The 56,227-nt window shown below is 57.6% G+C and carries 55 protein-coding genes and 2 pseudogenes (2 of these 57 running past the window's edge); 35 read left to right on the forward strand and 22 right to left on the reverse strand.

Annotated features, from left to right (window positions below):
- Positions 1-833 carry the 3' portion of an acetyl-CoA carboxylase carboxyltransferase subunit alpha gene (locus AC4BBN_RS21515; protein WP_490594074.1) on the forward strand. The gene continues 145 nt to the left of window position 1, outside the view, so only the last 833 of its 978 coding nucleotides appear in the window; the start codon falls outside the window, past its left edge; its stop codon occupies positions 831-833.
- A gap of 66 nt (positions 834-899) precedes the next feature.
- Here the strand turns inward: AC4BBN_RS21515 and AC4BBN_RS21520 are convergent, their stop codons facing one another.
- Positions 900-2,315: a phospholipase D-like domain-containing protein gene (locus AC4BBN_RS21520; RefSeq protein ID WP_490594075.1), complete on the reverse strand. Its 1,416-nt coding sequence runs from the start codon at positions 2,313-2,315 to the stop codon at positions 900-902.
- Between the two features lie 136 nt (positions 2,316-2,451).
- Here AC4BBN_RS21520 and AC4BBN_RS21525 point away from each other — a divergent pair, with 136 nt between their 5' ends.
- Positions 2,452-2,637, forward strand: coding sequence for a hypothetical protein (locus AC4BBN_RS21525; RefSeq protein ID WP_490594076.1), 186 nt, complete (start codon positions 2,452-2,454; stop codon positions 2,635-2,637).
- A 23-nt stretch (positions 2,638-2,660) separates the two neighbouring features.
- Here the strand turns inward: AC4BBN_RS21525 and AC4BBN_RS21530 are convergent, their stop codons facing one another.
- The 6 genes from AC4BBN_RS21530 to AC4BBN_RS21555 form a co-directional block, all read right to left on the reverse strand.
- On the reverse strand, positions 2,661-2,930 hold the full coding sequence (locus AC4BBN_RS21530; protein WP_490594077.1) for a hypothetical protein: 270 nt from the start codon (positions 2,928-2,930) through the stop codon (positions 2,661-2,663).
- A 70-nt stretch (positions 2,931-3,000) separates the two neighbouring features.
- The gene (locus tag AC4BBN_RS21535) at positions 3,001-3,765 is read right to left on the reverse strand and encodes an amino acid ABC transporter ATP-binding protein (RefSeq protein ID WP_490594078.1); all 765 of its coding nucleotides are present in this window, start codon (positions 3,763-3,765) and stop codon (positions 3,001-3,003) included.
- On the reverse strand, positions 3,749-4,402 hold the full coding sequence (locus tag AC4BBN_RS21540) for an amino acid ABC transporter permease (RefSeq protein ID WP_490594079.1): 654 nt from the start codon (positions 4,400-4,402) through the stop codon (positions 3,749-3,751). Before AC4BBN_RS21540 ends, AC4BBN_RS21535 begins: the two co-directional genes overlap by 17 nt.
- A gap of 18 nt (positions 4,403-4,420) precedes the next feature.
- Complete coding sequence (locus AC4BBN_RS21545) at positions 4,421-5,092, reverse strand: amino acid ABC transporter permease (protein WP_490594080.1); 672 nt, start codon at positions 5,090-5,092, stop codon at positions 4,421-4,423.
- 100 nt (positions 5,093-5,192) lie between these two features.
- Entirely contained in the window at positions 5,193-5,984 is a 792-nt protein-coding gene (locus AC4BBN_RS21550) for a transporter substrate-binding domain-containing protein (RefSeq protein WP_490594081.1), read from the reverse strand.
- Positions 5,981-6,760 carry a GntR family transcriptional regulator gene (locus tag AC4BBN_RS21555; protein ID WP_490594082.1) on the reverse strand — a complete coding sequence of 260 codons (780 nt, stop codon included), beginning with the start codon at positions 6,758-6,760 and terminating at the stop codon, positions 5,981-5,983. The genes AC4BBN_RS21550 and AC4BBN_RS21555 overlap by 4 nt, the downstream gene beginning before the upstream one ends.
- A 167-nt stretch (positions 6,761-6,927) precedes the next feature.
- Here AC4BBN_RS21555 and AC4BBN_RS21560 point away from each other — a divergent pair, with 167 nt between their 5' ends.
- Positions 6,928-7,914 (forward strand): diguanylate cyclase domain-containing protein, encoded by a 987-nt coding sequence (locus AC4BBN_RS21560; RefSeq protein ID WP_490594083.1) that lies wholly within the window; start codon positions 6,928-6,930, stop codon positions 7,912-7,914.
- On the opposite strand, the gene AC4BBN_RS21565 is transcribed toward AC4BBN_RS21560, so the two are convergent.
- The 7 genes from AC4BBN_RS21565 to AC4BBN_RS21595 form a co-directional block, all read right to left on the reverse strand.
- Positions 7,911-8,273, reverse strand: a complete 363-nt coding sequence (locus AC4BBN_RS21565; RefSeq protein ID WP_490594084.1) for a PilZ domain-containing protein — start codon at positions 8,271-8,273, stop codon at positions 7,911-7,913. The two genes, AC4BBN_RS21560 and AC4BBN_RS21565, sit on opposite strands and share 4 nt — an antisense overlap.
- A gap of 38 nt (positions 8,274-8,311) precedes the next feature.
- A complete protein-coding gene (locus AC4BBN_RS21570) occupies positions 8,312-8,551 on the reverse strand; it encodes an HNH endonuclease (RefSeq protein ID WP_490594085.1) in 240 nt (79 codons plus the stop codon).
- A gap of 116 nt (positions 8,552-8,667) precedes the next feature.
- The gene (locus AC4BBN_RS21575) at positions 8,668-9,114 is read right to left on the reverse strand and encodes a hypothetical protein (protein ID WP_490594086.1); all 447 of its coding nucleotides are present in this window, start codon (positions 9,112-9,114) and stop codon (positions 8,668-8,670) included.
- A gap of 174 nt (positions 9,115-9,288) precedes the next feature.
- Positions 9,289-10,542: a hypothetical protein gene (locus tag AC4BBN_RS21580; RefSeq protein WP_490594087.1), complete on the reverse strand. Its 1,254-nt coding sequence runs from the start codon at positions 10,540-10,542 to the stop codon at positions 9,289-9,291.
- 10 nt (positions 10,543-10,552) lie between these two features.
- Positions 10,553-11,302 carry a hypothetical protein gene (locus AC4BBN_RS21585; protein WP_490594088.1) on the reverse strand — a complete coding sequence of 250 codons (750 nt, stop codon included), beginning with the start codon at positions 11,300-11,302 and terminating at the stop codon, positions 10,553-10,555.
- Positions 11,303-11,348: 46 nt separating this feature from the next.
- Positions 11,349-11,879 carry a hypothetical protein gene (locus AC4BBN_RS21590; protein ID WP_490594089.1) on the reverse strand — a complete coding sequence of 177 codons (531 nt, stop codon included), beginning with the start codon at positions 11,877-11,879 and terminating at the stop codon, positions 11,349-11,351.
- Positions 11,876-12,154 (reverse strand): DnaJ domain-containing protein, encoded by a 279-nt coding sequence (locus AC4BBN_RS21595; protein WP_490594090.1) that lies wholly within the window; start codon positions 12,152-12,154, stop codon positions 11,876-11,878. The genes AC4BBN_RS21590 and AC4BBN_RS21595 overlap by 4 nt, the downstream gene beginning before the upstream one ends.
- 426 nt (positions 12,155-12,580) lie before the next feature.
- Here AC4BBN_RS21595 and AC4BBN_RS21600 point away from each other — a divergent pair, with 426 nt between their 5' ends.
- The 5 genes from AC4BBN_RS21600 (at position 12,581) to AC4BBN_RS21620 (ending at position 14,367) form a co-directional block, all read left to right on the forward strand.
- Positions 12,581-12,811 (forward strand): hypothetical protein, encoded by a 231-nt coding sequence (locus tag AC4BBN_RS21600; RefSeq protein WP_490594091.1) that lies wholly within the window; start codon positions 12,581-12,583, stop codon positions 12,809-12,811.
- A gap of 85 nt (positions 12,812-12,896) precedes the next feature.
- Positions 12,897-13,064: a hypothetical protein gene (locus AC4BBN_RS21605; protein WP_490594092.1), complete on the forward strand. Its 168-nt coding sequence runs from the start codon at positions 12,897-12,899 to the stop codon at positions 13,062-13,064.
- Between the two features lie 99 nt (positions 13,065-13,163).
- Positions 13,164-13,403 (forward strand): hypothetical protein, encoded by a 240-nt coding sequence (locus AC4BBN_RS21610; RefSeq protein ID WP_490594093.1) that lies wholly within the window; start codon positions 13,164-13,166, stop codon positions 13,401-13,403.
- Positions 13,404-13,405: 2 nt separating this feature from the next.
- Positions 13,406-13,783: a DOPA 4,5-dioxygenase family protein gene (locus AC4BBN_RS21615; RefSeq protein WP_490594094.1), complete on the forward strand. Its 378-nt coding sequence runs from the start codon at positions 13,406-13,408 to the stop codon at positions 13,781-13,783.
- 77 nt (positions 13,784-13,860) lie between these two features.
- Positions 13,861-14,367, forward strand: coding sequence for a DUF2242 domain-containing protein (locus AC4BBN_RS21620; protein WP_490594095.1), 507 nt, complete (start codon positions 13,861-13,863; stop codon positions 14,365-14,367).
- Here AC4BBN_RS21620 and AC4BBN_RS21625 read toward each other — a convergent pair.
- Both AC4BBN_RS21625 and AC4BBN_RS21630 read right to left on the reverse strand, forming a co-directional pair.
- On the reverse strand, positions 14,357-14,737 hold the full coding sequence (locus tag AC4BBN_RS21625) for a thioredoxin family protein (protein ID WP_490594096.1): 381 nt from the start codon (positions 14,735-14,737) through the stop codon (positions 14,357-14,359). The genes AC4BBN_RS21620 and AC4BBN_RS21625 overlap by 11 nt on opposite strands.
- 27 nt (positions 14,738-14,764) lie before the next feature.
- Entirely contained in the window at positions 14,765-15,646 is an 882-nt protein-coding gene (locus tag AC4BBN_RS21630) for a LysR family transcriptional regulator (protein WP_490594097.1), read from the reverse strand.
- A gap of 116 nt (positions 15,647-15,762) precedes the next feature.
- On the opposite strand from AC4BBN_RS21630, the gene AC4BBN_RS21635 reads away from it, so the two are divergent.
- Both AC4BBN_RS21635 and AC4BBN_RS21640 read left to right on the forward strand, forming a co-directional pair.
- On the forward strand, positions 15,763-16,104 hold the full coding sequence (locus tag AC4BBN_RS21635) for a protocatechuate 4,5-dioxygenase subunit alpha (protein ID WP_490594098.1): 342 nt from the start codon (positions 15,763-15,765) through the stop codon (positions 16,102-16,104).
- A gap of 2 nt (positions 16,105-16,106) precedes the next feature.
- On the forward strand, positions 16,107-16,958 hold the full coding sequence (locus AC4BBN_RS21640) for a class III extradiol dioxygenase family protein (RefSeq protein WP_490594099.1): 852 nt from the start codon (positions 16,107-16,109) through the stop codon (positions 16,956-16,958).
- 65 nt (positions 16,959-17,023) lie between these two features.
- Here the strand turns inward: AC4BBN_RS21640 and rpoD are convergent, their stop codons facing one another.
- Complete coding sequence (gene rpoD, locus AC4BBN_RS21645; protein WP_490594100.1) at positions 17,024-19,372, reverse strand: RNA polymerase sigma factor RpoD; 2,349 nt, start codon at positions 19,370-19,372, stop codon at positions 17,024-17,026.
- A gap of 254 nt (positions 19,373-19,626) precedes the next feature.
- Positions 19,627-21,504 (reverse strand): DNA primase, encoded by a 1,878-nt coding sequence (gene dnaG / locus AC4BBN_RS21650; RefSeq protein WP_490594101.1) that lies wholly within the window; start codon positions 21,502-21,504, stop codon positions 19,627-19,629.
- Positions 21,505-21,973: 469 nt separating this feature from the next.
- On the opposite strand from dnaG, the gene AC4BBN_RS21655 reads away from it, so the two are divergent.
- Positions 21,974-22,741, forward strand: a complete 768-nt coding sequence (locus tag AC4BBN_RS21655; RefSeq protein WP_490594102.1) for an alpha/beta fold hydrolase — start codon at positions 21,974-21,976, stop codon at positions 22,739-22,741.
- A 78-nt stretch (positions 22,742-22,819) separates the two neighbouring features.
- Here AC4BBN_RS21655 and icmH read toward each other — a convergent pair whose 3' ends face one another.
- Genes icmH through tssJ form a run of 3 tightly spaced genes read right to left on the reverse strand, consistent with a single transcriptional unit; the run spans position 22,820 to position 25,612 of the window.
- The gene (icmH, locus tag AC4BBN_RS21660) at positions 22,820-23,605 is read right to left on the reverse strand and encodes a type IVB secretion system protein IcmH/DotU (RefSeq protein ID WP_490594103.1); all 786 of its coding nucleotides are present in this window, start codon (positions 23,603-23,605) and stop codon (positions 22,820-22,822) included.
- Positions 23,602-24,948 carry a type VI secretion system baseplate subunit TssK gene (gene tssK, locus AC4BBN_RS21665; RefSeq protein ID WP_490594104.1) on the reverse strand — a complete coding sequence of 449 codons (1,347 nt, stop codon included), beginning with the start codon at positions 24,946-24,948 and terminating at the stop codon, positions 23,602-23,604. The genes icmH and tssK overlap by 4 nt, the downstream gene beginning before the upstream one ends.
- A 46-nt stretch (positions 24,949-24,994) precedes the next feature.
- On the reverse strand, positions 24,995-25,612 hold the full coding sequence (tssJ, locus tag AC4BBN_RS21670) for a type VI secretion system lipoprotein TssJ (protein WP_490594105.1): 618 nt from the start codon (positions 25,610-25,612) through the stop codon (positions 24,995-24,997).
- A 303-nt stretch (positions 25,613-25,915) separates the two neighbouring features.
- Between tssJ and AC4BBN_RS21675 the strand changes: the two genes are divergently transcribed.
- From AC4BBN_RS21675 to AC4BBN_RS21725, 11 genes are all read left to right on the forward strand, one after another.
- The gene (locus AC4BBN_RS21675; RefSeq protein ID WP_490594106.1) at positions 25,916-26,530 is read left to right on the forward strand and encodes a tetratricopeptide repeat protein; all 615 of its coding nucleotides are present in this window, start codon (positions 25,916-25,918) and stop codon (positions 26,528-26,530) included.
- Between the two features lie 70 nt (positions 26,531-26,600).
- Complete coding sequence (gene tssB, locus AC4BBN_RS21680; RefSeq protein ID WP_490594107.1) at positions 26,601-27,101, forward strand: type VI secretion system contractile sheath small subunit; 501 nt, start codon at positions 26,601-26,603, stop codon at positions 27,099-27,101.
- 11 nt (positions 27,102-27,112) lie between these two features.
- Positions 27,113-28,600, forward strand: coding sequence for a type VI secretion system contractile sheath large subunit (gene tssC / locus AC4BBN_RS21685; RefSeq protein WP_490594108.1), 1,488 nt, complete (start codon positions 27,113-27,115; stop codon positions 28,598-28,600).
- A 35-nt stretch (positions 28,601-28,635) separates the two neighbouring features.
- Entirely contained in the window at positions 28,636-29,127 is a 492-nt protein-coding gene (locus tag AC4BBN_RS21690) for an Hcp family type VI secretion system effector (protein WP_490594109.1), read from the forward strand.
- A 65-nt stretch (positions 29,128-29,192) separates the two neighbouring features.
- Positions 29,193-29,684 carry a type VI secretion system baseplate subunit TssE gene (gene tssE / locus AC4BBN_RS21695; RefSeq protein ID WP_490594110.1) on the forward strand — a complete coding sequence of 164 codons (492 nt, stop codon included), beginning with the start codon at positions 29,193-29,195 and terminating at the stop codon, positions 29,682-29,684.
- 1 nt (position 29,685) lies between these two features.
- Positions 29,686-31,530, forward strand: a complete 1,845-nt coding sequence (tssF, locus tag AC4BBN_RS21700; RefSeq protein ID WP_490594111.1) for a type VI secretion system baseplate subunit TssF — start codon at positions 29,686-29,688, stop codon at positions 31,528-31,530.
- Positions 31,494-32,591 (forward strand): type VI secretion system baseplate subunit TssG, encoded by a 1,098-nt coding sequence (gene tssG, locus AC4BBN_RS21705; RefSeq protein ID WP_490594112.1) that lies wholly within the window; start codon positions 31,494-31,496, stop codon positions 32,589-32,591. Before tssF ends, tssG begins: the two co-directional genes overlap by 37 nt.
- Positions 32,592-32,606: 15 nt before the next feature.
- Positions 32,607-35,315, forward strand: coding sequence for a type VI secretion system ATPase TssH (tssH, locus tag AC4BBN_RS21710; RefSeq protein ID WP_490594113.1), 2,709 nt, complete (start codon positions 32,607-32,609; stop codon positions 35,313-35,315).
- 45 nt (positions 35,316-35,360) lie between these two features.
- Positions 35,361-38,477, forward strand: coding sequence for a type VI secretion system Vgr family protein (locus tag AC4BBN_RS21715; protein WP_490594114.1), 3,117 nt, complete (start codon positions 35,361-35,363; stop codon positions 38,475-38,477).
- 105 nt (positions 38,478-38,582) lie between these two features.
- Positions 38,583-40,784, forward strand: coding sequence for a hypothetical protein (locus AC4BBN_RS21720; RefSeq protein WP_490594115.1), 2,202 nt, complete (start codon positions 38,583-38,585; stop codon positions 40,782-40,784).
- Positions 40,771-41,076: a hypothetical protein gene (locus AC4BBN_RS21725; protein WP_490594116.1), complete on the forward strand. Its 306-nt coding sequence runs from the start codon at positions 40,771-40,773 to the stop codon at positions 41,074-41,076. The genes AC4BBN_RS21720 and AC4BBN_RS21725 overlap by 14 nt, the downstream gene beginning before the upstream one ends.
- A gap of 30 nt (positions 41,077-41,106) precedes the next feature.
- Here the strand turns inward: AC4BBN_RS21725 and AC4BBN_RS21730 are convergent, their stop codons facing one another.
- Positions 41,107-42,096, reverse strand: coding sequence for a formylglycine-generating enzyme family protein (locus AC4BBN_RS21730; protein ID WP_490594117.1), 990 nt, complete (start codon positions 42,094-42,096; stop codon positions 41,107-41,109).
- 159 nt (positions 42,097-42,255) lie between these two features.
- Here AC4BBN_RS21730 and AC4BBN_RS21735 point away from each other — a divergent pair.
- The 13 genes and pseudogenes from AC4BBN_RS21735 to AC4BBN_RS21795 all read left to right on the forward strand — a co-directional run.
- Positions 42,256-42,774 (forward strand): annotated as a pseudogene (locus tag AC4BBN_RS21735) (ClpB D2-like domain containing protein); the annotation flags it as partial.
- Positions 42,775-42,819: 45 nt separating this feature from the next.
- Positions 42,820-44,172, forward strand: a complete 1,353-nt coding sequence (locus AC4BBN_RS21740; protein ID WP_490594118.1) for a type VI secretion system Vgr family protein — start codon at positions 42,820-42,822, stop codon at positions 44,170-44,172.
- Positions 44,173-44,694: 522 nt separating this feature from the next.
- Entirely contained in the window at positions 44,695-45,690 is a 996-nt protein-coding gene (locus tag AC4BBN_RS21745) for a hypothetical protein (protein ID WP_490594119.1), read from the forward strand.
- Between the two features lie 131 nt (positions 45,691-45,821).
- A complete protein-coding gene (locus tag AC4BBN_RS21750; protein WP_490594120.1) occupies positions 45,822-46,751 on the forward strand; it encodes a branched-chain amino acid ABC transporter permease in 930 nt (309 codons plus the stop codon).
- The gene (locus tag AC4BBN_RS21755; RefSeq protein ID WP_490594121.1) at positions 46,741-47,901 is read left to right on the forward strand and encodes a branched-chain amino acid ABC transporter permease; all 1,161 of its coding nucleotides are present in this window, start codon (positions 46,741-46,743) and stop codon (positions 47,899-47,901) included. The genes AC4BBN_RS21750 and AC4BBN_RS21755 overlap by 11 nt, the downstream gene beginning before the upstream one ends.
- Positions 47,898-48,653, forward strand: a complete 756-nt coding sequence (locus AC4BBN_RS21760; protein ID WP_490594122.1) for an ABC transporter ATP-binding protein — start codon at positions 47,898-47,900, stop codon at positions 48,651-48,653. The genes AC4BBN_RS21755 and AC4BBN_RS21760 overlap by 4 nt, the downstream gene beginning before the upstream one ends.
- Positions 48,653-49,357, forward strand: a complete 705-nt coding sequence (locus AC4BBN_RS21765) for an ABC transporter ATP-binding protein (RefSeq protein WP_490594123.1) — start codon at positions 48,653-48,655, stop codon at positions 49,355-49,357. The genes AC4BBN_RS21760 and AC4BBN_RS21765 overlap by 1 nt, the downstream gene beginning before the upstream one ends.
- 90 nt (positions 49,358-49,447) lie before the next feature.
- On the forward strand, positions 49,448-50,764 hold the full coding sequence (locus AC4BBN_RS21770) for a lactonase family protein (RefSeq protein WP_490594124.1): 1,317 nt from the start codon (positions 49,448-49,450) through the stop codon (positions 50,762-50,764).
- Between the two features lie 212 nt (positions 50,765-50,976).
- Positions 50,977-51,317, forward strand: a pseudogene (locus AC4BBN_RS21775) (transposase domain-containing protein); the annotation flags it as partial.
- A gap of 127 nt (positions 51,318-51,444) precedes the next feature.
- Positions 51,445-52,362, forward strand: coding sequence for a hypothetical protein (locus tag AC4BBN_RS21780; RefSeq protein ID WP_490594125.1), 918 nt, complete (start codon positions 51,445-51,447; stop codon positions 52,360-52,362).
- A 249-nt stretch (positions 52,363-52,611) separates the two neighbouring features.
- A complete protein-coding gene (locus AC4BBN_RS21785) occupies positions 52,612-54,711 on the forward strand; it encodes a 3-hydroxyacyl-CoA dehydrogenase NAD-binding domain-containing protein (RefSeq protein ID WP_490594126.1) in 2,100 nt (699 codons plus the stop codon).
- A gap of 10 nt (positions 54,712-54,721) precedes the next feature.
- On the forward strand, positions 54,722-55,897 hold the full coding sequence (locus AC4BBN_RS21790; RefSeq protein WP_490594127.1) for an acetyl-CoA C-acyltransferase: 1,176 nt from the start codon (positions 54,722-54,724) through the stop codon (positions 55,895-55,897).
- Between the two features lie 115 nt (positions 55,898-56,012).
- Positions 56,013-56,227 carry the 5' end (the start) of a LysR family transcriptional regulator gene (locus AC4BBN_RS21795; RefSeq protein ID WP_490594128.1) on the forward strand. 679 nt of this gene lie beyond the right edge of the window, so 215 of the gene's 894 nt are visible here — the first part of the coding sequence; its start codon is at positions 56,013-56,015; its stop codon lies beyond the right edge, outside the window.

Here is a 56,227-nt window from a genome sequence, read left to right on the forward strand (position 1 = left end):
CCAAAGACATCTACAGCAACCTCACGCCCTGGCAGATCACCAAGATCGCCCGCCATGCGGAGCGTCCCTACACGCTGGATTACGTCAATGAAATCTTCACCGATTTCGTCGAGATGCATGGCGACCGCCACTTTGCGGATGACCTGAGCATCGTGGGCGGCCTGGCGCGTTTCAACGGTACGGCCTGCATGGTCATCGGCCACCAAAAGGGCCGTGACACCAAGGAGCGCGGACTGCGTAACTTCGGCATGACCAAGCCCGAGGGCTACCGTAAGGCGCTGCGCCTGATGAAAACGGCCGAAAAATTCAAGCTGCCAGTGTTCACCTTTGTGGACACCCCCGGTGCCTACCCCGGCATTGACGCGGAAGAGCGTGGCCAGTCTGAGGCAATTGGCCGCAACATCTACGAGATGGCGCAGCTGGAGGTGCCCATCATCACCACCATCATCGGCGAAGGCGGCTCTGGCGGCGCGCTGGCGATCTCGGTGGGCGACCAGGTGGTGATGCTGCAGTACTCTATCTATTCCGTCATTAGCCCCGAAGGTTGCGCCTCCATTCTGTGGAAGACCTCTGAAAAAGCCGGCGATGCCGCAGATGCCCTGGGCATTACCGCGCACCGCCTCAAGGCCCTGGGCTTGATCGACAAGATCGTCAATGAGCCCGTGGGTGGCGCCCACCGTGACCACAAGCAAATGGCTGCTTTTCTCAAGCGTGCCTTGAACGATGCCTACCGCCAGGTCAGCGACCTGAAGGTCAAGGAGCTGCTGGACCGCCGCTACGACCGTCTGCAAAGCTACGGCCGCTTTACGGACACCAAGGCCGATAGTAAATAAGCAAGTAAGCCTTCAAGCATCTGCATGGATGCCCTGGTGGACCCTGTTCACCAGGGCATTTGTCTTTTAGAGCTGAAAAGCCACCCAGCGTACAGCCGCCTCCAGCAGTTCGCGCGCCAGGCCGGGTGCACGTGGCTTGTAGGGCTTGGCGCTGGCCTGCTGGTGCTCGATCCAGTGGGAGAAGGTCTGCACCACGGACGCGTCGTAAAAGGCCACCATCAGCTCGTAATTGAGGAACAGGCTGCGCTCGTCCAGATTGGCCGAACCCACCAACGCCATGTCCTCGTCGATGAGCACGGCCTTGGCATGCACCATATGCGGCGACAGCCATATGCGCGCGCCTGATGCAGCCAGTTCGCGCAGTGCGGCGTGGCGTGCAATGTCGGCCAAACGGTGGTTGGAATGGGCGGGCATCAACAGGGTCACGGCCACGCCGCGCCGGGCCGCCAGGGCCATGGCCATCAGCAGGGTCGAGTCGGGCACGAAGTAGGGCGTGACGGCCAGGATGCGGCTTTTGGCGGTGAAGCAGGCCGACACTAGCAGCGTATAGACCGTGTCTTCGGTCTGGTCTGGGCCGCTGGGCACCAGTCGGGCCCGCGAGCCCGTAGCATGGGCGACACCGGTTGTGGGTGGCGGTGCGGCTTCGGTTACGCCGGTAGTGGCAAAGTTCCAATCTCTATCGAAGCGTTGCTGCGCCTGCTGTGCCAGGTCGCCGCATAGATCAAAGCTCAGGTCTATCCAAACTGGCTTGTTGCGAAAGGCCTGGGCAGACCTGGTGTCGCCCTCGAAGTACTCCGCAGCCAGGTTCCGCCCGCCGCACCACAGCCATTGCCCGTCGGCCAGCACCATCTTGCGGTGGTTGCGCAGATTGGTACGCCCGCGCAGAGGGGAGCGCAGCGGTGGTACGAACAAGGCTACCTGAACACCTGCAGCGCGCAGCTTGTTCAGCTTGACGGGGCCGCCCAGATAGCGGCCTATGCCGTCCAGCAGCAGCCGCACCTGGATGCCTTCACGGGCACGCCGCACCAGCAATTCGCAGATCTCATCGCCCAGCACATCTTTGCCCAGAATGAATGTGCAAATGTCGAGACGCTGGCGCGCACCGTGGATGCCCATGCGCAAAGCATCCAATGCCTGGCTGCCATGCGCGTGCACTGCCAACTGGCTGAATGAGGCAGCGTCGCCCAGGCCCAGTGCCTTGGCCAGCCGATCGGTCTCGTCGGGCGGGGCGTTGTGACTGGATGGGGTTGCAAGAGGCCTTCTCAGGTGCCTGGGGCTGACCAGCTTGCGGCTGCCAAACACCAGGTACAGCGGCAAGGCCACGTAGGGTAGAAGCACCAGGGACACCACCCAGGCAATACCTGCAGATGGATGGCGGCGCTGCTTCAGCGCGTGTGAACCTGCAGCGTAAATGCCCAGGCCCAGCAGCACGACCAGGCCGTGCAGGGTAATCCAGTGGCGGGCGAATATGTCGTTGAGCACAGCTTGGGTAAGACCGTTTTCAGGCTAGGTAAAGACGCTACAAAGTGATGCACAGTCTAGTGCGTACCCGGTTGCAATCCCGCGCAAACAGGTTTGCAATAGACCATGGCTATGTAAAACGTGAAAGGAAGACGCTATGCGAACCGAACTTTTGCAACCCGCTGCCACCATCGTCGCAGCAATGATCAACAAGGAGGCTGACCGCAGCTCCACCGGCCACCGCCTGAGTTGCCAGGAGCTGCTGGTGGCCACCTACCGCAAACTTGAAGCGGCGGTGGAGCAGATAGAACAGGAAGACAGCAACAAAAACCGGCGTGAGTAGCCAGCAGGAGGCAGGTTGATGGCCTAAAGCTGTAGGCCGGCCTTGTCCAGCCACATCTGCAGGCTGTCGTGCAGGTCGGTGTGGCTGAACGAGCAGCTTTCTTCACTGAACAGGGCACTGGATTCCAGCCGGTCCAGCAGGCCCAATAGCACCTCGGCGTAGCGCGGGGGCAGGGCGGCCAGCAAGTCCGGGCACTGCCGCGCAGATTGGCTGAACGTGTGGATGTCCATGCTTGCATTGCGCAAGGCGTCCAGGCTCTGCTGCAAGCTGGTAAGTTCAGTGCGTGCGCTCATCGATTTGAATAAAAAGTGGCTCTGGCGCAGATTCTATCTGCGCAGGTAGCTAGTAAAAATATAGCATTCGTCAGTCGTGCAGCGAGGACAGGAACTGTTTTAACTCTGGTGTCTGAGGGTTGCCGAACAGTTCGTTGGGTGGCCCCATCTCGTGTACACGGCCCTGGTGCATGAAGATTACGCGGTCGCTGACCTTGCGGGCAAAGCTCATTTCATGGGTCACCATCAGCAGGGTCATGCCTTCGTCGGCCAGGCTTTCCACCACGCGTAGCACCTCGCCCACTAGCTCAGGATCGAGAGCAGAGGTGATTTCATCGCACAGAAGGACGGCCGGCTCCATAGCTAGTGCCCGGGCAATCGCCACACGCTGCTGCTGGCCGCCAGAGAGCTGGTCGGGCCAGGCATCGAACTTCTCGGCCAGGCCAACGCGGGCCAGCAGCTTGCGGGCCTGCTCCATGCCGGGTGCCTCTGCCTGTTGCTTCACCAGGCGGGGGGCCAGCATCACGTTCTTGCCGACCGTGAGGTGAGGGAACAGATTGAAGCCCTGGAAGATCATGCCCACGCGCTGGCGCAGTGCGCGCATGGCCATGGCGTTGTCATGCAACAGGGGCTTGCTGTCTACGGCGAGCGAGCCGCTCTGGAATTCCTCCAGCCCGTTGATGCAGCGCAGCAGCGTGCTCTTGCCCGAGCCGCTTTTGCCGATGATGGCAATCACCTCGCCGGGCTGGACCTGCAGGTCGATGCCCTTGAGCACCTCGTTGCTGCCAAAGGATTTACGCAGGCCCTTGATTTCGACGATCGCGGGTGCGGACACGGGTTTAGCGACGGGCTGCATGCAGCTTCCTTTCAAGCATCTTGGCGTACAAACTGACGGGGAAACACAAAACGAAATACATCAGGGCCACACAGCTGTAGACCACAAAGGGTTTGAAAGTGGCGTTGGTGATCATGGTGCCGGCCTTGGTTAGCTCGATGAAGCCGATCACCGAGGCCAATGCGGTTCCCTTGATGACCTGCACCAGGAAGCCCACGGTCGGGGCAATGGCGATCTTCACCGCCTGGGGTAGCACCACGTAGCGCAAGCGTTCACCAAAACTCAAGGCCAGGCTGGCAGACGCCTCCCATTGCCCCTTGGGGATGGACGCCACGCAGCCGCGCCAGATCTCGGTCAAAAAGGCGCTGGTGTACAGCGTAAGGGCTGCGGCGGCCGCCACCCATGCGCTGGTGTTGATGCCAAATAAGGCAATGCCGAAGTAGGCTAGAAACAGCTGCATTAGCAGCGGCGTACCCTGAAACACCTGCACATAGATGCCTACTGCTGTATCTGCACCTTTAACTTTGCTGAGGCGAGCCACCAGGAGTAGGGCGCCGACGATGCCACCGCCGATAAAGGCCATCAGCGACAGGCCCACTGTCCACCGCGCAGCTAGCAGCAGGTTACGAAAAATGTCCCAAATAGAGAAATCAACCATGGTGCAAATCCTTGGGGGTTAGCGGCCAAACACGAAGCGCGGGCCCAGCCAATTCAGCAGCTTGCGCATGGACACCGATAGCGCCAGGTAAATGGCGGTGGCGATGATGAAGGCCTCGAACGCGCGGAAGTTGCGGCTCTGGATCAGGTTGGCGGCGTAGCTGAGCTCTTCGGTGGAAATTTGGCCGCACACCGCTGAGCCCAGCATCACGATGATGATCTGGCTGACCATGGCCGGCCAGACCTTTTTCAGGGCAGGAGGCAGCACTACACGGGTAAAAATTTGCAGCCGCGACAAGGCCAGGCTCATGGCGGCCTCGATCTGGCCCTTGGGCGTAGCGTCGATGCCGGCACGGATGATTTCCGTGGCGTAGGCGCCCAGGTTGATCACCATGGCCAGTACCGAAGCAACCTGGGGTGATAGCTTGAAGCCCAGCGCGGGCAGACCGAAAAAGATGAAGAACAGTTGCACGATGAAAGGCGTGTTGCGAATCAGCTCTACATAGATACCTACCAGCCATTTCAGGGCCAGCGGCGCGGGTGCGTTCTGGCTACGCACCCAGGCGCAGGCGATGCCAACCACGGCGCCAATCAGCGTGGCCAGTAGAGTCAGCAGCAGCGTCCAGCCCACGCCCTTGAGCAGCAGCGGCCACTGCTCCAGCACGGCAATAAAGTCAAATTGGATGCGCATGGGCTGCCTCCGAGGATGGTTTTGGCTGAGGTCGCGCGCCACACGGGCACGCGGGTTGGACTTTGCGTGGGCTTGTCCCGCGGTTTGCGGAGCGGCCTGCTTATTGCGGCAGATCGCCTGCGGGGCGGCCCAGCCAGCGTACGGCCATCTTGTCGATGTCGCCGGATTTCTTGGCTTCGGCGATGATGTCGTTCACCTTCAGGCGCAGTTTGTCTTCACCCTTTGCCACGCCAATGAAGTTGGGGGAGTCCTTCAACAGCAGCTTGTATTCGGTGCCCAGCTGCGGGTTCTTGGCCATCAGGTTGCCGGCCACCGAGGCTCCCGTGGCAATCACCTGCACCTGGCCAGACACGAAGGACGACACGGTGACGTTGTTGTCTTCAAAGCGCTTGATGTCGGCACCGGCGGGGGCCAGCTTGGTCAGCTCCTGGTCTTCAATTGCGCCACGGGTTACGCCGACGCTCTTGCCGTTCAGGTCGGCAAAACTCTTGATAGCCAGGGACTTGGGCGCAAACACGGCCTGGAAGAAGGGCGAGTAGGCGGATGTGAAGTCGATAACTTTTTCGCGCTCTGGGTTCTTGCCCAGGGTGGAGATCACCAGATCAGCCTTTTTGGATTGCAGGTAGGCAATACGGTTGGCGCTGGTGACGGGGGCGAGCTCGATGGCCACGCCCAGCTTCGCGGCAATGTAATTGGCCATGTCTACGTCCAGGCCTTGGGGCTTGAGGTCCGTGCCGACAAAGCCGTACGGGGGAAAGTCCGTAGGAATGGCGATGGTGATCTTCTTGGCCTTCATCACGTCGTCCAGGGCCGTTTGGGCGTGGGCACCCAGGCTGGAGAGTAGGGCGATGGTGGCAAGGCCTAATTGAAAATGGCGGCGAGAAGTGGTCATAGCAAAGCTCCTAGGTAGGTGGATGGGTCTTCGGTGGGGTTCGCAGGTTTTTTGCGAGTTTTTGATGATCTTGTATGCAAGACTTGTGCCTCAGTTGCAAGCGCCGGTTTGCCCAACGGCGCCAGCGCATCGCGCAGCTGAGCCAGCGGGTCGGCGTTCACAGGCAGCTTCAGCGCGTGCTGCACGCTGCCGATGTGGGCGGCCATCAGGGCCTCTGCACGGGCGATATCGCCTTTTTCCAGGGCGCTGACGATCTGCACATGGTCCTCGCAGGACTGGGCGGCGTTGTGTGAAGACTGGTACAGCATGGCGATCAAAGTGGTGCGCGCGGTGTAGTCGCGCAGGGTGTCGGCCAATAGCGTGTTGCCCAGGCATTCGGCCAGGCATACGTGAAAGTCCCCCAGCAAGAAGCTGCGCGTGCCAACGTCGCTCCCTTCCACGGCCGCCTGCTCTTGCTTGAGGTGCTGTTTGAGCCGCTTCAGGGCGGGTTTTTCAATGCCTTGCAGGCTGCGTATCAAGCCGGTTTCGATGACGCGGCGGGCCTCAAAGGCTTCACGCGCTTCTTCTTGCGAAGGCTCGATCACATACCAGCCCCGGCGCGCGCTGACAGTGACTATGCCGCGTGCGGCCAGGTGGGTCAGCGCCTCGCGCACGATGGTGCGGCTGCAATCGAACAGCATGGCCAAAGGTTGCTCGCCCAGGCGGGAGCCAGGGGCCAGCTTTTGGGCCATCACGGCTTCGATAATGCGTTTGCTGATGTCGGATGCGGTGCTCATGGCCGTAAGCCATGCAGCATTTGTGCCAACTGGTATGCAAGATAGGTGCACTTATTTGGTGTGCTTTGTCTCCTGATTCCTAAATTGGGTCGGCCTAAGTTGGTGCCATCGGTGTTGGCGTGGGATTTGCGATAGTTCTAAGATGGCGTTTTATTGAAAGGTCCACCATGTCGTTGCTGTATTACGGTAGCGCGCTGCTTGTGCTGTGCGCCTGTGGTGCTTGGGCCTTGTACCGGGTGCTCAGTCAACAGGTGCGCGGGTTGCGCTTGCGCTTTGATGCAGTGGCACGCAGCTCGGCGGATGCGATCTGTCTGGAGGACGCCCAGGGCGTGGTCCAGTACTGGAGCCCAGGTGCGGTGGTCATGTTTGGCTATACCGCCAAGGAGATGCTGGGACAACGCAGCCAGGTTTTGGTGCCTGTGGACCGCCTGGCAGAAGACGAGCAGTTGCGCAGCCATACCGGTGAATCGGTCCAGACCCTGGAAACCGTACGACTGCACCAGAACGGTAGCCTGGTTCCAGTGGTCATTGCGGCGACCGCCATGGTGGATGTGAGCGGGAAGCGGGTGGGCTTATCCAGGGTGGTGCGGGATACCTCGATGCAAAAGCTGGCAACCGACTTGGTGCGCACCATGTCGATGAATGACGCTTTGACCGGCCTGCCCAACCTCAGCCTGCTGCGCGACCGCTTATGGCGGGCACAACTGCACAGCAACCGGCAGCGCAGTTTTTTTGCCGTACTGTACGTGGACCTGGACCAGTTCAAGCAGGTTAACGACAAGCACGGCCGCGCCATTGGCGACAAGCTATTGGTGGAAGTGGCTGTGCGCATGATGGCGGCCATACGCCAGAACGATACGGTGGCCCGACTGGGCGGGAATGAGTTCGTGGTGCTGCTGGAGGACTTGGGTGCCGAGGAGCCATTTGCGGTAAACCACGTCAACGCCGTTGCGGACAAGGTTCTGGACCTGCTGGACCGCGACTATCTGTTGGGCGAATTGCGGTTACGTTGCACGGCCAGCATCGGCATCCATTTGCTCCAGGGCGGCAATGGCAGTGTGGACCAAATTATCAAGGCCGCGAATGCGGCCATGCGGGTGTCGCGTGAAGGGCGCCAATCGGTAGCACTTGGCGTTTTGCGGGGAAAGGTCTAAGACAGCATCAAGGCCTTGAACTCGCGGTCCAGCAGTGCGGGATCAGTGAGGTTCAGCTCAATCAGGCGGCGCAGATGGGTCATGCTGTCCAGGTCGATGCTGCGGCACATCAGGCCGATATCGTTGCCGCTGATATGTGCCACCTCGGTAGACATTGCGATATGCGCCTCCAGCTTGGCCAGCGGGATGCTGAGCTGGCTGAACATGCCCACCCGGATTTCTGCCGGAGCGGCCAGGCGTACCAGAGCTCCCTTAAACGACAGGTCCAGCACCTCCACCTGGTGGCGGGCCATCGGCGTAGTCAGAAACGCCGGGGCATCAAAAGACACACGCAGAAATTGGCGGCGCTCGTTGGACATAGTTGTCTCCTTAATCTGTCTGCTGATTTTGCGCCAAATCAGGCGCCGTCCAACGGGTTTAGGGGCTTTTTCGCATGGCGCTGGTGGTTGCAGTGGTCGTGGCTGATGGCCAGGTTCTCCTGGTGACTGCTGCCGCCCTCGCTCAGCGGCTGGATATGTTCCAAGGTCGCGGCCTCAGGGGGCACATGCTCGCCACACAGCCAGCACGGTACCTTGCCATGCAGTTGGCGGGCCACGGTGTTGTAGATCTTGATGCGAGTGTGGCCAAGTCGGCTCATGTGGCGCCTGCGCTGGAATGGGTGGAAAAACGGGGGGGGGGGCGATATGCCCGAGAATGCTATGTAGTTTATAGCAGCTAGCGCAGGTAATACTTGCGCTGGAGGCTGAAAGGGCTTCAAGCCTGTAGGTTGATGCCGCGGGGCGCGCCTTGGAGGCGCTGGAACACGTTCAGCGTTTTAGACAGGCTGTGCACGCTTTGCAGGTCGTTGCGGTTGCGCGCGTCGTCAATGCCGGTCTGCAGGCGGGCAATGATGTTGTTGGGTTGGTCGTAGATCGAAGGGATCTTGCCGTTGAAATTGGTTTTGCTGGACGCCGTGGGCATGGTGTCTGCCAAGGTGACGGTGTCTTCATGGTCCAGCTGGCCCTTGCTGACCAATTCCCCCACGGTTTGTCCCAGCTGGGACGGCGTGAGGCTGGTGAAGTCGTAGGTCGAGGATGCGTTATTGGCGCTGGTACGGCTTGCAGATGCCGTATCGGTATAGGCGGCGGAAAGCGCAGCCGCACTCGCCTTGCTGACCGGCGTTGCAGCGTACATATTTCCGCTAACACCCATAACCCTCATACACGCCTCCATTGAACTTACCCACAGTTTCAACGAAACGCGCCCAGCCAATGCCTGGATGAACGCCGGAAAATGCCCTTATTTTAACTTTCAGACCGTTGTAATCAACCATCAAAAACAATAGCGCCCTGCGCAAGCATCACTTGCGCAGCGGCTACTAAAGCATGTGTATTTTTAGGTCGATTTGGTTGCTTTTGCAAGCTTGGGCGCGGCCTTGACCAGGTTGCAGTGCAATTTCAGTGCCGCCATGGCCTCGACCAAACGGGTGTCGCGCTCGTCCTTCAGGTCGCGCTCGGTTTCCGTCACAAAGTTCTGCCAAAGCGTCTGGTAGTCGTTGTGGTTTTCGTGCGGGGCGTATTCGCGGATGAAGTCACTGGCCAGTTGCGGTTGGTAGCTACCTTTGCGGATTTTGCGGACCAGGCTGGCCGCCGCTGTTTCTGTCAGAGTGGTCTTGCGCGCCACCCCTGTGGCAATGCACAGGAAGAGGGTGATCAGCGAACTGTCATCGGTATGCCGTTGGGTCAGCTTCAACCACTGGTCGGAGATGGCGCGGTCCAATTCGCTGACATCCTCCACCCCCTCGTCCAGCCAGAAGTAGCGGCCCATGAAGTTCAGCGACTGGATAAACAGCTTGCGCGGCTTTACCGAGGCGTCCAGCACCTTGGGAAGATCCTGGTCCAGCATGGACTCCAGCGTGGCCTGCAGCACCGGGCGCAGGTGGGCGGGGGCATCCTTGGGCAGGGCGAGGTCCACCGGCTTGCCGGCTTCGGCCCGCTTGCGCAGCAGATTCACCACGGTTTCAAACTGCGGCCAATTCGGCATCAGGCTGCGGCCTGCCGCCAGAGACAACAAGCCTGTGCGGATGACGGCCTCCGAGTCGGTGTCGGCGGCTAGCAGCTCGCGTCGTGCCACGCCTAATTTCTGGGCCAGCCAAAAGGCGGCGTCCAGGCGGGTCTGGATGGCTTCGCGTTTGGCCAGTTCCTGCTGGTATTCGGGCAGGGTCTTCAGCGTCCATTTGGCCAGCACCGGGATCATTTCGTCGCGGAAGCCGCCGCTATCGATCATGCTGAAATGGGTGTTGTCCGGCATGGACAACAAGCCCTTGAGCATGTCTGAGCCTGCTTTGGAGCGCGACAGAAAGGAGTTCTCCCGCAGCAGCTCGGCCGCCTGGCGCAGGTCGCCCGCGCAGTCCTGCTCCAGATGCAGGCTGATCAGGTTGACCATGCGTTCACGCGACTTTTCCAGCTCTGGTCGGAGAAACTCGGTACCAAAGTAGCGCGCGATCTGCACCATGCCCTTGGGCGCATCGTTGCGGATGGACTCCAGTTTGGCGTCGTCAATCAGTCCGTTCTGCAAGCCATAGCGCAGCGCTTTCTCGAAGAAGGGCCGGTGGTCGTAGACCGAGATGCCGGCACTGGTTTCTTGCATGGTCATGGGCTTAGATCGCTGATTCTTCATCAGGGTCCGCAGCTTTGCGCTGCGAGCCTTCACCTTCGCCGTGGGTTTCGCGAAAGGGCGTGTGGCCGCCCTGGTGCAAGCCGTCGTCGTCGTCTTCCGATTCCTCCTCGAAGGCTTTGACCCGGGCGCGCAGAATCACCATCACCTCAATCAAGATGTCCGGGCAGTCGTTGCGCAGCAGCCAGGTGAACTCCATCCAGTCGCGGTCGGCGATCTCGTCGCGGTCTACCTTGGCCTCGTTGTACATCTGTACGACGAGCTCACCTTCGGTCAGCACGGCGCCTGTGTCTTCCGAGGCTTCAAAAGTGCCGGTACGCAGAAAGCTCTCCACCCGGCCCCAATGGTCGGCCAGGTAGTCGGCCAGCGCATCGCAGCCGCCATCGCGCTCGCCAATGGCGCGCAAAAATTCCACCGGGTCGTTGTCGTCCCGGAAGATGACCGAGTTCATCATGCCGCGCAGATGGGCGTGGGTCAGGTCCTTGTACTGCTTCTCGATGACCACGGCGCGCGAGAACTGCTCGGGCGTGACCAGCAGGTTTATGACCGAGTCCTTGGACGGGTCGTACTCGCGTATCACGGCCAGAAGGTCCTTGGGCGGTAACTGGTCCAGTGCCAGCACCAGGGCCTGGTCGCCTTCTTCGTCAGCGAGTTCCACCAGGGCGGATTCGGCGCCAACGATGTCGCCGGCCAGGATCAGACTTTGGGCTTTGACGATTGCGGGGTAATGCATGGGGTGCGGCCTTTACTCTTGACGGAATGGACTTGGCTTGGTTTGCTTAGGCTTTGGGAGGTTTGGGGTCAAAGCCTTGCTCTTCCATCCAGGCCGCACCTGCATCTTCGCGGTCGCGGGCATCCTGTTCTTCGGGGTCGAAGTCTTCCTCGTCATCCTCGGGCTCGTCCACGGCGGCGCCGCGGTCGTCAGCACGGGTGTACAGGTATTCCAGGCAAGCCGCGATGGACATGAATCGTTCGCCGGTCGGCTCGTTCAGCACGCGTGCGGCCAGCGTCTTGGCCCAAGGCGCCAGCTGGATGGTCTTCAGCAACTCGGCCCAGTCAGGGAACTCTTCGGGCTCAAGGGCGACCAGTGCGTCCATGGACTTGGTGTTGCTGAAGCTGAAACCTTGGTGGAAGGCGGCCGCCAGCATTTCAGGGCTGTCGTCCATCATGTGGACCAGAAAGTCCACCTGGCTGCGCTTTTCCTTGAGGCGCTTTTCCAGCACGTTCTTGCCTTCGGAATCGGACACCAAGTCGTCCATTTCCGCGTCGTAGGCGCGGGCGTGGTCGGCAAAGTAGCGGGATAGTTTCATTTCAGGACCTCATTCAAGTAGTTGTGCCAGATGCTGCGCGCGGTATCCAGCGGGTCGTCCAGCAGGCCGCGGCGGCGGTTGTCGTCATAAGTCTTGCGGCGTTCCTCGTCGGACAGCACTTCGTAGGCGGTTTGCACCGCGCGGAACAGCTGAGGCGCATCGGGCGAAGCATTGCGGTCCGGGTGGTACTGCGAGGCGCGTAGCCGAAAGGCTTTTTTGATCTCGGCCAGCGTGGCGGCACTGGACAACCCTAGCGCAGCATAGTGGTCTTGCATGGTTTTTCTTCACAAAAAAAGACAGCCCACAAGGCGGGCTGTTTTTACATCTCGGCGCAATCGCGGATGTGCGATTTTACCCGCCGTATTCCATATGAGGGCCAAAGCCAGATTGCCAAGACATTTGCAAGTAAAAATGCTGCTGGCGCTTATGCACACTCCATTGACAGCTATCAAACACATAGCATCGGCGCAGCGGGCCTGAACATCAGCTCTGGCTCCCCGCGTATGAATACATTCGACCTGAAATGGAAGATGGCAACCCGAAATGCTTCCCTAATGTTGAGCATGAACACGAGTCCGCCGAATATCTATACACACCCTTGTTCTAAAGGAGGACATCATTCGGGAGGATAATACGAGCTTCTGTGTGGCCTGCGTGCCGTATGACTATGCCTCAGGGCATCCCGATAAAAGGTTTTATCCATGGCGAAAGCTGAATCCAAAACTGCCATGCTGGCCGACGGACTGCGTTACAAGTCCAAGGCTTCCGGCTCGCCCTTTGCGGCTGCTGCATCGTTTGGCGGTGCCACCATGTCGTGCTTTTTGTGCGGCAAGCACCGTACCCGTTCGCTGATGGGCACCCGCAAAGTGCTCGGCAAGTCCCAGGCGGTTTGCTCTCCATCGTGCCAAGCGATGGATGAAGCCGCCAGCTAAATCCAACACCTGACCCCTTTTAAGGCAAACTGCGTTCGCGGTTGTGGCCTAATTGCGGGTTAACCAACTTTAAATGGAGTAATTGATGGCTAAAGAACCCCGCACCGAAGCAGAGCGTCGCGCTTCCCCCAAGCCCACGCCACTGCCCGGCTACACGAACCCCGTCAGCCGCGGTCAAAAGCGCAGCCTGGAACGCGGTGTTGCAACGCGCAGCAAGAAGAATCCTGGCAAGCGTCCACACAAGGGCGGTTAATCCATCCAGGTGGCAGTAACGCCGCGTAGGCGGGCCTGTATGGGTCGCCTACGCGGCGTTGCTGTTTCTGGCCTATTAATTTCAAGCAAAATCAGCCCCATGGTCAAACACAAATCCGGTCCTAGCGAATGGGTGACGAAAATGCTGGCGCTGATCCGCAGCGGAAATGCGACAGCAGCTATTGCGCAAATCAAGGCTGCGCACAGCGCCAAAGATGTCGCCCAATTGCGTACGCAACTGCAACTGCCTACTGCACCAGCTAGGCATCCCAATGTGGATACTGCGCTGGACGAGCAGTCCGTGGCGTTGGCCAGCCCCCGACTGCACCGAGCACCTTAGCCATGGTTGAAGTCGATACGCCGCGCATACGGGGCTTCCACGCCCATGTGTATTTCGACGCCAGCACGCTGGAGCAGGCACGCGCCCTGTGCATTGAGGCAGCCAGCAAGTTCAAGGTAGCAATGGGGCGGGTACATGAACAGCCTGTAGGGCCACACCCGGATTGGAGCTGCCAGTTGGCCTTTGCTCCGGCTACGTTTGGTGAGTTTGTGCCCTGGCTGGCATTGAGGCGCCAGGGCTTGGTCATCTTTCTCCACCCCATCACCGGCAACGACCTGGTGGATCACCGGGACAGATCGATGTGGATGGGAGCCGTCAGACCGCTGAACTTGTCGGTACTTTCGGGCTCGGACATCGCTTACGATATTCCTGAAAATTGACTATGCGATTTGTAAGGTCTCGCCAGCTGTTCGGGGCGTTGTGTGTGCTGTGGGGTTTGTCTGGCTGCTCTGCACCCATGAAGCCGATTGCCCAGCAAGAGGATTTCAATTCGACAGAGAAGTTCTCGCGCATGTTCGATGCGTCGCCCGCGCAAACCTGTGAGGCAGCGCGCCGTGCCTTATTGAGCCAGGGCTATGTCATTTCCTCGGCGGGTAAGGATCTGGTGCAGGGGCAAAAAAGTTTTCAGCCCGAAAATGAAACCCATGTGCAGGTGGACATTCGAGTGGTCTGCGTGTCTGATAGCCGTGACGGCAAGCTGAGCCTGGGTTTCGTCACCGCTCTGCAGGACCGTTATGCGCTGAAAAAAAGCAATTCGTCCGCTAGCTTGGGGGTCGGCGTATTGGGCTCACTGTCGGTACCAGTGAGCTCCAGCAATGATGCGATGGTGAAAGTGGGCAGCGAAACGGTTGCATCTGACAAGTTCTATGATCGATTTTTCACCCTGGTGCAACACTACCTCGTCCAGGATTTGGACGAGCCGGATAGTGATGTGCCTGGCGCAGTGAAGCCTGTCAAGCCTTAGCGCGACTCCGGGCCTGTATGCGCAGTGCCATTGCGGCAATTTCGACGTTTGCCTCGACTTTTGTGGTCGAAGAGTCCATTTGTGCCTGTACGAGACGCTGTAGCGTCTCGGTTTGCGGTGTGATGCTGCCAAAGAAGCGCACCTGCTGATTTGCCAGCACCAGTAGTGTGGGGAAGTTGTCTACCTCGATCGGGTCTACCAGATCGGCCTGGTCTTCTATATCAATCCACACAAATTCTGCGCCGGGAAAGCTCGCTCCCACCTGTTCAAACCGGGCTTGGTATTCACGGCAGCTGCCGCACCAGTCGGCACATAGGCAAGCCACCCATAACGAAGGGTTGCTTACTATAGATTTAATAGCTTGTGACATAGGTTCTGATTGCGCTAGCGGGCTATTTTAGGTCGAAGTTTGTGGCTGCAATACCTCTGCGGCAATGGTTTCCAGAGACTGGCGCAGCCAGCGTTGTACTGGGTCGTGTTGGTGCCGTAAATGCCACAGCATATACATGGGGAGACTGGGGCAGGGTAGTGGCAGCGCACAACTGCTGAAGTTGCGCAGCATGGCCCGGCCCAGGAGCCCAGGCACGGTAGCTAGCCAAGGGCTGTCCTGCAGGAAGGCGGCAATTCCAGCAAAGCCAGGCACAGTGACAGCCATGCGGCGTTGGATACCCTGTGTTTGCAGCCATTGGTCTATATCCAGCGTGCGGCGCGGCTGGTACAGCACGCTTACATGCTCGCTGGCCAAGTAATCGGCTAGTGTGCTTGGGGCGGTTCGCGCGGTCGCGTCATAAAACACCCTGTAGGGCGTTTTAAACAAACGCTTTTGCATGATGTCCGTGGCATCGGGCGGGCGTGGCGACAGCACAAGGTGGCAGCTACCATCCCGCAACATCTCTGGGCTTGGAACGCCAGAGGGAATAGTGTGCAAACTCACCATGGGTGCTTGCTGCCGCAGTCTACGCAGCAGCGCGGGGAGCAGTAAATCGCGCTGCATATCGTTGGCGGCGATGGTGAAGCGGACTTGCAGGGTACCGGGGTCAAATTGCTCGGCGGTAGCGAGCCGATGCATGTCTTCCAGCAATAGACGCGCAGGCTGGGCCAGGGCTTCGGCCCGGGCTGTGGGGATGATGCCGCGCCCCGACTTCACGAACAGAGGGTCGCCTGTAATGGTGCGTAACTTGTCCAGCAAGTGGCTGACGGCCGATTGCGTCACACCCAGGCGCTGGGCGGCGCGGGTGACCGAGCCCTCTTCCAGCACTGCCAGGAGCAGCTGCAGCAATTGGCCATCCAAGTGTAAGTAATCGAATTTGCTCATGGGTTTGATCTGAATTATCAGCTTTATTGAATGAGTGGCGGCAGGAATACTTCCCATCACCTACTTCACAGGAGACAACCATGGTCCAAGTCGATATCCCCGGCACTACCTTGTTTGATGGCGTCCAGGCCCGCAAGGGCTACGCGCTCAACAAGATGTGCTTTTCGTTCAACACCGCCGAAGGCCGGGCAGACTTTCAGCGGGACGAAGAGGCCTATATGCGTGCCTTTGGCTTGAATGCCGAGCAGGCAGAGGCGATTCGCCAACGCAATGTACTGGCACTAATCGCGGCTGGGGGCAATGCTTACTACCTAGCCAAATTTGCGGGCATCTTTGGCTTGGATATGCAGGACATAGGCGCACAGCAAACCGGCTTGAGCAAAGAGGTCTTCAAAGCCCGTTTGCTGGCGGCGGGAGCTTAACCATGGCACATATCGTAGGCGCCATTACCACCTCCCACGTACCGGCCATCGGCCGTGCAATCGCGAGGGATTTGCAAAGCGATCCATACTGGAAGCCGTTCTTTGACGGTTTTCCACCCGTGCGCCGGTGGCTCAATGAAGTCAAACCCGATGTGGCCGTGGTCATCTACAACGACCATGGTCTGAACTTCTTTCTCGACAAAATGCCAACCTTCGCAGTGGGTGCGGCACCCACATACCGCAATGCGGATGAGGGCTGGGGTCTGGCCGATATGACGCCATTCCAGGGCAACCAGGATCTATCCTGGCATTTGATCAATAGCTTAGTGGGCGACGAGTTTGATATCACCAGCTGCCAGGAAATGCTGGTGGACCATGCGTTTTGCCTGCCCATGGCACTGTTATGGCCGGATGCGGATGCACAGGGCCGTTGGCCCGTCACCACCGTGCCGGTGTGCCTGAACACGGTGCAGTTCCCGTTGCCGACGGCCGCCCGTTGTTACAAGTTGGGTGAGGCCATTGGCCGAGCCGTGGCGTCCTGGGACAGCGACGCCCGGGTAGTCATCATCGGCACCGGCGGCCTAAGCCACCAGCTTGACGGTCAGCGCGCCGGTTTCATCAATAAGGAGTTTGACCTGCAGTTCATGGAGAGCCTTATCAGTGATCCGGCCAGGGCAACCCGCTTCACTATCCATGAGTTGGTGGAGAAAGTGGGTACCCAGGGGATTGAGCTGTTGATGTGGCTGGCCACGCGGGCAGCTTTGCCCGGACAGGCTCGGCTGCTGCATTCGAACTACCACATCCCCATCTCCAACACTGCCGCTGGGTTGATGTTGATGGAGCCCGCGACCTAGGCTGGGCACACATAAAAAAAGCCCCTGTCGGCGTGAACCGGCAGGGGCCTTTTTATGCAGCGCTTTTACAGCGTGTCGATGAAGCTACGTAGCTTGTCCGAGCGACTGGGGTGCTTGAGCTTGCGCAGCGCCTTGGCTTCTATTTGGCGGATGCGCTCTCGGGTCACGTCGAACTGCTTACCGACTTCTTCCAGCGTGTGGTCGGTGCTCATCTCGATACCGAAGCGCATGCGCAGCACCTTGGCTTCGCGTGGCGTCAGGCTGTCAAGGATGTCCTTGACCACGTCGCGCAGGCCGGCCTGCATGGCGGCTTCGATAGGTGCTGTGTTGGCGCCGTCTTCGATGAAATCGCCCAAGTGGCTGTCATCGTCGTCACCGATCGGCGTTTCCATGGAGATGGGCTCTTTGGCGATCTTCATGATCTTGCGGATCTTGTCTTCCGGGATCTCCATCTTCTCAGCCAAGATGGACGCATCGGGCTCAAAGCCAAACTCTTGCAAGTGCTGGCGGCTGATGCGGTTCATCTTGTTGATGGTTTCGATCATGTGCACCGGAATGCGGATCGTGCGTGCTTGGTCCGCGATCGAGCGCGTAATGGCTTGGCGAATCCACCAGGTGGCGTAGGTCGAAAACTTGTAGCCGCGGCGGTATTCGAACTTGTCCACCGCCTTCATCAAGCCGATATTGCCTTCCTGGATCAAATCCAGGAATTGCAGGCCACGGTTGGTGTACTTCTTGGCGATCGAGATCACCAGGCGCAAATTGGCCTCGATCATTTCCTTCTTGGCATCGCGCGAGGCGGCTTCGCCTTCGTTCATGCGCTTGTTGATGCCTTTCAGCTCGTCCAGTGGTACCACGACGCGGGCTTGCAGGTCGGTCAGCTTTTGCTGGATGTCCTGAACCGGCGGAATGTTGCGGCCCATGATCGCGCTCCAGGGCTTGCCTGCAGCGGTTTGCTTTTCAATCCACTTCAGGTCAAGCAGGTGGGATGGCACTTTGTTGCCCATCTTGTCGCGCCCGCTGAAGTCGGCGATGAAGTTTTCTTGCGGGTAGCCGCATTTGTCGACCAGGATGCGGCGCAGCTCGCGTTCTTTCTTGCGCACGTCATCCACCTGGCTGCGCAGCAAGTCGCACAGTTTTTCAATGGTCTTGGCGGTAAAACGGATGGTCATCAGCTCTTCGCTCAAAGCCGCCTGGGCCTTGACGTAGTGCGGTGTGCCGTAGCCTTCCTTGTCGTAGATCTTGTGGACTTTCTCGAACAACTCGCGCAGGCGATCGAAGCGGGTCAAGGCTTCGTTCTTGAGCTCCTCAAGCTTCTTGGTCAGCGCCTTGGAGCCGCCCTTGCCGTCGTCATCATCGGCCGCGTCGAATTCGTCGAAGTCTTCTTCGGCCACGTAATCGTCAGCTTCATTGGGGTTGGAGAAGCCGTCCACGATGGTGGAGATGACAACTTTGCCTTCGCGGATCTGTTCGCCCAGGGCAAACACTTCGGCCAGGGTGGCAGGGCTGGCGCTGATGGCTTCCATCATGCGCATCAGGCCGCCTTCGATACGCTTGGCGATTTCAATTTCGCCTTCACGGGTCAGCAGCTCAACCGTGCCCATTTCGCGCATATACATGCGCACTGGGTCGGTCGTACGTCCGAATTCGCTGTCTACAGTGGAGAGCGCTGCTTCGGCTTCCTCTTCGGCTTCTTCTTCGGTTGCGGCCGTCGGTGCGGTGTTATTCAGCAACAGGGTTTCGGCGTCGGGCGTTTGCTCGTAAACGGCGACACCCATGTCGTTCAACATGTTGACTACGACTTCCAGCGTTTCTGCATCGACCAGCTTGTCGGGCAAGTGGTCTGAGATTTCGCCGTGCGTCAAATATCCACGGGTCTTGCCCAGCTTGATCAGGGCCTTCAGGCGCATACGGCGCTTGGCCATGTCTTCTTCGGACAGGACGGTTTCATCCAGGCCGAATTCCTTCATTAGCGCGCGTTCTTTCGCCTTGCTGATCTTCATGCGCAGAGGCTTGATCTTCTCGCCGGTGGGGCTGAGTTGAACCGGCACTTCTTCCACCGGGTCTTCTTCGATTTCGATCAGATCGTCAAGATTGATTTCCGTCGAGATGGAGCCCTTGGGCTTGGGACCGCGCTTGGCGCCAGTCGGCTTGGGCTTGGCCGCTGCCGCAGTAGTGCTGGTGGTTGCCGCTGGAAGTGTTACGACCTTGGGTGGGCGACCTGGTTTTTTCTTGGCTGCGGAGTCTTCAGCGGCTGCTACTACTTTTACGGCAGGGGTCTTCGATACGGGCACGGATTTCACTTTCAAGGCGGACTTGGCCACGACCTCGGGCACGGCTTTTGCCGCACTTTTGGTTTTTGCTGCGGGTGCTTCAGCGGATTTGACGGGCTTCTCGGACTTTTGAGCGGGCATGGGCGAAAACCTCAGGACAACAGCAAACAAACGAAATAAACCCGGAAACCGCAGGTTACCGGCGCGGGCGCGTGGGAGAGAGAGTTTCTCGTTGGCAAGATGTCTGGGCGATCATTTGGCATGCAGTCCTTGCGGAGGAGCCGGCGCGCGCTGTGGCGTCGATTGGCGGTGTCCGGAGGTGCTGCTGTCGCTCTTGCCGAGCAGTTAGCCTTAGATTATAGCCTGCTGGCTTAAATTCAAGTGCTAATTGCGGTTTATGTCACTTTGGTGGCCATGAGCTCCAGACGGCGCCGATTGATGGCCCGATAGCGCTCCAGGGCCTCTGGATCAAAGGCTGCTGCGGCAAGAGCTTCGGTTTCCTGTTGTTTGAGCTGATCGATCAGCATCAAATTCAACAAGGCCTTCAATTCGTTTAAAGCCTCACGCCCAGGTGTGGCGCCAGGGTCTATGGGCTCCGGCGGAGGGCTGGCCTCTAGCCCAGACATGAGCTTCAGTGCCAGGCTTTCGAACGCTTCGTCTCGCAAGCCCTCACGGAGATTGCCCCAAGTTTGCGGTCCGTGCTCGTGTTGCTGTATCTCTAGCCATACGAACAGCGCGCCGTGGGGCTGGGGCAGGTCGCACAGCAGCGCATGCTCTTCATGGGAGAGATCATTCCAGGCCGAGCTATTGGCCAGTAGCAGCCGGGCCGCATGGTCGGAACGGCTGGCGGGTTGGCGGCGGCCTTGGCGATCCGATCCAATAGGTGGCGGTTTGGGTTCGTAGCGCTTGCCTGGCGTATACAGGCTGCTATTTTTTTTATAGCTTTTGGTTTCGGTACGGGTGCTGCTGATGGCTTTACCTTGCCAAACGTCATTGAGCTCGCTGCTGCTGAGTTGTACCAGGTCGGCGATTTCCGCCAGCAGTTGACGTTTGAGTGCGCCCTCGGGCAGTTGCCCCCATAGCGGCTTGGCATTGCTAGCCAAGTGGGCACGCCCCTCGGCGGTATGCAGCTCGCAGCCCTCACGGACTGAGTCGATCAAAAAGCGGCTCAGGGGAATGGCCTCGGCAATGTATCGGGCAAATGCGTCCTGGCCAAAGCTGCGGATGTAGCTGTCGGGGTCATGCTCCGGAGGCAGGAATAGAAATTTGCAGCTACGCACATCGGTTGCCATGGGCAGTGCACCGTCAAGCGCTTTACGTGCGGCGCGCCTGCCAGCCGCATCTCCGTCGAAGCTGAAAACGACTGAATCGGTAAATCGGAACAGCTTTTGGAGATGGTCGCTGGTGCAGGCCGTGCCCAGTGTGGCGACCGCATTGGGGAAACCCAGCTGGGCCAAGGCCACGACGTCCATATAGCCTTCCGTGACAAGGGCATACCCGGCATCGCGCAAGGCATTGCGGGCTTCAAACAAGCCGTACAGTTCGCGCCCCTTGCTGAACACTGGGGTTTCGGGAGAGTTCAGGTATTTGGGTTTGTCGTCGCCCAGTACCCGCCCGCCAAAGCCGATGCATTCGCCCTTGACATTGCGGATGGGAAACATGACACGATCCCGGAAACGGTCGTAACGCTTGTCCTCCCCATCTTCTCCGGTGATGACCAGCCCACTTTCCACCAGCAATGGGTCGTCGTAGTGGGGGAACACACTGGCCAAGCTGCGCCAGCCCTCCGGTGCGTAACCCAGGTCGAATTGCTTGGCGATTTCACCGGACAAGCCGCGGCCTTTAAAGTAGGCAATGGCACGGGGTGACTCCTTTAAGTGTTTTTTATAGGCCAGGCATGCCTTTTCCAGAACATCGGTCAGCGTAGTCTGCTTTTGCTTTTGTTCCGCTGCGCGGGCCCGGTCTTGCGGTGATGCTTCATCTTCGGGTACTTGCATGCCGTATTGCTGGGCCAAGTCTTGAACCGCTTCGACAAAAGTCATGCCAACGTGGTCCATCAGAAAACGCACGGCATCTCCATTTTTTCCGCAGCCAAAGCAATGGTAGAACTGTTTGGTGGGGCTGACGGAAAAAGACGGTGATTTCTCTGAGTGAAAAGGGCATAAGCCCATGAAGTTGGCGCCCCCTTTTTTGAGTTGCACGTAGCGGCCCACGATTTCGACTACATCGGCGCGGGCTATCAGTTCCTGGATGAAGGTATGGGGGATGGTCACCTAGCTATTGTCCATGCAGCGGGGGAGGTGCCAGCTTCAAGGGCGATTTTTATGCATTTGCGGAGTGGGATGAAATGCACTGGCTTAGCCGCTTTCTGCACTTATTCAAGTTGCCACGCCAATCTGATAATCTACAAAGGCTGCAATCCAGTGCTAAACCAATATAGTTGCCTTGGTAAATCCATGACTTTTATGGCGTCTTTCCTGATTTTTCACAATGGTTAGAGCTTTTTCCCTCCAATTTGACGACAAAAGCAAGCTTGAGGCTCAGCTGTCTTTGAATGGATTGCCTCCTAGTCGGCGCACCACGGTGGTGCGGTCGGCAGTCGGCAGCGTGGCACCGGTTTTGCAGCCACGGATTCGATACACCGTCGGAGCACCTGCCGCGCAGCACCCCCAGCAAGCCCCGCGGCACTCTGAGCCCCAGTTGGAGCGCCTTCGTGTCGATCCATCTTTGCGCTCGCAGGCTTTGCCCGCCCCCTTGCTGGCATACACGCCCATGGGGATGCGTTCGTTCATTAGTGCAGGCGAGGGCGGGCCTGCCGTTATATTCGAGTCAGGCCTGGGGGATGGCAAGGAGATATGGGGCAACATTTTTAACGAGGTTAGCGCTCTCACCCGGGTATTTGCCTATGACCGCGCCGGCTACGGCGGAAGTGATCCGTCTGACTTGCCTCGTGACGGCCTCCACGTGGTGCATGAGTTGCGGGCATTGCTGCAGGCGGAGGAAATCAAGCCGCCCTATATTCTGGTGGGGCATTCCTTGGGTGGCACATTTGTTAAATTGTTTGCCCGCATGCATCCAGGTGAAGTCGCAGGCGTGGTGCTAGTCGATGCTCGTCACTCCGAATTTGACAAGCGCTGTAAGCAGCAAGGTGTACACCGACTGCTTTACCAGCCTCCACAGCTTCTGTTTGCGCTGTCTTCACGGGCGACCCGTGCGGAGCTGGCGGCATCTGCACTCACCATGCGTCAGGCACGCCGAGCAGGGCCTTTCCCATCGATTCCTTTGATTGTTCTTTCGCAGGGCAAGGCCACATCTAACTGGCCCGAGCGCTTGGGCAAGGTTTGGAATGCCAGCCAGCGCAATCTGGCAAAGATGTCCAAGCTTGGTCGCATGCGCGTGTGCGAAGACAGTGGACACAACATCCACCAGGAGCGGCCAGAGATGGTCACAACAGCTATTCTGAGTGTGCTGGCCGCTGCGCGCTATGCAAAGGCCAAGGCGAAACGCTAGTGCTATTTATTTGATAGCTACTAACGCAGGTATTTAATGCGCTAGAGGCTATTTTTATGTATCTTTCAGAATGCTGCTTCAGGGCAGTGTGATGGTGAGATTAGCTGGGCGTGGAGCCAGTCGCACAATGTCGTTGTAACCGTTGATCCCATCCTGAGTTGATCGCTGCAGCATCCAGCTTAGAACGCCGTAGGCGGACAAAGCCATCAAGGCAAAGATTGCGCCTATCACCCATAAAGGAACGTCATTGCGCAACCGGTTGGCAATGGCGTCAGGTCGCGCCCAATGCGGGGCGAAACCTGCGCTTTTGCCTTTGATATGGCTGATTTCGTCCCCCAGGCGGGCGGTTATGTAGTTCAGTTTTTCCAGGCCCTCAATGACGTACTTACCTTGAAAGCCCATCAACAGGCACATATGAAATACCTCCAATGCATGGATATGAGCGGCACCCTTGGCCCGCATGGCTTCCAGTTGGTTGAAGAAGTTTTCACCTGCCAGCTGATCGCCAAACAACGCCAACTGCAAAGGTCGGCGCTCCCAGGCATCACGGATGGGAAATTGCGAGCGCAAAACGATTTCATCCACGCAAGCGCAAAAAGCATACTTTGCAGCGTGTACATCGTCGGCAGAGACATTCAGCTTCTTGGCTCCTTGCTCTACGACGGTCAAAAATTTCTGCATTCTTGCCAGCAAGGTCTCGCTATCTTGCGGCGCACTGCCTCCTTTGAGCAAGAACAGCGCGTAGAAGCCGTCGTACATCAGGTCCAAGAGGGAATTGGCGTGTACAGGAGCTTCGCTTGCAAAAAATGGGCTGGCGGATGGCGTTGCAGATATGCCAAGCAAAGAGGGGGCGGATGAGGTCATGCGGTGACTGCCAAAAGTTCAAGCTTGAGTCCACGAATACCGGAGGGTACGTAGATGCAGATGGACTGGGCCTGCAACATACGTTCATACATGGCCCCTTTAGGGTCAATTGCAAAATAATAGGTATCAGGCCGTACCGGCACGGCAGCGGGCACCTGGGGTGAATACACCAGTTTCACACCCGGCATGGCCGCCAGCACAAACTTCTCCACATCATCTGGTGCTCCGGTCTTGAAGCGAAGCGGCACGATGTCAATCAGTTCGACTGCGGGTATGTCGGCCCCTACCGCAAGGTACAAGGCTGTCTTGTCGTCGATTTTCCCAGAATCCAGCATGCCATGGTGGTACGACGGCTTTGCCTCTGATAGCGCTATTGCAAAGTAGCGCGATGAAATAACGGTGTCCAGCAGCTCTCGAATGATGCTGTCCAGTCTGGCAAAACCGGGGCCTGGATCCTGGTGCACATAGGACGGTAGATCGCTCAACGCGTAGTTTTTGGAGAATGTCATCAACGAGCCGGTAAGGGTCAAGAGTTGCTCGTACAGCCTCTCGGGATGCAGCAGAGGATGGTTTTGGTAATGGCTCAATGCAGCATAGGCTGTACTTGCGGTGTGTAGCAGCCAAAACGACGATATGTCTCCAGAGCGGAATTCGACTACGTTTTTACTAGGCTCTCGATGGTGCCCGTACAACGCGTTGACCTTGGCCTGCAAGGCCTCCATGAGGCGCCGCAGCTTAAGTACCAGGTGCGGCGTACTGCCAATCGACAGGCTGGGTGGAATGAAATTCGGGTCAAGTTCAAAGCCGCCTTGACTGGAGCGGCGTAACCGAGCGACAGGCAGGCAAACCATGGCATCGCGCGGCTCCAGCTCGGACACCAGGCGAACAGCTTTCTTTAAATAGACCACTTCGGCTTTGGCTGCATCGGTGAATAGGTCTGGTGTCTCGCGGTTAGCCTGCGTATAGCGAGACGACTGCAATGCCTTTGTGTTTGCTGTGAAGTTGCCACCCAGGCCTTTGAGTGCGGGTAGTGCCGCGTAGTAGGTGATAGTTTGCAGCGCAGGCGGTAGGTCGGCCAAACTAATGGCTTCTGGCAAATCGTCGTTATCTGGAGCTCGGTAGATTTCTCCATCCTGAAAAATGGCAGATAGATCCAGCAGACGCAACGAGTTATGAGCCAATGCATCGCGATCAATCTTGATTTGAATCAGGCCCCAGGCGTATGGATGCAATGCTGCAACCGTCTGGTGAAGTCGATCTTCGTGGTAACTATCTTGGCGCTGAAAATGCTGAGGGCGCAGGAACAAGCCTTCACCCCATAAAACTTTATCGAATTGGTTCATGGTGCGGATTTCTTTTCAATCGACTATGTAGATGGGCCGTGCGCCATCATGGGCACCGCACGGGTGCGAGCATAGGACTCTTGCTTTGACTGTCAGTGGACGTCGCTCCTACGCCAACAGTGAGCGCGCAAGCATGCAAGCCTATAACGATGCCAGATTTTTCAGCTTGTGCCGCCGGAAAATCAACCCGCCACCGGGTTGGTGCCGGGTTTCTAAATAATGCGACGATTCCTATATATCCAGCTTCATAGCTGACTTTCTCTAGGACCTCATAGCGTTGTCCAGGAATAAGCGTAATTTCTCGTACCTCTAGCAAATCTGTGCCCAAGACTTCTTTTTCCTTCTGTGGATTCAGAAACGTGTCGTAAGGCACTTGGGAAAATGTTGTGTTTTGTTTTAGCTTGTAAATTTTTGCAATAACCGCAAGTGGTCGTCCGGCCGGGTCCATATTCAAAACATCACTGGCGTGCAGTTTGATGGCGACGTTCCGGGGGATTTTTAAGGCATCGCTTACCTCTGGTGCATCTGGTTTTTTGAGTCCTGTTGCTTCAAGTGCTGAATTTGTCACGCTTCCAAGAATAGTCACGGCCGACGTGGCAGAGCAGCCAGTCAAGATAACAAACACAAGACTGAGCAGTGGATAGTAAATTTTTTTACACAACATTGTGGAAGATCTTCTAAGTCCATTCAGGTGAAATGCACACGCATGGAGCGAACAACTGATAAAGCCGTCGAGGCAGTTCGCAGCCAATCGTGGCAAAGAAATTATGTACGACGACAGAGGGTCAGGAAGAACATTTGAGCTTCAAATCTTGAAGCTTTCTGAGCTTGCTGAAATCGTCTGAAGGCTTCTGAAAGAGGGGGGAACGCAATGTAATGACTGATCAATTGCAGCAGTGTCCTGCGCTAACATCCCACCATTCCATTTTTTCAAAGCAAGCGTGGTCTTGTATTAGGAGCATTTCTCGTGCACGTTCGTCAATTGAATTACGTTTATTGCGTATTGTTAGCATCTCTCTTGGGGGCATGTGCTGCACCAGTCAAAAGTCCTGAACCAGTGAAAGTAACTTTGGAGTCTGTTGTAACGGAAGCCAACTCCGCACAGGCGGCAGGACAAACTGACCAAGCATTAAGTCTTTTTAAAGATGCTGCTAATAAATTCCCTACCGATAAAACTCCATGGCTGCGTATAGCTCAAATTAAATTTGACAACGCCAGTTATGGCGAAGCCATCACAAATGCACTTGAAGCTTTGCAACGAGATCCTACGGACAAGATAGCTAATAGCATCGTGACAGTAAGTGGCTTACGTCTGGCGACAAAATCCTTGGCCGATTTGCGTACGCAAAACGCGTTGTCTGGCACCGTCAAAAACGAGGCCCAAGATCTTGCCAAATTGCTGCGCGAAAACCTTGGTGAAACGGTCCTCGTGCCGACCTCATCGACCACCGCGACCCGATCAAGACTATCACCACCTGCAGCAGTCAAACCTTTGGCAGCAGTATCCAAGCCTACCAGTGCAACTGTAAAAGTGGATACACCTGAGTCAGGGAAATCTAATCCATTTGGTGGACTAAAGTAGATCGTCAGTCTGCTGCTGGGGATACATTGCTCCCCGCAACGTCTTAAATTTTGTTACCTGTGGAGCAAACATGGCTAAAAGTGAAAGCATTCAAAAGAAACTTCAGAAAGTGCGTCCACCACGGGTGCAAATGACGTACGACGTAGAGATCGGTGATGCGATCGAAAAGAAAGAATTGGCATTCGTAACGGGCGTGGTCGGCGACTTTAGTGGCAACTCTGAGGTTGCTATGGCCAAGTTGAAAGACAGAAAATTTGTTCAGATTGATCCTGATAATTTCGACGAGGTTATGAAAGGTCTGGAGCCTCGTGCTGTTTATCGTGTGAAGAATGAATTGAGCGATCAAGGCGGTGAATTTGCAGTGGATTTGAAATTTAAATCCATGGGCGATTTCCGGCCGGAATCTGTGGTCCAACAAGTGGAACCGCTCAAGAAATTATTGGAAGCGCGAACCAAGTTGGCCGATCTGCGGAACAAACTAGCTGGCAGTGAAAAGCTTGAGGATATTTTGAATGAAGTTCTCAGCAATACGGAAAAGCTTGCTGAATTAAGTCAAAAGACAAACAAGTGATCGAGGTAATGATGTCCGAACAAAAAACTGTAGCAGAGCCTATTATTGCGACACATTCAGAAGGCAGTCTATTGGATCAGATAGTTGAACAGAGCAAAGTTGCAAAGTCAACGGCTGAGCATGGACGGGCAAAAGATATTATTTCTGAGCTTGTAAATCAGGTCATGGCTGGCACTGTTGTCCTGTCTGAAAACTTGACGGCCACATTGGATGCGCGAGTTGCGGAAATTGATAGACTGATTTCTGACCAAGTGAGTGCCATCATGCACGCCCCTGAATTCCAGAAGCTCGAAGGCAGTTGGACGGGACTTAACTACTTGGTTAAAAACACATCTTCGGGTCAAAATTTAAAAATTAAAGTTTTAAACGCAACAAAAAAAGAACTCATTAAAGACTTCAATTCGGCGCTGGAATTTGACCAGAGCACGATGTTCAAGAAAGTATACGAAGAAGAGTTTGGTACCTTTGGTGGTGCTCCGTTTGGCAGTTTGATAGGTGATTTCGAAATTACCCGCCAGCCAGAGGATATGTATTTTATTGAGCAAATGTCGCGCATAGCAGCTGCGTCACATGCTCCATTCATCTCTGCCGCTTCTCCGGAGCTATTCGGCTTGGAGACCTATAGCGACTTGGGTAAGCCAAGAGATCTGGCGAAAATATTCGATACGGTTGAGTATGCCAAATGGAAGTCTTTTCGGGAGTCTGAAGACTCACGTTATGTGGGTTTGACACTCCCTAGATTTCTAGGGCGTTTGCCGTTCAATCCCAAAGATGGATTGACAGTGGATGGCTTTAACTTTGTTGAAGACGTTGATGGTACAGACCATAGCAAATACCTGTGGTGCAACGCTGCGTACGCATTCGGTACCAAGTTGACCAAAGCGTTCGAAGATTTTGGTTGGTGCGCAGCCATACGTGGCGTTGAGGGTGGTGGCTTGGTGGAAGACTTGCCGACCCATACCTTTAAAACTGATGAAGGTGAAGTGGCACTTAAATGCCCGACTGAAATTGCAATTACGGATCGGCGTGAAAAGGAATTGAGCGATCTAGGTTTTATTTCGCTAGTGCACTGCAAGAATACGGATTACGCGGCATTCTTTGGTGCGCAGTCAACCCAGAAGGCGAAAATTTACAACACAGAGTCCGCTAATGCGAATGCGGTTTTGTCGTCACAGCTGCAATATATTTTTGCGGTATCACGCATTGCGCATTACATGAAATCAATGATGCGGGACAAGATTGGTAGCTTTGCGGCAGCTTCCAATGTCGAAGATTTCCTAAATCGCTGGATTGCGCAATACGTATTGCTCGATGACAACGCAAGTCAAGAGGCTAAAGCGCAGTTCCCGCTACGTGAGGCTTCCGTGCAAGTTTCAGAGGTACCAGGTCGGCCTGGCGTATACCGGGCCGTATCCTTTTTGCGCCCGCATTTTCAGCTTGACGCGCTATCGGTTTCTCTCCGCTTGGTGGCTGAATTGCCTCAGTCCTCCAAGTCTTAACCGTTGTTTTAAACAACATAACCGAAAGGTAAATTATGGCAATTGACGTATATGTGCAAATTGATGGCATCAAAGGTGAGTCCACTGATGACTCACACAAGGATTGGATTGAATGCCAATCCGTAGATTTTGGTGTTTTACAGCCAAAATCTGCGACAGCTTCCACGGGTGGCGGTCATACCGCAGAACGTTGCGAGCATAAGGATATCTATTTCACCAAGCTTGCCGATTTGTCGACCCCTTTGCTTCTGCAAAATAGCTCCTCGGGCAAGACGATTGCCAAGGCAAAATTTGAGTTCTTGCGAGCCGATGGCAAGGGCGAGCGCGTGAAGTACTTTGAAATTGAAATTGAAAATTTAATCATCAGCAGCATTTCTTCTTCGGTTTCTGAAGGCAGCATCTTGACGGATGTTGTCTCTTTGAAGTACTCGCAGGTCAAGTGGAAGTACACCCAGCAAAAAATCGGTGGTGGCGCAGGCGGAAACACCTCTGGCGGCTGGGATCTTTCAAAGAACAAGGTCGTTTGATCGTTTGAAGTGCGAAATAGCTGCCTGCAATCCATGGCAGCTATTTCGATTCAAATAAAGAAAATATGAAAGGTTTTGCTCCGGGTTTGTTTGACAAGTTACTAGGTGATGGTGCTGGTGCTTCATTTCATGGGCTTGTAAAGCTGCTATCTCTAGAAGAACTAAAAGACGAGGTGGCAAGAGACTTGGAGTCTCTATTAAATACCCGAGCTGTTTTTGGGCTTGATAATTTAAAGCGATATCCCGAGTGTGCAGCCTCTATCATCAATTATGGGCTATATGACTTTGCTGGTATGAGTTTGGCCAGTACAGACGACAGAAGTAGCATTTGTCGTAATTTAGAGCAGTCCATCTCCCGCCACGAGCCGCGCTTGAAGAACGTTCGAGCTTCCTTAGAAGTACAGGCGGGAAGTATCAATAAACTCAATTTTTCTATTTCGGCACTCTTGGTTGTCAGAGCAGCCCAGGAACCGGTGAGTTTTGACGCAGTATTGCAGCCATCGTCTCTGCAATACTCAATCAGTACATCTCGATATACGGCAAGGATTGGAATCTAAGTTGCAAGAGCTACTGCCTTACTATGAGCGCGAACTCGGCTTTCTAAGACGTTATTCGCGAGAGTTTTCAGAGCGATATCCGAAAATTGCGGGTAGCTTGTTGATGGCAGGAGAGGTTTGCGAGGACCCCCATATCGAACGCATGATCCAGTCATTTGCGTTGCTGAGTGCACGGGTTTCCAAACGAATTGACGACGACTATCCTGAATTTACCGAGGCGTTGTTTGAAGTTCTTTATCCACATTATTTGCGACCATTTCCGTCTTGCTCGATTGCACGCATGGACTCTGGCGTCAATGTATTTCAGTTGACTACAGCGGCAACTATGCCGCGTGGGACTGAGCTTGTGACACGTCCGGTAAAAGGCGTAGAGTGCAAGTTTCAGACTGCCTATGACGTAGTGCTAGCCCCGATTCGGCTGTCACACGCTCAGTTTGACGCGATTGCCATCGTTCCCGATTCGGTCTTGCTGCCTTCAAATATCACCTCAAAAATTAGTATCCATATCGACGTGCTATCAGAACAGCTGGGTCTGGGGCAGATAGGTATGTCCAAGTTGCGCGTGTTTATTGATGGTGAACCGTCTTTTTGCGCCGCCTTGCGAGACGCTTTGTTTACCCGGACAGCGCGAGCCTATGTGGAGGCATCTGACGGACAGCAGTGGAAAAGCCTGCACTCTATTCCTATTCAGGAGGTGGGATTCAATGAATACGATGCGCTTATTGATTTCCCTGCCAACGCGCACCCAGCTTATCGTTTGTTAACTGAGTATTTCTCATTCCCGGAGAAATTCAATTTTTTTGATATAGACCTAAAGCCGATCCTGGGAATGCTGCCGCTAGCTTGCAAAGGATTTGTTCTGCATCTTGCCTTGGAAGGCCTGCGTTCTGATTCCAATACTGCTCTGATGTTGGGTACGCTTTCTGCCAAGAATATGCTGTTGGGGTGTACACCCGTGGTCAACATATTTAAGCAGCACGGAGACCCTATCCGCCTTACGCATGCGGGTGCGCAGTATTCGGTGGTGGCAGACTCACAAAATGCATTTGCGTTCGAGGTATACGCTATTGATTCAGTGAAACTGGTCCGGCAATCGCCACAGGGCGAGTCTGTGACTGAATTCCGCCCGTTCTACTCCTTGCGCCATGGCCAAGTGCCGGCCAAGGCGGGCCACTATTGGGTGATGCGCCGCAATGAAATTGTGGCGCTTAAAAGCCCGGGGTATGAGGCGGAGATTTCGATTGTCGATATTGACTTTGATCCTGCCGAGATTGAAACGCAAACCTTGAGTCTGGAGCTCACTGCCACCAATCGCGACCTGCCTGCCGCCTTGGCCTACGGGCTACCTGGCGGTGATCTTTTCCTCAAGGGCGGGACCTTGGTCAAGTCCATGAGCCTGTTGCGCAAACCGAGTGCACCTATGCGCTTTGAACGGGGGAGAGGCGCCCATTGGCGCCTGATTTCGCATCTGGCATTGAACCATTTGTCTTTGACCAAGGGCGGCGTAGATGCCTTCCGCGAAACTTTGACTTTGTATGACTTGTCGCGTTCGGCGACGACGCAGCGGCAGATTGGGGCAATCACCTCCATAGAACACCGCGCGGCCACTGCATGGTTGCCTGGAAACCCATTTGCCAGCTTGGTGCGCGGCGTCGAGGTGCGTTTGACACTAGATGAAGAGGGCTTTGTTGGCAGCGGTTTGCATGTGTTCGCCAGCTTGATTGACCGGTTTCTAGGGCTGTATGTGCACGTCAACAGTTTTACGCAACTCGTCATTGCATCCAAAAGAAATGGGGAGGAACTGTTGCGATGCCGACCACGAAGCGGAGATTTGAGCCTAGCGTAATCCAGCGCCTGCTCGGCACGCCGCATCGCTTCCAGTTCTTCCAGGCAGTTCGGCTGCTTGAGCTGTGGTTCAAGAAAAAAGGCGTGGGTTCGGAGCAGATGCTGTCCAACCACATACGTTTTGCGAATCGGGTGTCGCTTGCTTATCCGGCCAGCGAAGTTGAGAGTCTTGCGGTTTATCCGCCGGCGCCGGATGCATCCGTTGCGGATGCTGAGTTTGCAATGCAGAGCGAGGCTTTCCAGCATTTCAGCTTGACTCCGACCTTTATGGGGTTTCTGGGCGGTAATGGTGCGTTACCAAACCATTACACGGAACGTGTTGCTGCGTACCAGGCTTCTAAAAAGGATGAAGGCCCGCGTGCCTTTTTGGATACCTTTTCCAATCGTGCGTTGGCATTGTTTTACCGTGCCTGGCGCAAGTATCGGCTGGAGTTGCACTATGACCAAGCCGAGGGGAAAGACGGGTTTCTCCCGCTATTGCTTTCCCTGTCGGGGTTAGGGCAGAGTTCTCTGCATGGACGCCTTGGGCGTGACGGCGAGGGTGTTCTAGATGAATCCATTGGGCGTCTTGCCGCCGCCGTACGGCATCGCCCTACATCTGCGGCGCTGTTACAGCGCGTTTTGAGCGAATACTTTGCGGTGCCTATAGCGTTGGAGCAGTTTGTTGGCATGTGGTACCACGTGCCACGCGAGCACCAGACGCAGCTGGGCTCAACCAACGCCGTGCTGGGCACGGCGGCAATGGTGGGCTCGCGGGTCTGGCAACGTGACCTGCGGGTGCGTCTGCGTGTAGGCCCACTGGCCCGTAAAGATTTTGAACAGTTCTTACCAAGGGCTAAGGCAGCTGTGGCCTTGCAAAAAATACTCACTCTTTTTACCGGCGTATGTCTGGAGTACGAGGTGCAATTGGTATTGCGCGCGTCCGATGTATCCGGTGCCCGTTTAGGCGCAGATGGCCCCAGCGGTCGGCTTGGGTGGGATTTATTTTTGGCCAGTAAACCAGAAGTGCAGGACCGCACGGACGTCTGTTATGACATCCATGCGCTGGCTGCAGATTTTTAGACGCGAAAGTAGGCGATGGGCACCAATCTCAAAACACTGATCAGTAAACTTAACGACCACGCACGGCTGGCGACAGAACGCGCGGCCAATATGTGCACCAGCCGGGGCCAATACGAAGTCGATCTGGAGCATTTGTTTCTGGCTTTGCTGGAGCAACCCCAGAGCGACTTTGCTGTGATTGCCCGCAAGTCCGGTATCAGTGTCGAGAGCCTGCAATCAGATCTAGAGGCCGAAATCGGCAGCTTCAAAACTGGCAACACGCGCACACCCGTGCTGTCGCCGCACTTGCAAACCTTGTTCGAACATGCCTGGCTGATTGCCTCACTGGACAACCAGTCTGCGCGCATACGCAGCAGCCATCTTTTGCTGGCTTTATTGACCCAGCCCGATTTGACGCAACTGGCTTACAGAGGGTCCAAGCTGTTTGTCAAATTCAAGTTGGACGAACTGAAGCACAACCTTGCCAAATTGACCGAGGGTTCTGAAGAAGGAGCCCGTGTGCAATCCAGTACGCAAGAGCAGGGCGGCGATCCTGTCGGTGATCTGTCCGCTCGAACAGGCACCAAGACTCCTGCCTTGGACCAGTACACCACCAACCTCACGCAGCGTGCGCGCGAAGGCAAGGTAGACCCGGTGATCGGCCGCGATATGGAAATACGCCAGGCCGTCGACATCTTGCTGCGACGCCGGCAGAACAATCCTATTCTGACCGGTGAAGCCGGTGTGGGTAAAACCGCCGTAGTAGAAGGCTTGGCCTTGCGCATAGCGCAGAACGACGTGCCCGAAGTTCTGCAAGGCGTAGAAATCCACACCTTGGATATGGGGCTGCTGCAGGCTGGTGCCAGTGTCAAAGGCGAGTTTGAGAACCGGCTGAAAAACGTGATTGACGAGGTGAAGAAGAGCCCGCACGCCATCATTCTGTTCATTGACGAAGCCCACACCATGATCGGTGCAGGCGGTCAAGCCGGCCAGAACGATGCGGCCAATTTGCTCAAACCGGCTTTGGCTCGGGGCGAGTTGCGCACTATCGCGGCGACCACCTGGGGCGAATATAAGAAGTATTTTGAAAAAGACGCTGCGTTGGCGCGGCGCTTCCAGGTGATCAAGGTGGAAGAGCCCAGCGAAGAGCTGGCTTGCGCCATGCTGCGCGGCATGGCTGCGGTGATGGAGAAGCACTTCAACGTGCGCATTTTTGACGAAGCCATTACCGAGGCCGTGCGTTTGTCGCACCGCTACATCAGCGGTCGCCAACTGCCCGACAAGGCGATCAGTGTGCTGGATACGGCCTGCGCCAAAGTCGCCCTGGGGCAAAGCGCCATGCCGGCAGTGCTAGAAAATCTGCGCAAGCACCTGGACCGCATGCACACCGAAATTGCCAACCTGGAGCGCGAGCAGGCCAGTGGTGGCCAGCACGGTGAGCGGCTGCAGGAACTCTACGCCCAACGCGATGCCGCCCATGCGGACCTAGAGCTGCAAACCGTGCGTTGGGATACGGAACAAGCCCTGGCACAAAAAATCAAGGCCGCACGATTTGCCCTGGAAGCGGTTGCGGCGCAGGCACCTGCCGCGGCTGCAGATGCTGTCTCCAAACCAGTCAAAACCACCAAGAAACCAGCCAAAGCCAGCGACAGCCCGGAGCTGGCGGCGCTTCAGCAGCTCTTGGCAGAACTCAAAACCCACCAGGGCGAAACTCCGCTGGTTCCCGTCCAGGTGGACGGCCACGTCGTCGCTGAAATCGTTGCCAACTGGACCGGTATTCCTCTGGGAAAAATGGTCAGCGACGAGATTAAAACCGTGCTCAAGCTCAAGGACCTGCTGCAAGAGCGCGTGCTGGGCCAACCCCACGCCATCGAAGCGGTTGCCCAGCGTGTACGCACCTCGCGCGCCAACCTGGACGACCCCAACAAACCCAAGGGTGTGTTCCTGTTTGTCGGCCCTAGCGGTATCGGCAAAACCGAGACTGCATTGGCCCTAGCCGACGCCCTGTATGGTGGCGAGAAAAAGCTCATCACCATCAATATGAGCGAATACCAGGAAGCGCACAGCGTGTCGGGCCTGAAAGGTTCGCCCCCCGGCTACGTGGGCTATGGCGAAGGCGGCGTATTGACCGAAGCCGTGCGGCGCAACCCCTACAGCGTGGTGCTGCTGGACGAGGTCGAGAAAGCCCACCCCGACGTGATGGAACTGTTCTTCCAGGTCTTTGACAAAGGCGTCATGGACGACGCCGAAGGCCGAGAAATCGACTTCAAAAACACCATCATCATCTTGACCAGCAACGTTGCCAGCAGCCAGATGATGCAAGCCTGCCTGAACAAGACAGCCGACGAGCTACCCAGCACCGAAGCGCTGGAGGCCCTGATCCGGCCGCAGCTGATGAAGGCCTTCAAACCCGCTTTCCTGGGGCGGCTGAAAGTGGTTCCGTACTACCCGATTGGCGATGAGGTGCTGGCGCAAATCATCGCGCTCAAGCTGTCGCGCATCCAGAAGCGCATTGCTATCAACCACAAGGCCGAGTTTGTGTACGACGACGCGCTGGTCGATGCCATCCTGGCCCGCTGCACCGAGGTGGACTCGGGCGCCCGCAACGTAGACAACATCTTGAACGGCAGCCTGCTGCCTGAGATTTCTGAGAGCGTCTTGGCCCAGATGGCCGCTGGTGGCGCCATCCGCAAGATCAAGGTCAGCGCCAATAAGAAGGGCGACTTCAAGTACGCCATCCAGTAAGAGAACCGGTAAGCACCGATACACATCTACACAGCTACACAGCACATGACCGCGCTCAGCACCATCGCCAGTCTTGGCCCACTCAGTGGCGTATTCAGCAGCATGCTCGACAGCTGGGGCCAGTCCGACCGTTTGCTGCGTCTGCACACCACGCTGCCGGGGCAATTGCTGCTGGCCGAGCGCCTACACGCGGTTGAGTCCCTGTACCCCGGCAACCTGGGTCTCCAAAATGAAGCTGGGGCCAGCCTAGCCGCAGACGCCACGTTCTGCGGCACCCGATTGCACATCCGCTGCCTGAGCCAAGACGCCCAGCTCGACCTGTCCACGCTATTGGGCCAGCCCGTGCTGCTGGAGCTGCTCACCGATGCCAGCCGCACCGACCTACGCCCCTTTCACGGCCACGTCACCCGGGTAGACAAGCTAGGCGCCAACGGGGGATTCGCCCGCTACCAGCTGACGGTAGAACCCTGGCTGGCCTTTCTGGCGCAGCGCCAGGACAGTGCCAGCTTCCAGGACATGCAGGTCTTCGACATCCTGGACTCCATCTTCCAGGACTACCAGGGCCAGGGTGCTCTGCAGCCGCAGTGGCGGTTTGACATCGCAGACAAGTCCGCGTACCCCCAACGCAGCCTGACCACCCAGTACCAGGAAACCGACCTCGCCTTCATCACCCGGCTGATGGCCGAAGAAGGCCTGTTCGCCTGGGTAGAGCACACTGGGGATGCGGACAGCCCCGCGCTGGGTGCCCACACCGTGGTGATCGCCGACCACAACGGCGCCTTCAAGCCCAACGCCAGCGCCGAGGTTGCCTTCACCCAGCCCGGCGCCGTCATGCAACGAGACAGCATCGACCGCTGGCGCAGCCGCAGCAGTTGGCAGGCCCGCACCGTACAACTCAGCACCTGGGACTACCGCGGCGGCACCAGCCGCCCCGAGCGGGCTAGCAGCACCGGCAAGGCACAGTCTGACGCCGATGACGCCACCGGCAGTATTCCCCTTGCCCACCGGGATGCTCCCGGCGCCTACGCATTCGAGACACCGACCCAAGGCCAGCGCATGGCCCGCAACCAGCTGCAAGCCCTGGACGTCGCCCGCCAGCTCTATACCGGAGCTGGCACCGTACGCAGCTTCGCCCCCGGCACCCACTTCGTCCTCAGCGGCCAGGCAGATTTATCCACCTTGTTGGAAGAACCGTCTGAGGACGAACGCCGCTACACCTTGCTGCGTGTCGTCCACCTGGCCCACAACAACCTCAGCGCCGAGCTGCGCGCCGCAGTCAACCAGCAGCTAGGCGGGGAAGAGGAAGATGCCGCAGAAATAAGCGCCAAATCGGCCTCTGGCGCAGGTAATACCAGCGCAAGCAGCTATCTATTCAATAGCATTCAAGAAGCGTTGAGTCGCCACTCCGGCAACGACAAGCCCTTGTACCGCAACCGCATAGACGCCATACGCAACACTACCCCTTACCGAGGCTCTCAGGTCGGCAGCCAAGGCCAGCTGCTCCACCCCAAACCCAGCGTCTACGGCCAGCAAACCGCCATCGTGGTGGGCCCCGCCGGGCAGGTGGTCTACACCGACCGCGACCACCGCGTCAAAGTCCAGTTCCACTGGCAGCGCGACGCTGCCGGCCAATACGGCAGCCACAGCCGCCAGAGCCATCCCAGCCAGCAAGGGCAGGGCGGAACCCACACCGGCGCCCCCGCCAACGAGCAAAGCGGCACCTGGGTCCGCGTCGCCGCCAGCCTGGCCCCCACCGCCGGTGCCAACTGGGGCGGCGTCGCCATCCCCCGCATCGGCCAGGAAGTCTGGGTGGACTTCATCGAGGGCGACATCGACCGCCCCGTCATCACTGGCAGCGTCTACAACGGCCAAGGCACTGCCGACGCGCAATACAACCAAGTCGCCAGCGGTGCGGGCAGCAGCACCGGCAACGCCCCCGCCTGGTTCCCGGGCGAGACGGACGGCCATGCCCACCCCGCAGCGCTGAGCGGCATCAAAACCCAGGCTCTCTCCACCAGCCAGCAGGGCGCAGGCGGCTATAACCAACTGGTGTTTGACGACAGTGCCGGCCAGGCCCGCACCGCACTGCAAAGCCACGCCAAACCGCACCAGGGCACGGCCGAACTCAACCTGGGCCAGCTACGCCACCAAAGTGACAACCAGCGCCTGAACCCGGTCGGCTTCGGCGTCGAACTCAAAACCCCGCACAGCCACGCCAGCCGGGCCGGTGCCGGCATGCTGCTCAGCACCGATGCAAGAGCGAATGCCAGCAGAACCCAACTCGACAGCCAGGAAGCCATAGCCCAGGCCCAAGCCAGTCAACAGCTTCATACCAGCCTGGCCGAGACAGCACAAAAGCACAAAGCCGAACTGAAAGCCCAGCCTGCCCCCGCCAAGCTGCCCGCCGTAGAACAACAGGCCCGCAACATGGACACCCAGCAAACCCAAGACCAAGGCGTCACCGCCTACAGCGAACCCCTGCTCCAGCTCAGCAGCAAAGGCGGCATCACCACCGCCACCCCCGAGAGCGGCGTCTTCAGTGCCGGCAACACCAGCAGCATCACCGCAGGCCAGGCCATCAACCTGGCGGCCCAAGGCAACAGCCACCACCTGGTCAAAGACGGCATTAGCTTCTTCAGCTACGGCAAAGTCAGCAACCCTAGCGAGCCGAACCAGGAAGTCGGCATCGCCCTGCACGCCGCCAGCGGCAAAGTCAGCAGCCAAAGCCAAAGTGGCCAGACGCGGCTGACGGCAGACCAGGGGGTAACGGTAGCCAGCGTGGCCGCCAGCATCCAGATCGCCGCCAAAACCCACGTCCTGCTGACAGCGGGTGGGGCAGGGCTGCGCGTTGAAGGGGGAAACATCACCATCCAGGGGCCGGGGACGATGGAGTTCAAGGGCAGTACTGTGGAGTTGACCGGGCCGGGGAGCGCTAGTGCCCCAGGCAGCAACTTACCCAAGCCCTCAGTCTTGCAAAGGTACAACGAGGCGTTTGTCGTCAAGAATGAAGAAACGGGGGAAGCCATGGCGCATGTGCGGTACCGAGTTGAAGACGACAGCGGCAAGATGCTGGTGGAGGGCGTAACCGATGCTCTCGGAAAAACCCAGCGTGTACACACAGCCAAGGCACAAGGGGTCAAAGTTTTTCTTCTTGACAACTGAGTGGCCTGTAGTTGCCCTTAGTCTGTTTCCCCTTTGCCTCGTTAGCTAGTGTGGCAGAACTGCCCCGAGCTGGACAAACAGATTTACGTTAAAGCGAAAACCGCCATGACCGAAGTACTGCAACCCAATAAGGCCGTCAACACAGACGCCAAAAAGAATACCTTCATTGACGTAACCCACACTCTGGGTGACGGCTACTTGCTGTATCGGCCGGACGAAAATGCTTTCATCGCGCTCTACCCGGACGAGTTTTTGGCGCTACGTGCTGAAGGCGAGGCGAACAATACGGCGATTGAGGAGCTGCAAGCCGCCAATCAGGATGTAACAGAAAAGTCTCTTGCATTGACAGAGCTATTGCGTAACCCGAATCCAGCGAAAGCCGATCTTAAAAAGGCCCAAGATGAACTTAACAAAGCGCTGGCTACTTTGGATGTAAAAAGCGAAGCCGCCAAGACCAAGATAGACAAGCTGACAGACATTAAGGCCGACCAAAAGAAGTTTGTAGAACTGCTGCCGCTGACCCAGGCGCGCAATGCGCGGGACAAGACCTATTACGTGTCTGCGGACAAAATTAAAAGTGCCTGGGCCGACAAACGCGTCTATTTGGTCGAGGGTAAGGCAGAACGGCAGAAGGGCCCCAAAGACAAGTTGCTCAACGGCATGGCACTTAACGGCAAAGAAATCAAGCGTCGGATTGCAGAAACTGCGATCGACAAAGCCAAGTTTGAGATGAAATGGAAGCTCAAACCCAAGGACGGTGACGAATATACGGGCCTATTTTTTAGCGACTGGTCCAAGGCTATGGGCTCTACGGCTCAGACGTTTCTAGAGCGTGAGCAAAAGGAAATTGTGGAAGGCATCTTCGGTCCTGTGAATGCAGACCCGAATGATCCCCATCGCAAAGTAGACCTGAAGGCAGAAGCCCAGCTGATGCGATGGGCCGCCGGGGCAGGACTGGAGGCCAACGTGCAAGGCTTCCAAGGCAACATCTTTGACAAACGTGACAAAGATTGGAAGAGCCGCTTCAAACGAGCTGCCAAAGCCGCGCAGTTCAACGTCAAGGCCAATGCTGAGGCGTCGATGGCACTGGGCGAGGCCAAGGTGACAACTACCCTCTTTATGCCCCACTACGCAGGTTGGCACCTGACCCCTGCCGGTGCAGGAGTGGCGCTGGACCTTGGCCACTTTAGGCTGCGGGGCGAGATGGCCCTCTATGCATTGGCGGGGGCCAGCTTGGCTTTGGAGGCAAATGTAGGCCTTATGTTGACCGCGAGTAAGCAGGGGCTGCGAGGGGTACCCAAAAACGCCAAGGCCGCAAAAGCCAAGGCTAGCGCCGGGGCCGAAGCCAAAGTGTTCGCCGGACTCAAAGAAGGCGTGGACCTGGCAGGTGCTCTGCAATGGCTGAATCCTGAGGGTTTCACCGATGCCAAAAACCCCAAGCGTAAAGACCCGAGCAAAACTTGGGCCGAGTATGTGGATGTTGCCAACGTGGGGGCGGGTATAGCTGGCATCGAAGGTTTGGCCGCTTCGCTGGGGTTTGAGGTCGGCTACAAAAACGGTAACTTTGTGATTGCGGCCAAGGCCGGAGCTTGCCTGGGGTTGGGTGGGGAGGGTAGCGTGTCTTGCAAGGTGGCGGGGAAGACGATTTTTGACTTCGTTGGATGCGTAGCGCACCAGTTGAAGCAGGCGGATTACACAAAGTTGCAAGGGTTGATGGCGAAACCTATTTTTTACGCCTTCAACCAAGTGCTTTACATGGTGCAAGCCGGTGAGAAGACATTGCAGGATTTTGTGGATTCAGCATTGGAAGACGTACGGGATATTGGGCAAATCTATGACAACGCCGTAGATGCAGTTCGTCAAAAAGGCGAGCGCTTCATCCGCGAAATGGAACAGCAAATGCGCAGCGGTTGGGGGTGGTTTGCCTACATGCCACCCGAGGCCCGTGGGGCCATGATCGCCAGCATTACCGAGATTGCTAACCAACCTCAGTACGCGGGGAACCGCGAGTTGCGGCAGATGGCCGCTTTTAGCGTGGATAGTTTGTTGGCAACCACGCAAACGCGGGGGCATTTAGATAACACGCTAGACCGTATTACTACGGCGATGGGAGAGCTGGGCAACCGCAGCAATGTGGTGGCCATGAATGATTTGCTGGACGGGTCCAGTTTTGCGGGCGGGCTGGACCGGGCGAGTGTCCAGGTAGCCAAGGCTGAGCCGATGATTCAGCGCCCGTTTATGCGTAACGACGATCCTAGCTTTGCCTACGCGCAGTTTCCGCTGTCTCACCCTAGTGCGCAAGCTTGACGTGAAGCAATCGGTGTACTCAGAGGTCGGTGGCTTTGCCGCCGTAACTAAGATGCTTGGTAACGGGATTCGCTGGCTTTTGTGGAGCCCCTTTGCTTTGATCGGTTGGGTTGCGCGGCTGGTTTGGAGCGTTGTGAAGTGGTTTTTTTTAGGGTTGGTGTTTGTGCTCTTTTGGGCATGGACTTCGGACGAAGATGACCTAGTGGTGTTTGACAGCAATGACTCAAATCGCAACGAAACACTTCGCAGCACTATTCGCAAGGCCAAGGCATCTCGTAAAAAGCGCAATTAGTACCCTTTACGGCGATAGTATCGACTTAGATTAGTTGACTGCGCAACGGAACTGAGCGGTGGACCAGCCACTAAAACCAGGGTATTGCCCCGCAAAATCAGGACGAACCTCTTTCGGAGTTTTGCCCCCCCTAGAAAAAACAAATCCACCGAATGCAGGGCTATTTCCCGGCGATGAGTGTCCCCTAATAACTTTTCCCGGTCCAAATTCGGGATGGCTCACTTGCGCTGGTTGCCCCACCACTGGACCTTTGGGATTGTGTGTGGGCGAGTTCTTGTAATAGTCTGGGTCGTACCAGTCATTGACCCATTCACTGGCAAAGTAATCCAACATTCCATACAGACCCGCAGGGTTCGGAGGGTAGGTGCCGATATCCGGTGTGCGTTGGTCCTCGGTGTCCCAAGGGTAGTTCCTATTCTTATCAATCTTCCCGTTATCCGTAGCAAACAGTACTTTCTTACCGCCAGAGCGAGCCGCGTATTCCCATTGCGCCTCGGTCAGCAAATCAAACGGCATGCCGGTAAGCTGGCCGAGCCATGCGCAATATGCCTTGGCTCCAAACCAGTTCACTCCGGCAGGCTTGCGTGGGGCGCGGTACTTGAGGCTGAATTTTGTCTGGTCGATGCGCTGCTCACTCACGCTATCGGTAAACAAATCGAAGTCGTCGTAAGTTACCTTGTAAGCCATGACAGAAAAACCGTCCAGAGTGACGGCGTGTGCAGGCTTGTTGTTGGTTTCCGCTTCGTACGGCAGCCCATCGGCATTGCCCCAGTCGCCCATTTCAAAGGTGCCGCCGGGTAGGTGCACAAGCTCTTTTACAACCCGCTCAGCCAAAGTCTTCGCGGCTGATGATGTCGGGGCGGTGGCAGCTTGGGAATTCGCCGCTGCGGGCGGTGCTGATGCACTGGGACTCGTTTGTCCGCAAGCTGTCAAACAGGTACTAAGCAACAAGCCAAAGAAGCCCAGTGATTTGCCAGAAGTAGAGGTGTGTGGGCGGATGGAGTCGGTCGAGAAATGCATGCGAGGATTCTCCCCGAACTGGCCACCATCCGCTTTAAAAAAGGACTTCAAAAAACATTCAAATGTAAGTGCACAGAATTTGTAGAAAGTCGGTCTCTCACGCCCACTCTATCTGCGCTGGAAGCTATCAAAAATATAGTAGTCAGAGCCTTATAAGCAAAAGGCGTGATGGACGACGCCGAAGGCCGAGAAATCGACTTCAAAAACACCATCATCATCTTGACCAGCAACGTTGCCAGCAGCCAGATGATGCAAGCCTGCCTGAACAAGACAGCCGACGAGCTACCCAGCACCGAAGCGCTGGAGGCCCTGATCCGGCCGCAGCTGATGAAGGCCTTCAAACCCGCTTTCCTGGGGCGGCTGAAAGTGGTTCCGTACTACCCGATTGGCGATGAGGTGCTGGCGCAAATCATCGCGCTCAAGCTGTCGCGCATCCAGAAGCGCATTGCTATCAACCACAAGGCCGAGTTTGTGTACGACGACGCGCTGGTCGATGCCATCCTGGCCCGCTGCACCGAGGTGGACTCGGGCGCCCGCAACGTAGACAACATCTTGAACGGCAGCCTGCTGCCTGAGATTTCTGAGAGCGTCTTGGCCCAGATGGCCGCTGGTGGCGCCATCCGCAAGATCAAGGTCAGCGCCAATAAGAAGGGCGACTTCAAGTACGCCATCCAGTAAGAGAACCGGTAAGCACCGATACACATCTACACAGCTACACAGCACATGACCGCGCTCAGCACCATCGCCAGTCTTGGCCCACTCAGTGGCGTATTCAGCAGCATGCTCGACAGCTGGGGCCAGTCCGACCGTTTGCTGCGTCTGCACACCACGCTGCCGGGGCAATTGCTGCTGGCCGAGCGCCTACACGCGGTTGAGTCCCTGTACCCCGGCAACCTGGGTCTCCAAAATGAAGCTGGGGCCAGCCTAGCCGCAGACGCCACGTTCTGCGGCACCCGATTGCACATCCGCTGCCTGAGCCAAGACGCCCAGCTCGACCTGTCCACGCTATTGGGCCAGCCCGTGCTGCTGGAGCTGCTCACCGATGCCAGCCGCACCGACCTACGCCCCTTTCACGGCCACGTCACCCGGGTAGACAAGCTAGGCGCCAACGGGGGATTCGCCCGCTACCAGCTGACGGTAGAACCCTGGCTGGCCTTTCTGGCGCAGCGCCAGGACAGTGCCAGCTTCCAGGACATGCAGGTCTTCGACATCCTGGACTCCATCTTCCAGGACTACCAGGGCCAGGGTGCTCTGCAGCCGCAGTGGCGGTTTGACATCGCAGACAAGTCCGCGTACCCCCAACGCAGCCTGACCACCCAGTACCAGGAAACCGACCTCGCCTTCATCACCCGGCTGATGGCCGAAGAAGGCCTGTTCGCCTGGGTAGAGCACACTGGGGATGCGGACAGCCCCGCGCTGGGTGCCCACACCGTGGTGATCGCCGACCACAACGGCGCCTTCAAGCCCAACGCCAGCGCCGAGGTTGCCTTCACCCAGCCCGGCGCCGTCATGCAACGAGACAGCATCGACCGCTGGCGCAGCCGCAGCAGTTGGCAGGCCCGCACCGTACAACTCAGCACCTGGGACTACCGCGGCGGCACCAGCCGCCCCGAGCGGGCTAGCAGCACCGGCAAGGCACAGTCTGACGCCGATGACGCCACCGGCAGTATTCCCCTTGCCCACCGGGATGCTCCCGGCGCCTACGCCTTCGAGACACCGACCCAAGGCCAGCGCATGGCCCGCAACCAGCTGCAAGCCCTGGACGTCGCCCGCCAGCTCTATACCGGAGCCGGCACCGTACGCAGCTTCGCACCCGGCACCCACTTCGTACTCAGCGGCCAGGCAGATTTATCCACCTTGTTGGAAGAACCCTCTGAGGACGAACGCCGCTACACCTTGCTGCGTGTCGTCCACCTGGCCCACAACAACCTCAGCGCAGACCTGCGCGCCGCAGTCGAGCTGCGCTTAGGAGGAGAATGGGATGAAGCCTCGGGGATAACTACAAAATCAAATGCCCAATCGGCCTCTAGTGCAGGTAATACCGGCGCGAGCAGCTATCTATTTAATAGCCTGTAAGAGGAGTTGAATGACACATGGGCAGGCACATCGGCAACGACAAATCGCTGTACCCCAACCGCGTAGACGCCATAGGGCCCGCCAAGCACTGCCGCGCTCTATGGCGGTCTCGCGATCTTTCGAATGTGCCAGGAAGTTTGGGTTGACTTTGTGGAGAGCTACTTCGACCGCCCCGCCATCACCATCCTCCTCTACAACGCCTGTCAGATGTTTTTTGTGTGACATACACCCTTTCAACAAGTAGCATGAAAAATCCGCAGAGCCCTACGCCGCTTGAGTGAAAAGTGATCTGAAAATAGCAGGCTGTTGTACCAAGGTACGGCGTCTAGGAATGCACTGCAAAACTCAGGTGAGGATGCGGTGGCGCGGAGTCGCAGTTATGAACCGGATATGTAACGCCGCATACTGCCCGAGTCCGCAGGGAATTCTGCGAAGCGACCCTAGAGCATTCCAGTTACTTTCTACCGAATGTGGCTTCGCCCATCATTTTCAGCAACCCGATATTAAAACTAGGAAAAAATGATGCCGCCTGTTGTCTCGAATGCTTCTACCAAGTCAGCGAAGCTCCATGCGCGACGTTGGCGGCGTTGGCTGGTTTTTCTGCTTGCCGGAGTCGGGACATTAGCGCTGGGCCTTATTGCCATCGTTGCGGTGACACGTCCAGATCAGGCCGCGCCGGTGCATTTTTCAGCTGACGACACGATTGACCAAATCATGCTGAGCACCTACGGCAAGTATTCCGATACCAAGCAAGCATGGATGTATGTTGCTGAAAACGGCTTGAACTACGCCGTACGTGTAGTACATCGAGCCAAGATGGTAGATGCGGAAGGTCATGAAGAGCTCTATTTCATGGCCTCCGGTAGTTCAGTTCCGCCTGGGAACGGCGCAATTACCGGAGCGTTCAAAGTTATACCGAATCCAGACAAGCCCGACGGCACACTCATGCAGATAAGTGATCCCCGACATGTGCTGGGAGACGCCGCGCTTGCGCCAGAAGACATTCATTTTGAAGCGCTCAGTGACAAGACCTATGGCTGGGTGGTCAAAGAGAAGCACGATTGGGTGCGTGACGGCGAAGGTGAAAGTGTCAGCGAGACGTGGAACGTCGTACTGGTCCCCAAATCAGACTCAATTGCTACGGTAGCTCGTTTTCGTGCCGTGAAACGTAACAAGTTGAGTATTGACTGTGCAGCAGCCGAAACACGCTATGTGAATTGGAAAACGCAGCAGGCTGCGTATTTAGAAAAAGCGAAGGCCCCGACGCCTCCGGCATCTGCCGGTCAAGAGGGCGAGACAGATGAGGACTCACCTGAATACGACGAGGACAACGCGCCCTTGCGCTGTAATGATGCAACTTTCAGCTACCGAACCGGGGAGGTGCCTGAAGACGGATTTGTCACATTCACTGTGACTGGCGGCGGGCTTATAGATGGCCAACAGCAGCCCTCCAAATCATGGAAATTGGTGTTTGACCATAAGAGCTTTGTGTACCGCGTGCCAGCGGAATTGGAATAGCCGAGCGCGGTGGAGCGCAGGCTTAGAAACTTGCCTTCACCGTACATGCGATCTGCCCGTGCAGCCATAAAAATATCCATCGCCAGCTACACTTCCGCCCCACCGCACCGCGCGGCATCCCCTGGAAGCGCATGGAGTTTTTCACCCTATCTTTGTTGAACGGCCTGGCCTACGGGCTGATGTTGTTCATGCTCAGCGCAGGCTTGACGCTGGTGTTCAGCATGATGGGGGTGTTGAATTTGGCCCATGCCAGTTTCTACATGCTGGGGGCGTATCTGGCCTTTAGCTTCACGCAATGGCTCGGTTTTTGGGCGGCTTTGGTGTTGGCTCCTGTCATAGTGGGTTTGCTGGGTGCGGTTTTTGAAAAGTTCATATTGCGCCGCATCCATGCCCATGGGCATATCGCTGAAATGTTGGTGACATTTGGGTTGAACACGGTGCTGATCGAACTGGTGCAGTTGGTCTGGGGCAGGGGGCCGGTGGACTACCGCATTCCAACCCAACTGGCAGGGCCTTTGTTTTACGTATGGGGTACGCCGTTTCCAGCCTACCGTGGTTTCATGGTGCTGGTGGCTTTGGCCATGTTGGGTGGGCTCTGGCTGGTACTGGCGCGCACCCGGATTGGCCTGGTGGTGCAGGCTGCGCTGACGCACCCGGATGCGGTGCAGGCCTTGGGGCATAACGTGCCACGGGTGTTCATGGGGGTGTTTGCTGGCGGTGCTGCGCTGGCCGGTCTGGCGGGTGTGGTGGGGGGCAATGCTTTTGTGACGGAGCCGGGCATGGCTGCCACCGTGGGCTCCGTCGTATTTGTGGTCGTGGTGGTGGGCGGCATGGGGTCTTTGAAGGGGGCCTTTCTGGCGTCTTTGCTGGTGGGCATGCTCCAGACATTGGCTGTGGGCATTGATGCGCCGGTACTCGGATGGCTGGTGGATACAGGCACCTGGGGTGATGCCTTGTGGCGTATCAAGGTCAGCCAGATTGCGCCACTGTTGCCGTATTTATTGCTGGTGATCGTTTTGCTGGCCAGACCGCATGGGCTGTGGGGGCGACGTGCTGACTAAGGCCTTGGCGTGGGGCGGCGCGGCGGCGCTTCTGCTGGTGTCACCGTGGGTGTTCCACAGCAGCCTGGGCCAAAGTTTGCTGACGCAGATGGGCATTGCCGCCATCGTCTGCCTCAGCTACAACATTTTGCTGGGGCAGGGCGGCATGCTGAGTTTTGGCCATGCGGTGTATGCCGGGCTGGGTGCATTTGCCGCCATGCATGCACTGAACCTGGCGCTGCTGCCGGTCAGCCTGGTGCCTTTGTTGGGTGGGGTGGCCGGGGCTGTGCTGGCCTTGCTGCTGGGCTGGATGAGTGCGCAGCGCTCGGCTACCACGTTTGCCATGGTGACACTCGGTCTGGGCGAGCTGGTGGCGGCAATGGCGTGGCTGTTCCCCGTGATCTTTGGCGGCGAATCAGGCCTGGCTGGCAACCGCGTGCAGGGCGCCGCGCCCTGGGGCATCAGCTTCGGTCCGCAAATCCAGGTGTACTACCTGGTGGCGGCCTATACCGCCGGCTGCACCGCGCTGATGTACTTCTTTACGCTGACCCCGCTGGGCCGCATGCTGAATGCCGTGCGCGACAACGCCGAACGCGCCGAGTTTGTGGGCTACAACGCCCGCCGCGTGCGCTTCATAGCGGTGGTGGTGGCGGGCTTTTTCGCGGGTATTTCCGGCGGCTTGGCGGCCTTGCACTTCGAGATCGTGACGGCCGATGTGCTGGGCAGCCAGCGCTCGGGGGCCTACCTTTTGTTCACGGTGCTGGGAGGCACGGGCTTCTTTTGGGGGCCGGTCATTGGCGCAGTTTTGATGGTGCTGTGCTTTGTGTTGCTGAGCACCGTGACCAAGGCCTGGCTGCTGTACCTGGGTGTGATGTTTCTGGCCATGGTGGTTGTGGCGCCAGGGGGTATCGCCAGCCTGCTGGTGGCGCACCGGCTGCAGTGGCGCCGGTGGCCGCGTTATGCGGCACTCACACTGTGTGCAGCGATAGCCCTCGCGGGCTTTTCCATGTTGGTAGAGATGGCCTACCAGCTGCAACTGCAGTCTTCGCTGGGGCCCGAATTACGCTGGATGGGCTTGCAACTGGACGCAAGCCGCTGGACTGGTTGGTTGGGCGCTGTGCTGGCGATGCTGGGGGGCGGGGGCATGTTCATGGGGGCACGGCGGCTATGACGGCACCCGTACCTGCGCTGGAGCTGCAAGAGCTGCGTAAGAGCTTTGGCCCGGTGGACATCATCCGGGGTGCCAGCCTGGCCGTGGCGGCAGGCGAGCGGGTGGCGCTGATCGGCCCCAACGGTGCGGGCAAGTCCACCTTGTTCAACCTCATCAGCGGTAAGCATGCGCCAGACAGCGGCCGTGTTCTGCTGCAAGGCCAGGCTATTCAGGGAAAAACACCTTTCCAGATTTACCGCGCAGGCCTTTCTCGCAGTTTCCAGGTCAGCAATGTATTTGCGCGGCTCAGTGTGTTCGAAAACCTGCGCTGCAGCGTGTTGTGGAGCCTGGGCTATGGCTACAGTTTTTGGCGCCGCCTGTCGGGCCTGAAGGACGCGAACGCCCTAGCAGAGCACTGTATGACCCAGGTACGGCTCAGCGCCAAACGCGATGTGCTGGCCGGCGAACTGGGCTATGCCGAGCAGCGTGCGCTGGAGCTGGGCATCACCATCGCCGGCGGTGCCCACACGGTTCTGCTGGACGAACCCACAGCCGGCATGGGGGCCACCGAGAGCGCCCATTTTGTCCAGCTGATACGCGATGTGACCCAGGGCAAAACGCTATTGATAGTGGAGCACGATATGCAGGTGGTATATGCGCTGGCAGACAAAATAGCTGTGATGGTGGCGGGGCAGATCATTGCCTGCGACACACCGGCCGCCATACGCGCCAACCCACAGGTGCAAGCCGTCTACCTGGGGGGCGCGGCCTGATGTTGCAGGTACGCCAGCTCCATGCCTACTACGGCCACAGCCACGTGCTGCAGGGCGTGTCGTTCGACCTGCGACCGGGCGAAATCGTTGCTCTGCTGGGGCGCAATGGTGCGGGCCGGTCCACCACGGCCAAGGCGCTGATGGGCCTGGTGCGTAGCGAAGGCTCTGCCATGTGGATGGGCCAGGAGCTGCTGGGGCTGCAGCCGTTTCAGATTGCGCAGCGCGGCGTGGGCTATGTGGCCGAAAGCCGCGACATCTTTCCGCGCCTGAGCGTGCAGCAGAACCTGTTGCTGGGCCAAAAGTCTACCGGCCCTATAGATTCCAAAGGCCCGTGGAATCTGGATGCCATCTACCAGATGTTTCCCCCGCTCCAAGCGCGCCAGCATGCACCTGGCGGCGTGCTGTCTGGCGGCGAACAGCAGATGCTGGCCCTGGGGCGCACCCTGGTGGGCAACCCACAGCTGCTGCTGGTAGACGAGCCCACCGAAGGCCTTGCGCCGCAGCTGGTGGCGCAAATGGCCGCCAGGCTACAGCAGTTGCGCAGCCAGGGCATGGCGATTTTGTTGGTGGAGCAAAAACTGGCGATTGCACTGGACATTGCAGACCGTATCTTGCTGATGGGGCGAGGGCGCATCGTGTTCGAAGGTACGCCGCAGCAGTTGCGGGCAGACGCGCCCCTACGCCGCGAGTGGCTGGAAGTCTGAAAACCGTGCTGCAAACCAGACACCAATTGACAAATAACTTTATACGTGGGTGCTACTGTCGTTTCCATAAAAGAAACTACGGAGTGAGCTTTGAACACACAGCACCGCAATGGCCTACCATTTTTAATTACCTGCGCCACGGTTGTCGCCTTGGCTTCCTGCGGGGGCGGTAGCAGCGACGACACCGCATACACGTTGGCCGGCACGGTCAGCGGCTTGAGCACCAGCGGGCTGGTGCTTGCCAATGGCTCGTCCTCGCTGGCGGTGGCCTCGGGTGCCACCAGTTTCACGTTTAGCAACAGCATGACGGGCAGCTATTCGGTCAGCGTAGCGACGCAGCCCGACGGGCAGACCTGCGTGGTCAGCAATGCCAGCGGCAGCGGTGGCAGCAATGTGTCCAGCGTGGTAGTCACCTGCCGTAGCTATGTCGCCTTTACCAGCAACTGGTACAGCGGCAGCTTGGGCGAATTCAGTGTGGGCAGCACAGGGGCCTTGGCAGCGCAGTCGCCGGCCACGCTGTCCACCAACACCTATCTACCGTCGAGCATCAGCACCAGTGCCGATGGCAAGTTTGCTTACGTCAGCTTCCAGAACAACAAGGCCATCGGCGTCTACAGCATCTCGGCCAGCACCGGGGCCTTGAGCCTGGTGGGCACCGGCAGCGCGGATAGTGCAGGGTACGGCCTGGCCATCAGCCCCGACAGCAAATACCTGTACGCCGCCAACTACGGTAGTGCCACGGTATCGCAGTTCACCATCGGCTCCACCGGCGCCTTGACCGCCATGTCCACGCCCAGCGTGGCAGCAGGCGTGAACCCCTACGCGGTGGCGGTCAGCCCGGACGGCCTGTACGCCTATGTAGCCAATGCCAGCGGCAACAGCGTGTCGCAGTACAGCATTGGCAGTACCGGCGCACTCACCGCCTTGTCACCGGCCACAGTCAGCCTGAGCTCGGTAGGCAACACGCCGCAGGCGATCGCCATTACGCCAGACAGCAACTACCTTTACGTCACCCTATCGGACAGCGCCAAGCTGGCCCAGTTCAGCATTGGCAGCGGCGGCTTGTTGACGGCCTTGTCGCCGGCCAGTGTCAGCACCGGCACCTCGCCCAGCGGCATCGTCGTCAGCCCCGGCGGGCGCTATGTCTATGTGGCGAATTCGAGGGACAACACCGTATCCCAGTACAGCAGCTCCAGTGGCAAGCTGACCGCCATGGCGACCCCCACGGTGGCCACCGGAACCGGCCCCAGCGGCATGGCCGTGTCCCCCAACGGCAGCTTGGTGTATGCGGCCAACTACAACGATGCAACGGTCACATCGTTCAGCGTAGGCTCCAGTGGTGCGTTGACTTCTTTGGGTACAGCGTCCACCAACGGCTCGGGGCCCAGCGGCATTTCGGTGCGCTAGCCTCGGTAGCTCAAGTTAGCTTTTCGTCCTGATACCGTTCTAGCTGGCGGTTCGTGTACGCTGGCTTCTTGTGCGCCCTAGAGCCGAAGTCTACGATTGCCTCGCTCAGCAGATAATTGCAGCTGGGTGAATTGCCCATGTTTTTTGGGGGACCCAAATCTCTGAGCGAATTCGTCAATCGCGACGAAGTCGACACCGGTGCTAGGACTGGCACCATGCGAACCGACTTCGTAATCGACGCTCTGGAGCAGGCCTAGTACGCTAAGCAGCGTGAGCCCAATGGAACATTGACCCATTATTCGGACAACGGCTCGCAGTACGTTGGCGCCCGTTACATTGAGAGACTGGCCAAAGCCCGAATTGCTCCCTAGTGGGTAGCAAAGGCGGCAGCTACGACAACCCTTGGCCGAAACGATCAACAGCCTGTACAAAACCGAGCTGGTCCATAGCTGAGCCTCCTGGAATCAGTGGAGCTGGCAACCCTTGAAAAATAGGCGTCCTAGTTTAACCACCATCGACTATTGAACCCATCGGGTACGTCCCGCCCGCATAAGCTGAGGCAAACTACTATAGACAACTCGCCAGTCAGACCATCACTGCGGCAGCCTGATTTAAACCAACTGGCCTTCGTGAAATCCAGGACTACTGATTGCAACAGCATTATCCAGGGAGTATTAATAGTGACAGTATCGGACAAGAACCGGATCAAGTTTGCCTATTTCAGCCCGAACTGGGCCATTGAAGTGGGAGATCGTGATGTCTTACGTGCTACGGCAGAACATATACAACCGACTGAGTACGAACAGCATATGGCGAATCACCTTTATTGCCCAAGCTGCTTCACAAACCTGTCACGTACACCCTCAGATGCGCTCTTTTTCACCAACGGGCGTAAAGCGTGTTTTAAACACTGGCCGTCCTTCAAACATGTGCCTTGTGATCTTCGTTCCCCACTTAGCGAAGGTAAAAACTACCTCAATGAAGAGGAGGCAAAGCAAGCCATCGAAAACCATGAACTAGTAATCGTCAGTTCGTTTCTTACCTCCCAACCAACTACCCAAGGAATCCAAGCTGCCCCATACGACCAATCCGCAATAGAAGATATAGCGGGGCCTGTCGAGGACGTTGCAATCGGCCGACACACCGGCGATGTCTTCCGGCTACCAACACGTCTCACCACAGTGAGGGGGCTGTGCCGAAACTTTAACGACAACTTGTATCGGTACTATTTGTTCCCAGGGTACAAGTTACCTATGCGGCTTATTGATGCACTTATTGACGTAGCCAGCCTTACAGATGTGGATGAAACTCCGCGTCTATATTTTGGAAGAATTAAACGCTTTATTATTCCTGCGACGCAAATTACCCCGCAAAGCAAGCGTATGACTTATTTGCAGCATGATCCTTCGGTCAAAGATTTTGTTTTTAAAAACTCCATAAAAACGCAGTCTGAAAAGGGAATTGATGACAGTTCACTTGGTCGAACCATTCTCTTTTGGGGAAAGGTTGAACAAAGCGGTTTGGGTTTGGCATTTGAGCGACTGCAGTGGGGGGAGTTCGCCCTATTGCCCGAAAAATATACGTCTCTTCTAAGGTGAGCTTACGACTGGCTGAGATGTCGCCTCTGTAAATTTGACGGGGTTTTAACTGGGTGCCAAAGTGAACATCAAAGCACCGAAACCTGCGTAATATTTTTTGTCAAATGCAATACAAAAACATATCAACGCGTGCGGGGCGCTATTAGAGACTTGTCTGTCCCGACTGGGACAAACCAGTGCATGCGCTGACATGCACGGGGCCTAGAATTTAAATCGCACGATCGTTCGATTTAAACCTGAGGTTCCCCCATGGCGGCGCACTACCAAGTTCACGGCGACATTGCCGTAATAACCCTGAACAACCCACCGGTCAACGGCCTGGGCCTGGCAACCCGCCGCGCCGTGACCGATGGCTTGGCGCAGGCGAATGCCGATGATGCCGTTAAGGCCATTGTGCTGACCGGCGCCGGCAAGGCGTTTTCTGGTGGGGCCGACATCAAGGAATTTGACACGCCTGAGGCCCTGCGTGAGCCGAATTTGCTGAGCATGATTCTGGCCATCGAGCACTCGGCCAAGCCGGTCGTCGCGGCCATCCATTCGGTCTGCATGGGCGGCGGGCTGGAGACCTCTTTGGGCTGCCACTACCGCATCGCCGCGCCTGGCTGCAACGTGGCTTTGCCTGAGGTCAAGCTGGGCCTGATTCCGGGTGCCGGTGGTACGCAGCGCCTGCCGCGCGTGCTCGGCGTGGAGGCCGCGCTGAACATGATCGTCAGCGGCGAGCCGGTGAAGAGCGAATTGCTGGCATCGCTGCCAGGCCAGAAGCTGTTCGACAAGCTGGCCGCATCGTCTGATTCGCTGATGGAAGAAGCCCTGGCTTTCGCCCAGTCGATTGTCGATGTGCGGCCCCTGCCGCTGGTGCGTAACCTCCAATGCAAGCACCCACAGGGCGATGCCTATTTCCAGTTCGCCCGCAACATGGTCAAGGGCATGGCGAAGAACTACCCGGCGCCGCTGAAATGCGTGGACGCGGTCGAGGCCGCCACCAAGCAGAAGTTCGACGCTGGCATGGCCTTCGAGCTCAGCACCTTCTTGAACCTGATGTGGACGCCCGAGAGCAGGGCGCTGCGGCATATCTTTGCGGCAGAGCGTGCAGCATCCAAAATACCGGATGTGCCCGCAGATACTGCTCAGCGCGCTATCAACAGCATAGCAATCATCGGCGCTGGCACCATGGGCGGCGGGATTGCGATGAACTTCCTGAACGCCGGCATTCCGGTCAAGCTGCTGGAAGCCAAGCCTGAAGCCCTGGAGCGCGGCCTGGCCACCATCCGCAAGAACTACGAAGCCCAGGTGACCAAGGGCAAGCTCAAGCAAGACAAGCTGGACCAGCGCATGGGCTTACTCAGCACCACGCTGAGCTACGACGACCTGGGCGATGCCGACATGGTGATCGAAGCCGTGTTCGAAGACATGGGCGTGAAGAAAACCGTGTTCCAGGAACTCGACCGCGTGATGAAGCCCGGTGCCATATTGGCGTCGAACACCTCCACGCTGGACCTGGACGAAATCGCCAGCTTCACCCAGCGCCCGCAGGACGTAGTGGGCACGCATTTCTTCAGCCCGGCCAATGTGATGAAGCTGCTGGAAGTGGTGCGCGGCAAGGCTACGGCCAAGGACGTGCTGGCCACGGTGATGGCGCTGGGCAAAAAGATCAAAAAGACTGCGGTGGTGTCCGGCGTGTGCGACGGCTTCATCGGCAACCGCATGATCGAGCAGTACGGCCGCCAGGCCGGCTTTCTGCTGGACGAAGGCTGCACGCCAGCCCAGGTGGACAAGGCGCTGGAGAAGTTCGGCATGGCGATGGGCCCGTTCCGCATGGGCGACCTGGCGGGTAACGACATCGGCTGGGCGATACGCAAGCGCAAGTATGTGGAGCAACCGGGCATGAAGTACAGCAAGACGGCGGATCTGCTGTGCGAACTGGGCCGCTTTGGCCAGAAGACCGGCGCAGGCTGGTACGACTACCAGGCCGGCAAGCGCGACGCGGTGCCGAGCGCGCTGGTCGAAAAAATTGTGGCGGACCACCGCGCATCACTGGGCATCACGCCGCGCAAGATCAGCGATGAAGAAATCGTGCAGCGGCTGGTGTACGCCATGGTGAACGAGGCCGCACACATCCTGGAGGAGGGCATTGCCTCCAAGGCCGGCGATATCGACATGGTGTATCTGACAGGCTACGGCTTCCCCATCTACCGCGGCGGCCCCATGCATTACGCCGACCAGGTGGGCCTGTTCAACGTGGTGCAGGCCATGCAGCGCTTTGCACAGAACCCGCTGGACGATGCTGCTTTCTGGACGCCCGCGCCGCTCTTGGCCAAGCTGGCCGCCGAAGGCAAAACCTTCAACTAAGGACAAGAACATGACCGCCGCCGTAATCGTCTCCACCGCCCGTACCCCTCAGGCCAAAAGCTGGAAGGGCTCTTTCAACATGACCCATGGCGCCACCCTGGGTGGCCACGCGGTACAGCACGCCATACAGCGCGCCGGCATTGAGGCGGCCGAGGTCGATGACGTGATCATCGGCTGCGCTACGCCGGAAGGCGCCACGGGCGCCAACATCGCCCGCCAGATCGCCTTGCGCGCCGGCTGCCCGGTGACCACCTCTGGCGTCACCGTGAACCGCTTTTGCTCGTCCGGCCTGCAGACCATTGCCATGGCGGCCCAACGCATCATTGCCAACGAGGGCGATGTCTACGTCGCCGGCGGCGTGGAAAGCATTTCCTGCGTGCAGCAGGAGATGAACATCCACATGCTGAACGACCCCTGGCTGGTAAAGAACAAGCCCGAGATCTACTGGAACATGCTGCAGACCGCCGAAACCGTGGCGCAGCGCTACGGCATCACACGCGAGCAGATGGACGAATACGGCGCCGCCAGCCAGCAGAAAGCGGTGGCAGCCTTGGCCGCTGGCCTTTTCACCGCCGAGATCGCCCCCATCACCGTGACCATGGGCGTGGCCGACAAGGTGCGCGGCCTGTTCACCAAAGAGGTGACCGTCAGCCAGGACGAAGGCATACGCGACGGCACCACCAAGGAAGGCATCGCCGGCCTGCGCTCGGCTTTGCCCGGCGGCCTGATTTCGGCCGGCAACGCGAGCCAGTTTTCCGACGGCGGCGGCGCCGTGGTGGTGATGAATGAGACGCTGGCCAGCCAGCGCGGCCTGCAGCCGCTGGGCCGCTTTCTGGGCTTTGCGGTGGCCGGCTGCGAGCCGGACGAGATGGGCATAGGCCCGGTGTTTGCCATCCCCAAGGTGCTCAAGCGCCTGGGCTTGAAGGTGGAAGACATCGACCTGTGGGAGCTGAATGAAGCCTTCGCCGTGCAGGTGATCTACTGCCGCGACAAGCTGGGCATTCCGGCCGACCGGCTGAACGTGAACGGCGGTGCGATTGCCGTCGGCCACCCCTACGGCGTGAGCGGCCAGCGGCTGACCGGCCACGCGCTGATCGAAGGCAGGCGCCGGGGCGCCAAGCGGGTGTGCGTCACCATGTGCATAGGCGGCGGCATGGGCGCGGCGGGCGTGTTCGAGGTTCTGTAGATCGAATTGCTATTGAATAGATAGCTGCTTGCGCAAGTATTACCTGCGCTAGCGGCCTATTTCTTTTAAATGCGATGGTGCCGGTTCTGTGGGGCCTGCGGGCCATAATCCCCGCATGGAACTCCACCAACTCCGTGCACTTTTGGCCGTGGCCCGCAGCGGCCAGCTCGTCAGGGCGGCCGACCAGCTGCACCTGACCCAGTCCGCGCTGTCCAAACAAATCAAGAGCCTGGAAGACGAACTGGGTGTGCTGCTGTTCGCCCGCACGCCCACCGGCATGGTGCTGACAGGGGCAGGGCGCCGCCTGCTGCCGCTGGCCACGCAAACCCT

It is taken from the genome of Rhodoferax sp. SPJ21, assembly GCF_058216335.1.

Excerpts from the sequence above, each read along its gene's own strand:
- AC4BBN_RS21525 (WP_490594076.1), top strand. The coding sequence starts at position 2,452 with ATGCGAACCGAACTTTTGCAACCCGCTGCCACCATCGTCGCAGCAATG.
- AC4BBN_RS21530 (WP_490594077.1), bottom strand. The coding sequence starts at position 2,930 with ATGAGCGCACGCACTGAACTTACCAGCTTGCAGCAGAGCCTGGACGCC.
- AC4BBN_RS21535 (WP_490594078.1), bottom strand. The coding sequence starts at position 3,765 with ATGCAGCCCGTCGCTAAACCCGTGTCCGCACCCGCGATCGTCGAAATC.
- AC4BBN_RS21540 (WP_490594079.1), bottom strand. The coding sequence starts at position 4,402 with ATGGTTGATTTCTCTATTTGGGACATTTTTCGTAACCTGCTGCTAGCT.
- AC4BBN_RS21545 (WP_490594080.1), bottom strand. The coding sequence starts at position 5,092 with ATGCGCATCCAATTTGACTTTATTGCCGTGCTGGAGCAGTGGCCGCTG.
- AC4BBN_RS21550 (WP_490594081.1), bottom strand. The coding sequence starts at position 5,984 with ATGACCACTTCTCGCCGCCATTTTCAATTAGGCCTTGCCACCATCGCC.
- AC4BBN_RS21555 (WP_490594082.1), bottom strand. The coding sequence starts at position 6,760 with ATGAGCACCGCATCCGACATCAGCAAACGCATTATCGAAGCCGTGATG.
- AC4BBN_RS21560 (WP_490594083.1), top strand. The coding sequence starts at position 6,928 with ATGTCGTTGCTGTATTACGGTAGCGCGCTGCTTGTGCTGTGCGCCTGT.
- AC4BBN_RS21565 (WP_490594084.1), bottom strand. The coding sequence starts at position 8,273 with ATGTCCAACGAGCGCCGCCAATTTCTGCGTGTGTCTTTTGATGCCCCG.
- AC4BBN_RS21570 (WP_490594085.1), bottom strand. The coding sequence starts at position 8,551 with ATGAGCCGACTTGGCCACACTCGCATCAAGATCTACAACACCGTGGCC.
- AC4BBN_RS21575 (WP_490594086.1), bottom strand. The coding sequence starts at position 9,114 with ATGAGGGTTATGGGTGTTAGCGGAAATATGTACGCTGCAACGCCGGTC.
- AC4BBN_RS21580 (WP_490594087.1), bottom strand. The coding sequence starts at position 10,542 with ATGCAAGAAACCAGTGCCGGCATCTCGGTCTACGACCACCGGCCCTTC.
- AC4BBN_RS21585 (WP_490594088.1), bottom strand. The coding sequence starts at position 11,302 with ATGCATTACCCCGCAATCGTCAAAGCCCAAAGTCTGATCCTGGCCGGC.
- AC4BBN_RS21590 (WP_490594089.1), bottom strand. The coding sequence starts at position 11,879 with ATGAAACTATCCCGCTACTTTGCCGACCACGCCCGCGCCTACGACGCG.
- AC4BBN_RS21595 (WP_490594090.1), bottom strand. The coding sequence starts at position 12,154 with ATGCAAGACCACTATGCTGCGCTAGGGTTGTCCAGTGCCGCCACGCTG.
- AC4BBN_RS21600 (WP_490594091.1), top strand. The coding sequence starts at position 12,581 with ATGGCGAAAGCTGAATCCAAAACTGCCATGCTGGCCGACGGACTGCGT.
- AC4BBN_RS21605 (WP_490594092.1), top strand. The coding sequence starts at position 12,897 with ATGGCTAAAGAACCCCGCACCGAAGCAGAGCGTCGCGCTTCCCCCAAG.
- AC4BBN_RS21610 (WP_490594093.1), top strand. The coding sequence starts at position 13,164 with ATGGTCAAACACAAATCCGGTCCTAGCGAATGGGTGACGAAAATGCTG.
- AC4BBN_RS21615 (WP_490594094.1), top strand. The coding sequence starts at position 13,406 with ATGGTTGAAGTCGATACGCCGCGCATACGGGGCTTCCACGCCCATGTG.
- AC4BBN_RS21620 (WP_490594095.1), top strand. The coding sequence starts at position 13,861 with ATGAAGCCGATTGCCCAGCAAGAGGATTTCAATTCGACAGAGAAGTTC.
- AC4BBN_RS21625 (WP_490594096.1), bottom strand. The coding sequence starts at position 14,737 with ATGTCACAAGCTATTAAATCTATAGTAAGCAACCCTTCGTTATGGGTG.
- AC4BBN_RS21635 (WP_490594098.1), top strand. The coding sequence starts at position 15,763 with ATGGTCCAAGTCGATATCCCCGGCACTACCTTGTTTGATGGCGTCCAG.
- AC4BBN_RS21640 (WP_490594099.1), top strand. The coding sequence starts at position 16,107 with ATGGCACATATCGTAGGCGCCATTACCACCTCCCACGTACCGGCCATC.
- rpoD (WP_490594100.1), bottom strand. The coding sequence starts at position 19,372 with ATGCCCGCTCAAAAGTCCGAGAAGCCCGTCAAATCCGCTGAAGCACCC.
- icmH (WP_490594103.1), bottom strand. The coding sequence starts at position 23,605 with ATGACCTCATCCGCCCCCTCTTTGCTTGGCATATCTGCAACGCCATCC.
- tssK (WP_490594104.1), bottom strand. The coding sequence starts at position 24,948 with ATGAACCAATTCGATAAAGTTTTATGGGGTGAAGGCTTGTTCCTGCGC.
- tssJ (WP_490594105.1), bottom strand. The coding sequence starts at position 25,612 with ATGTTGTGTAAAAAAATTTACTATCCACTGCTCAGTCTTGTGTTTGTT.
- tssB (WP_490594107.1), top strand. The coding sequence starts at position 26,601 with ATGGCTAAAAGTGAAAGCATTCAAAAGAAACTTCAGAAAGTGCGTCCA.
- tssC (WP_490594108.1), top strand. The coding sequence starts at position 27,113 with ATGTCCGAACAAAAAACTGTAGCAGAGCCTATTATTGCGACACATTCA.
- AC4BBN_RS21690 (WP_490594109.1), top strand. The coding sequence starts at position 28,636 with ATGGCAATTGACGTATATGTGCAAATTGATGGCATCAAAGGTGAGTCC.
- tssE (WP_490594110.1), top strand. The coding sequence starts at position 29,193 with ATGAAAGGTTTTGCTCCGGGTTTGTTTGACAAGTTACTAGGTGATGGT.
- tssG (WP_490594112.1), top strand. The coding sequence starts at position 31,494 with ATGCCGACCACGAAGCGGAGATTTGAGCCTAGCGTAATCCAGCGCCTG.
- tssH (WP_490594113.1), top strand. The coding sequence starts at position 32,607 with ATGGGCACCAATCTCAAAACACTGATCAGTAAACTTAACGACCACGCA.
- AC4BBN_RS21715 (WP_490594114.1), top strand. The coding sequence starts at position 35,361 with ATGACCGCGCTCAGCACCATCGCCAGTCTTGGCCCACTCAGTGGCGTA.
- AC4BBN_RS21720 (WP_490594115.1), top strand. The coding sequence starts at position 38,583 with ATGACCGAAGTACTGCAACCCAATAAGGCCGTCAACACAGACGCCAAA.
- AC4BBN_RS21730 (WP_490594117.1), bottom strand. The coding sequence starts at position 42,096 with ATGCATTTCTCGACCGACTCCATCCGCCCACACACCTCTACTTCTGGC.
- AC4BBN_RS21740 (WP_490594118.1), top strand. The coding sequence starts at position 42,820 with ATGACCGCGCTCAGCACCATCGCCAGTCTTGGCCCACTCAGTGGCGTA.
- AC4BBN_RS21745 (WP_490594119.1), top strand. The coding sequence starts at position 44,695 with ATGCCGCCTGTTGTCTCGAATGCTTCTACCAAGTCAGCGAAGCTCCAT.
- AC4BBN_RS21750 (WP_490594120.1), top strand. The coding sequence starts at position 45,822 with ATGGAGTTTTTCACCCTATCTTTGTTGAACGGCCTGGCCTACGGGCTG.
- AC4BBN_RS21760 (WP_490594122.1), top strand. The coding sequence starts at position 47,898 with ATGACGGCACCCGTACCTGCGCTGGAGCTGCAAGAGCTGCGTAAGAGC.
- AC4BBN_RS21765 (WP_490594123.1), top strand. The coding sequence starts at position 48,653 with ATGTTGCAGGTACGCCAGCTCCATGCCTACTACGGCCACAGCCACGTG.
- AC4BBN_RS21785 (WP_490594126.1), top strand. The coding sequence starts at position 52,612 with ATGGCGGCGCACTACCAAGTTCACGGCGACATTGCCGTAATAACCCTG.
- AC4BBN_RS21790 (WP_490594127.1), top strand. The coding sequence starts at position 54,722 with ATGACCGCCGCCGTAATCGTCTCCACCGCCCGTACCCCTCAGGCCAAA.